This window comes from Mammaliicoccus sp. N-M50 (genome assembly GCF_022386995.1).
GTDB classification, from domain to species: Bacteria; Bacillota; Bacilli; order Staphylococcales; family Staphylococcaceae; genus Mammaliicoccus; species Mammaliicoccus sciuri_A.
The window spans coordinates 1-57,671 of sequence record NZ_JAJNJA010000011.1; the positions used below are offsets into that span (position 1 = coordinate 1).

Annotated in this window: 54 protein-coding genes and 4 pseudogenes (1 of these 58 running past the window's edge); 36 read left to right on the forward strand and 22 right to left on the reverse strand. The window is 30.6% G+C overall.

What is annotated here, in order from left to right; genetic code table 11:
* A partial coding sequence (locus LQ622_RS13755; RefSeq protein WP_239775412.1) for a Rib/alpha-like domain-containing protein occupies positions 1-333 on the forward strand: 333 nt, incomplete at its 5' end.
* 140 nt (positions 334-473) lie between these two features.
* Positions 474-2,096 (forward strand): poly(glycerol-phosphate) alpha-glucosyltransferase, encoded by a 1,623-nt coding sequence (locus tag LQ622_RS13760; RefSeq protein WP_239705648.1) that lies wholly within the window; start codon positions 474-476, stop codon positions 2,094-2,096.
* A gap of 193 nt (positions 2,097-2,289) precedes the next feature.
* Here the strand turns inward: LQ622_RS13760 and LQ622_RS13765 are convergent, their stop codons facing one another.
* Complete coding sequence (locus LQ622_RS13765) at positions 2,290-2,742, reverse strand: MarR family winged helix-turn-helix transcriptional regulator (protein ID WP_239724304.1); 453 nt, start codon at positions 2,740-2,742, stop codon at positions 2,290-2,292.
* Between the two features lie 735 nt (positions 2,743-3,477).
* Between LQ622_RS13765 and LQ622_RS13770 the strand changes: the two genes are divergently transcribed.
* The 8 genes from LQ622_RS13770 to LQ622_RS13800 all read left to right on the forward strand — a co-directional run bounded on the left by LQ622_RS13770 (position 3,478) and on the right by LQ622_RS13800 (position 14,573).
* Entirely contained in the window at positions 3,478-3,855 is a 378-nt protein-coding gene (locus tag LQ622_RS13770) for a DUF6339 family protein (protein ID WP_232165821.1), read from the forward strand.
* Positions 3,836-3,985, forward strand: coding sequence for a DUF6339 family protein (locus LQ622_RS15220; RefSeq protein ID WP_353805036.1), 150 nt, complete (start codon positions 3,836-3,838; stop codon positions 3,983-3,985). The genes LQ622_RS13770 and LQ622_RS15220 overlap by 20 nt, the downstream gene beginning before the upstream one ends.
* A 121-nt stretch (positions 3,986-4,106) precedes the next feature.
* Positions 4,107-7,355 (forward strand): helicase-related protein, encoded by a 3,249-nt coding sequence (locus LQ622_RS13775; protein WP_239775414.1) that lies wholly within the window; start codon positions 4,107-4,109, stop codon positions 7,353-7,355.
* A gap of 2 nt (positions 7,356-7,357) precedes the next feature.
* Positions 7,358-8,074 (forward strand): DUF4391 domain-containing protein, encoded by a 717-nt coding sequence (locus tag LQ622_RS13780; protein ID WP_239775416.1) that lies wholly within the window; start codon positions 7,358-7,360, stop codon positions 8,072-8,074.
* Positions 8,075-8,076: 2 nt separating this feature from the next.
* Positions 8,077-9,948 carry a site-specific DNA-methyltransferase gene (locus LQ622_RS13785; protein WP_239775418.1) on the forward strand — a complete coding sequence of 624 codons (1,872 nt, stop codon included), beginning with the start codon at positions 8,077-8,079 and terminating at the stop codon, positions 9,946-9,948.
* A gap of 11 nt (positions 9,949-9,959) precedes the next feature.
* On the forward strand, positions 9,960-12,935 hold the full coding sequence (locus tag LQ622_RS13790) for a restriction endonuclease (protein ID WP_239775420.1): 2,976 nt from the start codon (positions 9,960-9,962) through the stop codon (positions 12,933-12,935).
* A 281-nt stretch (positions 12,936-13,216) separates the two neighbouring features.
* Positions 13,217-13,990 (forward strand): HNH endonuclease, encoded by a 774-nt coding sequence (locus LQ622_RS13795; RefSeq protein ID WP_103360467.1) that lies wholly within the window; start codon positions 13,217-13,219, stop codon positions 13,988-13,990.
* A gap of 1 nt (position 13,991) precedes the next feature.
* Positions 13,992-14,573: an SAV1803-related protein gene (locus LQ622_RS13800; RefSeq protein WP_107564554.1), complete on the forward strand. Its 582-nt coding sequence runs from the start codon at positions 13,992-13,994 to the stop codon at positions 14,571-14,573.
* Positions 14,574-14,578: 5 nt separating this feature from the next.
* Here LQ622_RS13800 and LQ622_RS15225 read toward each other — a convergent pair whose 3' ends face one another.
* From LQ622_RS15225 to LQ622_RS15110, 6 genes are all read right to left on the reverse strand, one after another.
* Positions 14,579-14,770, reverse strand: coding sequence for a transposase (locus tag LQ622_RS15225; RefSeq protein ID WP_158259021.1), 192 nt, complete (start codon positions 14,768-14,770; stop codon positions 14,579-14,581).
* A 99-nt stretch (positions 14,771-14,869) separates the two neighbouring features.
* Positions 14,870-15,562 (reverse strand): Crp/Fnr family transcriptional regulator, encoded by a 693-nt coding sequence (locus tag LQ622_RS13805; protein ID WP_071563121.1) that lies wholly within the window; start codon positions 15,560-15,562, stop codon positions 14,870-14,872.
* 16 nt (positions 15,563-15,578) lie between these two features.
* Positions 15,579-16,130, reverse strand: a complete 552-nt coding sequence (locus LQ622_RS13810; protein WP_103361569.1) for a Dps family protein — start codon at positions 16,128-16,130, stop codon at positions 15,579-15,581.
* 1 nt (position 16,131) lies between these two features.
* Positions 16,132-16,368, reverse strand: coding sequence for a heavy-metal-associated domain-containing protein (locus LQ622_RS13815; RefSeq protein WP_011867729.1), 237 nt, complete (start codon positions 16,366-16,368; stop codon positions 16,132-16,134).
* 63 nt (positions 16,369-16,431) lie between these two features.
* Positions 16,432-18,282, reverse strand: coding sequence for a heavy metal translocating P-type ATPase (locus LQ622_RS13820; RefSeq protein ID WP_103361570.1), 1,851 nt, complete (start codon positions 18,280-18,282; stop codon positions 16,432-16,434).
* Between the two features lie 307 nt (positions 18,283-18,589).
* On the reverse strand, positions 18,590-18,715 hold the full coding sequence (locus LQ622_RS15110; RefSeq protein ID WP_257504265.1) for a hypothetical protein: 126 nt from the start codon (positions 18,713-18,715) through the stop codon (positions 18,590-18,592).
* A gap of 338 nt (positions 18,716-19,053) precedes the next feature.
* Here LQ622_RS15110 and cadC point away from each other — a divergent pair, with 338 nt between their 5' ends.
* The 3 genes and pseudogenes from cadC to LQ622_RS13835 form a co-directional block, all read left to right on the forward strand.
* Positions 19,054-19,422 carry a Cd(II)/Pb(II)/Zn(II)-sensing metalloregulatory transcriptional repressor CadC gene (gene cadC / locus LQ622_RS13825; RefSeq protein ID WP_239706424.1) on the forward strand — a complete coding sequence of 123 codons (369 nt, stop codon included), beginning with the start codon at positions 19,054-19,056 and terminating at the stop codon, positions 19,420-19,422.
* Positions 19,415-21,832 carry a heavy metal translocating P-type ATPase gene (locus LQ622_RS13830; RefSeq protein ID WP_204168102.1) on the forward strand — a complete coding sequence of 806 codons (2,418 nt, stop codon included), beginning with the start codon at positions 19,415-19,417 and terminating at the stop codon, positions 21,830-21,832. Before cadC ends, LQ622_RS13830 begins: the two co-directional genes overlap by 8 nt.
* Positions 21,833-21,929: 97 nt before the next feature.
* A pseudogene (locus LQ622_RS13835) lies at positions 21,930-22,154 on the forward strand (cadmium resistance transporter); the annotation flags it as partial.
* A gap of 20 nt (positions 22,155-22,174) precedes the next feature.
* Here LQ622_RS13835 and LQ622_RS13840 read toward each other — a convergent pair.
* Both LQ622_RS13840 and LQ622_RS13845 read right to left on the reverse strand, forming a co-directional pair.
* Positions 22,175-22,381, reverse strand: coding sequence for a hypothetical protein (locus tag LQ622_RS13840; RefSeq protein WP_016911188.1), 207 nt, complete (start codon positions 22,379-22,381; stop codon positions 22,175-22,177).
* Position 22,382: 1 nt separating this feature from the next.
* Positions 22,383-22,868: a DUF1643 domain-containing protein gene (locus LQ622_RS13845; RefSeq protein ID WP_103361573.1), complete on the reverse strand. Its 486-nt coding sequence runs from the start codon at positions 22,866-22,868 to the stop codon at positions 22,383-22,385.
* Between LQ622_RS13845 and LQ622_RS15230 the strand changes: the two genes are divergently transcribed.
* The gene (locus tag LQ622_RS15230; protein ID WP_375713867.1) at positions 22,792-22,971 is read left to right on the forward strand and encodes a hypothetical protein; all 180 of its coding nucleotides are present in this window, start codon (positions 22,792-22,794) and stop codon (positions 22,969-22,971) included. The genes LQ622_RS13845 and LQ622_RS15230 overlap by 77 nt on opposite strands.
* Positions 22,972-23,016: 45 nt before the next feature.
* On the opposite strand, the gene LQ622_RS13855 is transcribed toward LQ622_RS15230, so the two are convergent.
* The 9 genes from LQ622_RS13855 to LQ622_RS13895 form a co-directional block, all read right to left on the reverse strand.
* Positions 23,017-23,697 carry a replication initiation protein gene (locus LQ622_RS13855; protein ID WP_103361574.1) on the reverse strand — a complete coding sequence of 227 codons (681 nt, stop codon included), beginning with the start codon at positions 23,695-23,697 and terminating at the stop codon, positions 23,017-23,019.
* Positions 23,698-23,822: 125 nt separating this feature from the next.
* Positions 23,823-24,326: a DUF1643 domain-containing protein gene (locus LQ622_RS13860; RefSeq protein WP_107618169.1), complete on the reverse strand. Its 504-nt coding sequence runs from the start codon at positions 24,324-24,326 to the stop codon at positions 23,823-23,825.
* A 15-nt stretch (positions 24,327-24,341) separates the two neighbouring features.
* Positions 24,342-24,650 (reverse strand): DUF960 family protein, encoded by a 309-nt coding sequence (locus LQ622_RS13865; RefSeq protein ID WP_064210983.1) that lies wholly within the window; start codon positions 24,648-24,650, stop codon positions 24,342-24,344.
* A gap of 84 nt (positions 24,651-24,734) precedes the next feature.
* Complete coding sequence (locus tag LQ622_RS13870; RefSeq protein ID WP_204168103.1) at positions 24,735-25,085, reverse strand: SAUGI family uracil-DNA glycosylase inhibitor; 351 nt, start codon at positions 25,083-25,085, stop codon at positions 24,735-24,737.
* A gap of 570 nt (positions 25,086-25,655) precedes the next feature.
* Entirely contained in the window at positions 25,656-26,390 is a 735-nt protein-coding gene (locus LQ622_RS13875; protein WP_025907478.1) for a glucose 1-dehydrogenase, read from the reverse strand.
* A gap of 87 nt (positions 26,391-26,477) precedes the next feature.
* Positions 26,478-28,106: a cassette chromosome recombinase CcrB gene (gene ccrB, locus LQ622_RS13880; RefSeq protein ID WP_239775422.1), complete on the reverse strand. Its 1,629-nt coding sequence runs from the start codon at positions 28,104-28,106 to the stop codon at positions 26,478-26,480.
* A gap of 20 nt (positions 28,107-28,126) precedes the next feature.
* The gene (gene ccrA / locus LQ622_RS13885; protein WP_239775424.1) at positions 28,127-29,476 is read right to left on the reverse strand and encodes a cassette chromosome recombinase CcrA; all 1,350 of its coding nucleotides are present in this window, start codon (positions 29,474-29,476) and stop codon (positions 28,127-28,129) included.
* Positions 29,477-29,654: 178 nt separating this feature from the next.
* Positions 29,655-31,445, reverse strand: a complete 1,791-nt coding sequence (gene cch1 / locus LQ622_RS13890; RefSeq protein ID WP_159315773.1) for a cassette chromosome replicative helicase — start codon at positions 31,443-31,445, stop codon at positions 29,655-29,657.
* A 125-nt stretch (positions 31,446-31,570) separates the two neighbouring features.
* Complete coding sequence (locus LQ622_RS13895) at positions 31,571-33,001, reverse strand: DUF6038 family protein (RefSeq protein WP_275590397.1); 1,431 nt, start codon at positions 32,999-33,001, stop codon at positions 31,571-31,573.
* A 215-nt stretch (positions 33,002-33,216) separates the two neighbouring features.
* Between LQ622_RS13895 and LQ622_RS13900 the strand changes: the two genes are divergently transcribed.
* The 8 genes and pseudogenes from LQ622_RS13900 to LQ622_RS15235 form a co-directional block, all read left to right on the forward strand.
* Complete coding sequence (locus LQ622_RS13900) at positions 33,217-33,456, forward strand: RNA-binding domain-containing protein (RefSeq protein WP_235906930.1); 240 nt, start codon at positions 33,217-33,219, stop codon at positions 33,454-33,456.
* A 408-nt stretch (positions 33,457-33,864) separates the two neighbouring features.
* Positions 33,865-34,536 carry a response regulator transcription factor gene (locus LQ622_RS13905; protein WP_159315771.1) on the forward strand — a complete coding sequence of 224 codons (672 nt, stop codon included), beginning with the start codon at positions 33,865-33,867 and terminating at the stop codon, positions 34,534-34,536.
* On the forward strand, positions 34,533-35,681 hold the full coding sequence (locus LQ622_RS13910; protein ID WP_159315770.1) for a sensor histidine kinase: 1,149 nt from the start codon (positions 34,533-34,535) through the stop codon (positions 35,679-35,681). Before LQ622_RS13905 ends, LQ622_RS13910 begins: the two co-directional genes overlap by 4 nt.
* Positions 35,682-35,757: 76 nt before the next feature.
* On the forward strand, positions 35,758-36,174 hold the full coding sequence (locus LQ622_RS13915; RefSeq protein WP_159315769.1) for a DUF2231 domain-containing protein: 417 nt from the start codon (positions 35,758-35,760) through the stop codon (positions 36,172-36,174).
* Between the two features lie 12 nt (positions 36,175-36,186).
* Complete coding sequence (locus LQ622_RS13920) at positions 36,187-37,134, forward strand: cation diffusion facilitator family transporter (RefSeq protein ID WP_159315768.1); 948 nt, start codon at positions 36,187-36,189, stop codon at positions 37,132-37,134.
* A gap of 284 nt (positions 37,135-37,418) precedes the next feature.
* The gene (locus tag LQ622_RS13925) at positions 37,419-38,036 is read left to right on the forward strand and encodes a CadD family cadmium resistance transporter (protein WP_202188962.1); all 618 of its coding nucleotides are present in this window, start codon (positions 37,419-37,421) and stop codon (positions 38,034-38,036) included.
* A gap of 17 nt (positions 38,037-38,053) precedes the next feature.
* Positions 38,054-38,378 (forward strand): annotated as a pseudogene (locus LQ622_RS13930) (ArsR/SmtB family transcription factor).
* A pseudogene (locus tag LQ622_RS15235) lies at positions 38,335-38,466 on the forward strand (protein rep); the annotation flags it as partial. The pseudogenes LQ622_RS13930 and LQ622_RS15235, both read left to right, overlap by 44 nt.
* Positions 38,467-39,345: 879 nt before the next feature.
* On the opposite strand, the gene LQ622_RS15115 reads toward LQ622_RS15235, so the two are convergent.
* Both LQ622_RS15115 and LQ622_RS13940 read right to left on the reverse strand, forming a co-directional pair.
* Positions 39,346-39,480, reverse strand: a complete 135-nt coding sequence (locus LQ622_RS15115; RefSeq protein WP_016910996.1) for a hypothetical protein — start codon at positions 39,478-39,480, stop codon at positions 39,346-39,348.
* A gap of 78 nt (positions 39,481-39,558) precedes the next feature.
* The gene (locus LQ622_RS13940) at positions 39,559-40,098 is read right to left on the reverse strand and encodes a hypothetical protein (RefSeq protein ID WP_016910997.1); all 540 of its coding nucleotides are present in this window, start codon (positions 40,096-40,098) and stop codon (positions 39,559-39,561) included.
* A 260-nt stretch (positions 40,099-40,358) separates the two neighbouring features.
* Between LQ622_RS13940 and chrA the strand changes: the two genes are divergently transcribed.
* The 4 genes from chrA (at position 40,359) to LQ622_RS13960 (ending at position 44,699) form a co-directional block, all read left to right on the forward strand.
* The gene (gene chrA, locus LQ622_RS13945; RefSeq protein ID WP_159315765.1) at positions 40,359-41,522 is read left to right on the forward strand and encodes a chromate efflux transporter; all 1,164 of its coding nucleotides are present in this window, start codon (positions 40,359-40,361) and stop codon (positions 41,520-41,522) included.
* Positions 41,523-41,630: 108 nt separating this feature from the next.
* Positions 41,631-42,668 (forward strand): 2,3-butanediol dehydrogenase, encoded by a 1,038-nt coding sequence (locus LQ622_RS13950; protein ID WP_159315764.1) that lies wholly within the window; start codon positions 41,631-41,633, stop codon positions 42,666-42,668.
* 179 nt (positions 42,669-42,847) lie between these two features.
* Positions 42,848-43,366, forward strand: coding sequence for a type 1 glutamine amidotransferase domain-containing protein (locus LQ622_RS13955; RefSeq protein ID WP_159315786.1), 519 nt, complete (start codon positions 42,848-42,850; stop codon positions 43,364-43,366).
* 181 nt (positions 43,367-43,547) lie between these two features.
* The gene (locus LQ622_RS13960; RefSeq protein WP_159315763.1) at positions 43,548-44,699 is read left to right on the forward strand and encodes a zinc-dependent alcohol dehydrogenase; all 1,152 of its coding nucleotides are present in this window, start codon (positions 43,548-43,550) and stop codon (positions 44,697-44,699) included.
* 106 nt (positions 44,700-44,805) lie between these two features.
* On the opposite strand, the pseudogene LQ622_RS13965 reads toward LQ622_RS13960, so the two are convergent.
* A pseudogene (locus tag LQ622_RS13965) lies at positions 44,806-45,105 on the reverse strand (transposase); the annotation flags it as partial.
* A gap of 570 nt (positions 45,106-45,675) precedes the next feature.
* Between LQ622_RS13965 and LQ622_RS13970 the strand changes: the two are divergent.
* The 7 genes from LQ622_RS13970 (at position 45,676) to LQ622_RS14000 (ending at position 53,733) form a co-directional block, all read left to right on the forward strand.
* Positions 45,676-47,070: an NAD(P)H-binding protein gene (locus LQ622_RS13970; RefSeq protein WP_204189347.1), complete on the forward strand. Its 1,395-nt coding sequence runs from the start codon at positions 45,676-45,678 to the stop codon at positions 47,068-47,070.
* 640 nt (positions 47,071-47,710) lie between these two features.
* The gene (locus tag LQ622_RS13975; RefSeq protein WP_016911004.1) at positions 47,711-48,211 is read left to right on the forward strand and encodes a TspO/MBR family protein; all 501 of its coding nucleotides are present in this window, start codon (positions 47,711-47,713) and stop codon (positions 48,209-48,211) included.
* A gap of 4 nt (positions 48,212-48,215) precedes the next feature.
* Positions 48,216-48,689 (forward strand): glycosyl-4,4'-diaponeurosporenoate acyltransferase CrtO family protein, encoded by a 474-nt coding sequence (locus LQ622_RS13980; RefSeq protein WP_016911005.1) that lies wholly within the window; start codon positions 48,216-48,218, stop codon positions 48,687-48,689.
* Positions 48,690-50,180: a phytoene desaturase family protein gene (locus LQ622_RS13985; protein ID WP_016911006.1), complete on the forward strand. Its 1,491-nt coding sequence runs from the start codon at positions 48,690-48,692 to the stop codon at positions 50,178-50,180.
* Positions 50,181-50,246: 66 nt separating this feature from the next.
* Positions 50,247-51,290: a glycosyltransferase family 2 protein gene (locus LQ622_RS13990; protein ID WP_016911007.1), complete on the forward strand. Its 1,044-nt coding sequence runs from the start codon at positions 50,247-50,249 to the stop codon at positions 51,288-51,290.
* A 59-nt stretch (positions 51,291-51,349) separates the two neighbouring features.
* On the forward strand, positions 51,350-52,231 hold the full coding sequence (locus LQ622_RS13995) for a phytoene/squalene synthase family protein (protein WP_016911008.1): 882 nt from the start codon (positions 51,350-51,352) through the stop codon (positions 52,229-52,231).
* Positions 52,228-53,733: a phytoene desaturase family protein gene (locus LQ622_RS14000; RefSeq protein ID WP_107537106.1), complete on the forward strand. Its 1,506-nt coding sequence runs from the start codon at positions 52,228-52,230 to the stop codon at positions 53,731-53,733. Before LQ622_RS13995 ends, LQ622_RS14000 begins: the two co-directional genes overlap by 4 nt.
* Before the next feature lie 50 nt (positions 53,734-53,783).
* Here LQ622_RS14000 and LQ622_RS14005 read toward each other — a convergent pair whose 3' ends face one another.
* On the reverse strand, positions 53,784-54,209 hold the full coding sequence (locus tag LQ622_RS14005; protein ID WP_016911010.1) for a pyridoxamine 5'-phosphate oxidase family protein: 426 nt from the start codon (positions 54,207-54,209) through the stop codon (positions 53,784-53,786).
* A 183-nt stretch (positions 54,210-54,392) separates the two neighbouring features.
* On the opposite strand from LQ622_RS14005, the gene LQ622_RS14010 reads away from it, so the two are divergent.
* From LQ622_RS14010 to LQ622_RS14020, 3 genes are all read left to right on the forward strand, one after another.
* Positions 54,393-55,766, forward strand: a complete 1,374-nt coding sequence (locus LQ622_RS14010; RefSeq protein WP_159315760.1) for a cryptochrome/photolyase family protein — start codon at positions 54,393-54,395, stop codon at positions 55,764-55,766.
* Between the two features lie 21 nt (positions 55,767-55,787).
* Positions 55,788-56,228: an antibiotic biosynthesis monooxygenase family protein gene (locus LQ622_RS14015; RefSeq protein WP_232174662.1), complete on the forward strand. Its 441-nt coding sequence runs from the start codon at positions 55,788-55,790 to the stop codon at positions 56,226-56,228.
* A 641-nt stretch (positions 56,229-56,869) separates the two neighbouring features.
* On the forward strand, positions 56,870-57,671 hold the start of the coding sequence (locus LQ622_RS14020; protein WP_204189343.1) for a heavy metal translocating P-type ATPase. It continues 1,268 nt past the right edge of the window; only the first 802 of its 2,070 coding nucleotides appear in the window; the start codon lies at positions 56,870-56,872; its stop codon lies beyond the right edge, outside the window.

Consider the following 57,671-nt stretch of genomic DNA (forward strand, 5'->3'; position numbering starts at 1 on the left):
GGTAAAACACCAGGTACAACAGAAGTAGATGTAACAGTGAAATACCCAGATGGTACAGAAGATCACATTAAAGTACCAGTAACAGTCGGTGAAGAAGCAGACAGCGATTCAGATATGGGAATGGGTTCAACTGATTCAAACAACAATGATGGAAACGGCATTGCAAAAGCTGCAACTACAGATGATCATGATAAATTAAATAATGATAAGAAATTACCAGACACTGGTGAACAACCAATAAATAACGGTGCTTTATTCGGCGGTTTATTTGCTGGAATTGGATCATTATTCTTACTTGGTCGTCGTAAAAAAGTCAACAAAGAAAATAACTAGAATTATATAATTGAAATTTTATGGCTGGGGCAAATTTTTGTCCCAGCCTCTATGATTTTTAGGATAGTGTCATAATTTTCATTAATAAAACAGATTTAGGCTAGTTTTTATAAAAGTTAATACAGAAAGGTATGTAATGAATGGATATATCTAATCAACTAAAGAATTTATTCAATAGTCATTCAGATGCAGAAAAAATTTTTGTTAGTATTGGTCATCCTTCCCAAAAGGCTTTAGTAAAAATGTTTAAATCACATAATGATGACCGAAATATTAAAAAATATATAGAAGCATTTCGAAAAAATACTGGTAAAAAAGCCGAATGGATCAAAATAGATTTCGTTACATCAATTGAAAAAATTAAATATGAACAATTAAAGCATGATTTAACTCATACACGTAGAAATTATGTAGAATATGGCTTTTCATTAGATAATAATTGGGAGTTAGCATTCTTACCTGAAGAAATTAATACCAATGCATTTATAAGACCAGAACCTAATAGTAAAGAGCTTTTCATGTCTGAGAAGAACATTAACAACTATATTAAAAAGTATAAAAGAATAAGAAAATATTTCACACATCGTAATTATGAAAATGAAGATGTTTATAAGTTCTACACGAAAAGCTATTTTATTGAAAAAGATCAACTTATTGAATTAGAAGAAAAGGGATATCGTAAAGGTCTAAGAAAAATTGATAATATTAATGAAGAAATTGATCGATTAATTGAGACAAGTACTCATTTTTTGAAAAATCAAATTCAAGATAACGGAAAGTATATTTATGGTTATTTTCCACATTTCGATAAAGAAATAGGATTTTATAATAATTTACGTCATTCATCATCAACATATGCATTAATAGAAGGTCTGAGTTATTTAAATGAAGATGTGACGATTGTAGAAAAGGCGATTGATTATTTAATCAAACATTATTTATTTGAAGTTGATGGTGCGGGATATATTTTTGATGATACTGAAGGTGTGAATGAAATAAAATTAGGTCAAAATGCTGCATTTATCTTCGCGATTTGTGAATATTTAAAGCATGTACCTGATAATGCTCGATATTTAGAAGCTGCACAGAAAGTTGCTAGAGGGATATTGTCGATGATTGATGATCAACAACAAACGATTCACGTATTAAATTATCCTGATTTAACGACTAAAGAACAATTTAGAATTGTATATTATGATGGTGAAGCTGCTTTAGCATTATTAAGACTTTATCAAATTGATTATAATGAAGAATGGTTGAATACTGTCAAAATGTTATTTGAAATGTTTATTGAGAAAAAATATTGGAAGTATCATGATCACTGGTTAGGATATTGTACAAATGAATTAGTACAAATTGATCCACAAGAGAAATATTACAAATTTGGCATTCAGAACGTATCGAGTTATTTAGATTATATGCAACAAAGGGAAACGACATTCCCAACATTTTTAGAAATGTTAATGGCGACTTATCACTTAGTGGAAAAAGCTAAGAAGACTGGCTATGATGAACTTGTTAAAACTTATTTAGATGAAGAAAAATTCATAAATACAATACATTTAAGAGCAGATTATGAAAGAACAGGTTATTTTTATCCAGAAATTGCTATGTATTTTAAAAATCCTGCACGCATTGTGAATTCATTCTTCATTAAACATCATGGTTATAGAGTAAGGATTGATGATATTGAACACTATTTATCAGGGTATGTTCAATATCAAAAAGTATTTAGCACTAAAAAAACTAATATTTATATTTAAATTATAAGTATTACGCGTATAAACCTTCTTATTTAAATAATTATAGGAAGACTATGGTATATATTTCATACTATCAAATTAATATAATATAATATTTAGAATCTAAGTTGTTGAAAAATAATTGTTAAAAAACATTGTGGAGGTTTATTGATATAATTTAAATATTTTTTCCTTTTAAATTAAATGAAATCACTTAATCCCTCAATAAATTAGTAATATGAGCATCAAGCCTTTTCATCAAATGTATAAAATTAGCTTTTTCTTTATCATTATAGATGATTAAAAGTTCATCTATAATTTTTGAACATTCTTCTTGTACATCATTAATCATATTCTCCCCTTTCTTAGTTATAAATATATACGTTTTTCTTTTGTCATCAATTTCCTTTTTTTTCTCTAGAAATCCTAAATTTATTAATTTATCAATTAATCTACTTAAGTTCCCTTTATCATCATTAAATTTTATGCTTAATTCATTTAAGTTTAATCCATCATGAAATTTAATAAAATATATCAATTTACATACCTTAACTGAATATCCACAATTATTAGTTGTTTTTTTAACTAGTGAATCAACATTTTCATTTAAATTGAGAATAGTGTTTCTAAATTCAATTTTAAATTGAGTTTCTTCTTTAATAACCATAAAAACAATCCCTCTTTCTATTGTTAATATAAGTAAAGTATCTTTTATAAAATAATTTTACCAAAATATGACAATTAAATAAAGGTTAAATAAGAAATTTATAAAAAAATATTGTTGTTTTATACAACATTATATAAATTATATTTTGGACAATTGTTTCGGTGGTTTTATAATTATTATAGTGTATAATTTTAGCAGAACTATTGATAAGGGGAAGCATATCATAAATGATGCGGTTTTTTCAGCCGCTTCATAAAGGGATTTTGAACGTATCGGAACGTATGAGGTTTATGAGAATTGCTGTTATGTTTTTGTGAAAATTATCACAAATGATGAGGTTATTTTCTATATTATTCTCATAGAAAATGTCGAATTAAGTGTAGGCGATTCATTATTATAGATACGTTTAATTCGAATAGAAAAAAACTTCGGTACAAAACAAATTAAGAATAATTTAATGAACATAGCCTCACTATATCTAGACGAAAAATTGGTCGTATAATGAAAAAGATAATTAAATACGCGACTAGTGAAACAGTAGAAGAGTTCTTGGCGAATTTTGATACATATGTGAAGTATATATAAGAGAATGATGAAGCGGGATTAGAAACCATCTTTAATAAAGAGACAATTCTTGATGGGAATATTGAGTTTGACTATGAACCTCTAATTACTGAAGGAATTTATTCAGATACAGATCCAAAGAATGTTGAAATACTACATCGTTCATTGCATATGCTATCACCAGTACAAGCAAGTCAAGAAAAGTTCTGGTTAGGAATGACAATGACATATTACAAAGATTATTTGTATTATCGATTAAATGATGAACTGAGTAAGAATAAAGATGAAAGAATTAAAACTGCATTAACATCATACAAAAATGGTTTAAAAAGAGCATTGTTTGTCAATGTACTATCTAGATTATGGTGGGTGGGGAATCTTACATATGATGCAACGAGAGAAGACCCATATGAACACATTAAGTTTTTCTGCGAAAGTGATTTCTCAGCTAGAGCAGTAATATTCTTCTCAAGTAACTTTACATCGAAAAAAAGAACTGGGATTAGGGATTCTTTCGGCGATTTACAGGTTGAAACAAGATGGAGTTGATATAAAACGAGATCACTTTGTTCAAGCGAATAAGTATTTGAATCTAATTGGAGGAGTTACTCTGCTTGATTTGAAGACAAGAGCGGAAGTTGAAGAAGAGATTTATGGGTATTTGAAGGATAACGAGTAGAATTATGAGTATATGATAAATATTAAAATATTAAGAAGTGAAATATATCTATAATAACTAAGTCTTAACGAATTATTTATGAGATAATAGAATTAATAAATTAATCGGGGTGAAAACAGCAATGAAACAATACGTAGTTGATAATAAAGGAGAGAATACTTTAGTTAATTTACTTAAAGAAAATGTTTATAAAGATGCTAAGTTGACAGTTGCATCAGCCACATTTAGTTTATTTGCATACTATGCTATTAAAGAAGAATTAGATAAATTATCAGAGTTTAAATTTTTATTTACTAAACCCGCTTTCTATAAATTAGGACAAGAAGTAAAGAGACAATACAAACTGCAATTACAAGAAATTGAGAATAATCCAAAGTTCGATGGGAATAATTTTGAGATTCAGTTAAGAAACAAAATGATTTCTACGCGAACAGCGAATCAAGTCACAAAATGGATAAATGAAAAAGCTACTTTTAAAACACTTGTTGATGATTATTCAATAAGTAAACAATTATTAGTCCATAATAATAAGGTTAATTTATTTTCACAATCAGATATCGATTTTACAGCTGATGGGTTAGGTTTAACTTCTTCAAATAGACTCGGATCATATTTCGTATTAGCAGGTGTAGATGAATTAGTTGAGAATAGCTTAGTTGAGTTTGATGCTATTTGGAATGATGAGACAAAGGTCAAAGATGTAACAGAAAATGTGCTAGAACAAATTAAACTAATCTATAAGGAAAACTCTCCAGAGTGGTTATATTTTGTGACGCTCTATAACATCTTCTCAGATGAGTTAGATAATTTGAGCGAGGATAACGTAATAAAAGAAGGTACTAATTTTAAAGAAACTGTCGTTTGGAATAAATTATTCGAGTTCCAGAAAGATGGAGTACTTGGTATTATCGATAAAATTGAAAAATTCAACGGTTGTATATTAGCAGATAGTGTAGGACTAGGAAAGACATTCTCCGCTTTAGCGGTAATCAAATATTACGAATTACGTAATGATAGAGTACTCGTACTAGCACCAAAAAAATTGAGAGACAATTGGCTAACATATAAACAGAACGATAAAAAGAATATTCTTGTAGATGATAGATTTAGATATGATGTCCTCAATCATACTGATTTAAGTCGAGACTCAGGAGATACTGGTGATATTAATCTTGAATCTATTAATTGGTCAAATTATGATTTGGTCGTCATTGATGAATCACATAACTTTAGAAATAATAATGCTGTAAAAAATAAATTAACTAGATATCAAAAATTGATGCAGGAAGTAATTAAAAAGGGTGTTAAAACAAAAGTTCTTTTGCTTTCAGCTACCCCTGTGAATAACAAAATGAATGACATTAAAAATCAAATAGCATTTATTACAGAAGAAGATGATACAGCATTATTAAATGAAGGTGTTGATTCAATAAATACAGCACTTAAAAATGCACAAACTTCATTTAATAGATGGTCGGAACTACCGAGTGAAGAAAGAACAACAACGAACTTTTTAAATATGGTGAATCCCGAATATTTTCAAATTTTAGATGCACTTTCAATAGCAAGAAGTAGAAAACATATTGAAAAGTATTATGATGTAAATGATATTGGTTCTTTCCCGAATAGATTAAAACCAATATCTATAAAGACTGATGTGGATATCAATAATGAATTTAGAGGTATGGCGAAAGTTAATGAACTTATGTCCAGTATGGAATTCAGTATTTATCAACCGATGAAGTATGTATTGCCAAATAAAAGAAAATATTATGAAGATTTATATGATACAACGGTAAAAGATGGGTCAGGTAAATTTAAACAAACAGATCGTGAATTTGCTGTCGCTAGTTTAATGAAAGTGAATATATTTAAAAGGCTAGAGAGCTCGATATATTCATTTAATAAAACGATTGAGAACATCATTTACAAGATGAATGAGACAATTAATATTCTAGAAGATTCCCATAATAAGAACTTTAGTAATGATTATAGTGAAACATCGGAAATTGAAGATGATGAATTAGAGACAATTACAGTAGGAAGCGATAAAGTCCGTATTAAAGTCGAAGATATTGATCATATCAAGTGGTTATGTGATCTAAAACGAGATTTAACGCTATTAACGGATTTGTATAATGAGACAAAGAATATCGATGTTAGTAGAGATGAAAAGTTAAAAGTATTAAGTGAGCATATTAAGAAGAAGATCGAAAATCCTATCAATGATGGTAATAAGAAGATTATTATCTTCTCAGCATTTGCAGATACGATTCAATATCTATACAACAACCTAAATGAGAATTTATTAGAAAACAATATACATTCAGCAATGGTGATGGGTTCTGGAGATAACAAAACTACTCTGAAGGGTGTAAAAGCTAAAGATTTAGTTGATGTACTTACAAACTTCTCTCCAATATCAAAGGACAGAGCGCTTACCAAACCCGAAGCTACTGAAGAAATTGATATTTTATTTGCAACAGACTGTATATCAGAAGGGCAAAACTTACAGGATTGCGATTACTTAATCAACTATGATATTCACTGGAACCCAGTTAGAGTTATTCAGAGATTTGGTCGTATTGACAGGATTGGTTCAAGAAACAAGGATATTCAACTAGTAAACTTCTGGCCAAATATGGAACTAGATGAATACATTAACCTCGAAGAAAGAGTTAAAGGGCGTATGAAGTTACTTAATACGTCAGCTACTGGTGAAGAAGATGTATTCGACGTTTCTGGGAAAGAAATGAATGATATTGAATATCGTCGTAACCAGTTGAAGGCATTGCAAGATGAAGGAATAAACTTAGAAGACGTATCGGGTGCAATTTCAATTACAGATTTAACGTATACAGACTTTAAGAGTGATTTATCCCATGCTATTAAAGCGCACAAGAAAGATTTAGAGAAAGCGCCGAAAGGGATGTATTCTATTGTATCGAATAATGTATTAAAAGAAGCAGAACCAGGAGTTATCTTCTGTTTTAAACAAAATGCACCAATCGATATGTCTAACAATAGCCTTGAGCCATATATACTACTTTACTTAAAAGATAACGGAGACTCTTTATTACACTATACGAACGCTAAGACGATATTAGATTTCTATAGAAGATTAGCTTTAGGACAAGATGACCCTTTTGCTGAGCTGGTAGATCAATTTAACAAAGAGACTGATAACGGTGAAGATATGACAATCTATACTGACTTACTAAAGAAATCAATTGATGTTGTAAGGAATAAACAAGAAGAATCTGTATTTGATAGTTTCTTTACACCAGGTGGAACAGATATTCAACAATCCTTAAACTTAGATTTTAATGATATTGAATTAATTTCATTTTTAATTATTAAAGGAGATTAATTATGAAAGAAAAAGAAATTTTAACTATCCTAAATTTACCTAAAGAAGCATGGACGTTAAGAACCTTTCCTTTCAATCAGTTAGAGAAACAGCTTACCTTACCTCAGCGCAAATTATTCCAGGAAAGGATAGTGGCTAGAGGTATAAGAATTCTAGCGACAATTTCTGAACGTAATACGAATATACTTAAATATGAAAGCAAAAAAGAAAAGTATGAAGAAATAATTCTCTTTCAAATAAAGGTAAATCAGCTCAGTAAAGTTAAAGATATTTATAAAACGTTAGCTTCAGTAATGCCTTATCCATTAATTATAATATTTAACTGCGAAGATCGATATAAAATAATAATGTCGGAACATGAAAAAACAGACAATGGTTATTTAAGAGTTACGAATATACTTGAAACAACAGAAACTATTAACTTAAATACATACTTAAGTTCAGCAAACTTGGATGCTTTAGATAAAACGAGCTTAAGGATACTTTATGTAGATATGATGGCTAAATTTGTTGCAGCTGAATCAAAAGAGAAATATGATGCTTCAATTGAAGATAACAAAGTTGAATTGTTAGAATTAGTGATGAAGCTTGATAAAGAAATTCAGCAGTTGGTTAATAAGGCGAAGAAAGAACCACAATTGAATAGAAGAATTGAGTATCAACTTAAAGCTAATAAACTTAAAGAAGAAAGAGCAAAGTACCTAACTAAGGAGGAATAGTAATGAATAAAATACTAAGTAGTTCACCAGATTTAACGAATGAGAATATTAAGAAGTTAAAAGAATTGTTTCCTGAAATATTAACAGATGGAGAGCAAATAGACTTTGATAAGTTAAAAACAATATTAGGACAAGAAGTAAATGGAGAGAAGGAACGATATTCATTCAATTGGCATGGTAAGAAAGATGCGATTTTAGGAGCACAAAAGCCATCTAAAGGAACATTAAGACCGGATAAAGAGAAAAGCAAAAACTTTGATACGACAGAGAACTTATATATTGAAGGTGATAATTTAGAAGTATTGAAACTACTACAAAAGTCGTATAGCAACAAAATTAAAATGATATATATTGATCCGCCTTATAATACTGGTAAAGACTTTGTATATAAAGATAATTTTAGAGATGGTATAGAAAATTATTTAGAACAAACTGGACAAACAGATGGTGAAGGAAATAGAATATCAACTAATTCTGAAAGTAATGGAAGATTTCATACGGAATGGTTGAATATGATGTATTCTAGATTGAAATTAGCAAGGAATTTGTTAAATGATGAAGGTGTAATATTTATAAGTATTGATGATGAGGAAGTAAATAGATTGACATTAGTATGCGAAGAAATATTTAGTGAAAATAATGTCGAAATTATGATTTGGAATAAAGAATCAGAAGGTTCTTCAGGAACGTTAAAAGTTACAAAACGATTTAGAAAAATTCATGAATACATTATAGTTTGTTATAAAAATAAAGATAAAGTCGAATTTAAAAAAATTAGCGAACCACTTTTTGGTAAAGAAAATAAGTTGGAGACTGCAAATTTAGCAGTGAATGCAGACAAAGAATCAAAAACACACCCAAATTATTTTTCTATAGAAAACCCTTCAGGAAAAACGTTTACTCGACAATGGAAATGGTCTAAAGAGAGGATTGATGAACTCTTAGCAGAAGATTTAATTTATTGGGGATCAGATGGTAATAAACAACCTCGTTTAATAATTCCGACTGATGAGCGTAGAAAGACATATTTAGAATCTATTCTTATGTATGGAGGAACAACAATTGGCAGAAAAGACTTTGAAGCAGTATTAAAACAATTAGAATTTTCATACCCTAAACCTGTGATATTGTTAAAAAAGTTACTGTCATCCGTTACGAATCTAAAGAATGATGATTTAATTTTAGATTTCTTCTCAGGTTCAGCCACAACAGCTCACGCAACAATGCAATTAAATGCAGAAGATGGTGGCAATAGAAAGTTTATTATGGTTCAGCTTCCAGAACAGTCAGATGAGAAGAGTGAAGCATATAAAGATGGTTATAGAACGATTTGTGATATTGGTGAAGAGAGAATTCGTCGTGCGGGTGAGTTAGTTAAGCAGGAGTTAATCGAGAAGAATACCAAGGCTGGAATGCTGGCTGATGATATTGTGGATCCTGAGCGATTAGATATTGGTTTTAAGGTACTGAAGCTAGATAAATCAAATATTCGTGAATGGAATTCAGATTTTGAAGATTTAGAGGATAACTTATTTGCTTATGAAGATGTATTTGTTGAGGATAGAAGTGAGCTAGATGTTGTATATGAAATTATGCTTAAGAATGGTTTAGAGTTAACGTATAATGTAAACCAGTTCGAACATGAGGGGAAAAATGTCTATGACATTGCTTACGGAAATCTATTCGTTTGTTTAGCAGATAATATTGATGTTTCGATGGCACAAATAATTGTTGAGAAACGCAATGAATATGGTACTGATACGAGCTCAGTAGTATTGAAAGATGCAGGGTTTAAGAGTGATGCAGATAAATTGAATGTAATCGAACTATTAAAGGATAGTGGTTATCCAGAAGAGAATATATTAACGATATAAGAGGTGTTTAAATGAAGATTCAATTTGATGAACTGAATTATCAGCAAGATGCAATTAATTCAGTGTTACATGTTTTTGAAGGTCATGAAATCAATCAATCTTTATTCACAATTTCCGATAAGAGAACCCAAGGTAGTTTTTTTGGCGAGCATGGTGTAGGGAATAAAGTAATTAAAAACTACGAAAAAATGCTAAAGAACGTCAATCAAATTCAAATAGATAATGGTATTCCAATTTCGGATTCAATTCCTATTCCATTTCCTCAATTCAATATAGAAATGGAAACTGGTACGGGTAAAACATTTGTGTATTTAAAATCGATTCTTGAGTTAAACAAATCATATGGATTTACTAAGTTTGTGATTGTAGTACCTTCAGTTGCAATCAAAGAAGGTGTTATGAAAACGATTGAAATGACTAAAGATTACTTTAAAACACAAATGAATAGTGTGATTTATAACTCATTTATGTATAACAGTTCAAAGCTTGATGAAGTACGTAACTTTGCTGAGAGCAATAACATTGAGATTATGGTTATTAATATTCAAGCTTTTTCTAAAGGTAAGAAGAATAACGATAATATGAATATCATTTATCGTGATGATATGGATAAATTAAATGGTATTAGACCGATAGATCTAATTGCAGAAACAAATCCTATTATTATCATTGATGAGCCTCAAAGTGTAGATAACACTGAAAATGCTAAGAAAGCTATTGAAGCATTAAATCCATCTGTTTCATTTAGATATTCTGCAACGCATAAAAATACTGAATATCCTTTGCTATATCGATTGGGCCCTGTAGAAGCATACCAACACGAATTAGTAAAACAAATAGAAGTTGCTGGTATAAAAAATGATGTAGATGGTAATGAAGCATATATTAAATTATTAAATGTTAAATCAAATAAAACAACTATAACAGCATCTGTTGAAATGTATGTTAGTTCTAAAGGAAATATCGACAAAAAAGAAATAAAACTAAAGCAAGGTGATGATTTATATCTTAAATCTAAGCGGATTTCTACATATGAAAAAGTAGGTTTTGTACAAGAAATTTCTGCTGAGCCTGGTAATGAGTATATTGAATTTTCAGGAGAGCCGTCAATCATACGTTTAAGTCAATCAAACGAAAACGATAGACAAATAAAAAGAGGTCAAATTCGTAAAACGATAGAAGAGCATTTAGATAAAGAATTAAAATTAAATTCACAAGGTATCAAAGTATTGAGTTTATTCTTTATTGATAAGGTTGAAAAGTATCGATCATATGATGAGAATAAAAACATGGTCAAAGAAGAATATGCACAAATATTTGAAGCTGAATACAATAAGTTAATCAAAAAAGAGAAGTATAAATCACTAATCGATAGACACATACCGGCTGAAGAAGTACATGATGGATATTTTTCTGTAGATGGCAAAGGTATTCCTAAAAATACAAAAGGTGATACTGCAGCAGATGAGAGTACATATAAAATCATCATGAAAGATAAAGAACAACTTTTAACAATGTATAACGCAGAAAAGGGAAAAACTGATAAGGCAAATAAACTACGCTTTATTTTCTCTCATTCTGCGCTAAAAGAAGGATGGGACAATCCAAACGTCTTTCAAATTTGTACTTTAATAGAAACAAAAGATACCATTACAAAACGTCAAAAAATTGGACGTGGTTTACGTATTGCTGTTAATCAAGAGGGGCAACGTGTGCCTGGTTTTGAAACGAATACATTAACTGTTATGGCTAATGAAAGTTATGAAGACTTTGCTAATGGTTTGCAGAGAGAATACGAAGAAGAAGGAATGAAATTTGGAATATTTGAAGAAAATAGTTTTAGTTCAATTGTAATTGGAACAAATGATTTAGGAGAAAAGATTCCGCTTGGAACTGCTAAATCGAAGATTCTTATTAAATTCATGAAAGAAAATAAATATATTGATAGTAAGGGAAAAGGAAGTTTAAAATTAGCTGAAGCAATTGAGAAAGATGAACTTGAATTACCTGAAGAGATTTTAAATATCAATGAAAAAATGAAAGATTCAATCACAGATTTTGTGAAAAATATATTTGATACTAATAAAGTAGATATAAAAAATAAAGATGAACGAGTAAGTATTAAAGTACGTAAAGAATTACTGTCAGGTCCTTTCTTAGAAATTTGGGATAAAATAAAATACAAAACTAAGTATGTTATTTCATTTGATAGTGATGCATTTATTCACACCGCTTCAGCAAAATTAAGAGAAGAATTGTCAGTAAAAATTGCAAAATTAGAATATCAAAAAGTAAATATTGTAACTGATCAATCAGGTGTAAGAACAATTAATGAAACATCTACAGGATTTGAAGCATCTGAGGAAGAATACACAGAAGCTCCTGATATTATTAGTTATTTACAGAATGAGACAAAACTTACTAGGAAAACATTAATTAGAATATTATCTAATAGTGAAACTTTAAGAGATTTTAGACGTAATCCACAAATGTACATGATGGAAACCGCTAGAATTATTAATTCGGCAAAGAAGAATGCAATTGTAGATGGTGTTAAATATGAGAGAAATAATGAAGAATATGAACAAACTCTATTTCTAACTGATGAACTTTCAAGTTATACAACAAATGCTTTAAAAGTAAACGACAATCGTTCTCTATATGATCATATTATCTATGATTCCACAGTCGAAAAAGAGTTTGCAATTGAATGTGAGAAAGATGGGAACGTTAAGTTCTATATAAAATTACCGTCTTGGTTTAAAGTGAAAACGCCACTAGGACCATACAATCCTGACTGGGCTGTACTTTTAGAGAAATTCGGTAAGGAAAAGCTATATTTTATTGTAGAAACTAAAGGAAGTATAGCAAGTGAAGATTTGAGACCAACTGAATTATCTAAAATAAAATGTGGTAAAAAACACTTTGATGCGATTGATACAGGAATAGATTTTGTGAAAGAAACGAGCTTAAAAAATATTTATTAAAAATATTTTATTTATAAAGTAACAATAAAATTTTTACCAGCACATTTTGATTAGATTTTCCCTCTTACTCTGTGCTGGTATTTTAATATAATAATTTATAGATACTAAGGTATACAAGGACGGGATAATTGTGAATTTAAATGTTTATTTAAAATCTTTCTATCAAACTATAACCTTCAACAGAAGATGTTTGTGTAGTTCTGATAATGACCTATTATGTAAACTATATAAGGAGTTAATTTGATTAACATTATTTCTTAAATGGGAAGGGAATATGAAAAATGACAAATACACAATGGGTTATACCTTGTAATGTTCAATACTATGATGTTATAGGTGCTTTTAATGAATTTAACGTTATAGATTGGAAACAAAGTAAAAATTTAAGTAAAGCTAAAACTGGGGATATTGTATATATCTACATTTCTGCACCTGTAAAAAGCATAAAATACCAGTGCTTAATAAAAGAAGTGAATAAACCGAAAGCAACTATAGATGACAGTGAATTTGTGATCAAAGGGGAAAACTATACAAATTACGGGAATTATATGGAATTAGAATTATTAAATGAACTTAACGATGAAAAACTGGACTTTAACTTTTTACAAGAAAATGGATTAAACGGGAATATACAAGGTCCCTTTTCTTTAAAAGACAATTTAGAAAAATATGTACAAGATATTTCAAAAAATAAAAAAACTAAATCAAATCCAGAACTAGAAAATATTGAGTATATTGAAGGAAAACCTTACATTCAATACGGAACGAAATATGAGAGAAACCAAGCACTAAGAAAAAAAGCCATAGAAATACATGGTACTAGTTGTAAAGTTTGTGGTTTCAATTTTAAATCTAAATATGGAGAATTAGGCTCAGGGTTTATTGAAATACATCATATAAAACCTATGTTTTCTATAAAACAAGAAGTTAGTAAAAACCCAGAATCTGATTTAATTCCACTTTGCTCAAACTGTCATAAAATGATTCATAGAAATCCTAAACAGCCCTTATCTATTGAGGAATTGCGCGTAATAGTTAACAAAAATAAGGAGTAAAATGATGAATTATGAAGATAAATACCAACACTATATAAACTTACTTAATATGTCTTATGATGAAGTTATTATATTACTTAATAAACAGTATGGAGAAGTTACAGATAACTATTATAAAGAGAAATCTTATAATAAATTCTTAAATGGAGAAATAAAGTCTATTAGTAAAGGTAAGTTTTCAAAGACAAAGGAAGGACTATATTGCCATCATGTATTTGAAAATAAATACGATAATCTTTCAAATGCTAATTTTATTAGTCATTATAAATACCCTTTCGATTACCAGAAGAAAGAAAATCTAGTTTACAGCGATTTATTTGAACATTTGATATTACACACTCTAATCGCGAAAGAATCTAATGGAATTCATGGATTAGCAGGGTATTTTGCTTTTATATTACCTAATGTTGAGGAATGGTATATAAATGAAATCGATCCTGGATTAGAGTGGCAAAAAAACTGTAAAGAAAAGGCGTATTTATCAAAAGAATATGTCCAAAAAATATTATTAGAAATAGATAATAAGATAAATATCACTGATATGTATAAGTTATATAAAAAAGAATTATACGAAAAAAGATAATATGATTAACGAAATGATTTTAAACGATCAATAACAATTTTTGCATTAGGGAAAAAAGCTTTAACAACACTTATATATGGAGAATATAAGTTCATTGAAATCGTCTTTACTGCAGCTCGTGCTTCTTTAGAATAGCGATGGAAATACCGAATTAACGACTGCTGTTTTCGATCCTCTATAATGTTTCCTGCTTTCAAGTATATTGTGGTAATTTACTTTATTTTAGGATTTCATGGCCTTTTTGTATACCCAAAAAAACCGTGAGAGTATTATCCTCTTACGGTTTTTTCGGCACTTTAACTTGATGAAAATAATAATTCATCTAAATCAAATATCTCAATATATTTATGCGTATGTTGTTTAATTAAACCTTTTTCTTCCAATGCTGAAAACTTTCGACTTATTGTTTCAGGAGTTGTACCCAAATAAGAAGCTAGATCCTTCTTTGACATTGGTAAGGTCACATAAGTATGATTTTCTTCATTCTCAACGTATTCTGATAGAAAATCAATAATACGAGACTCTACTTGCTCCATACCAACCTGCATCGTTTGCTTTTCTGATACCTGTAAACGTTTCGTAACGTCTGATAGGATTCTTCTTATAATTTCTGGGTAAGCATCTAAATAGTCATTCATATCTTTTTTATGAATTCTACATATACTTACTTCTGATATTGCTTCAGCATAATTAGAATGGTAACTTTCAGTTTGAAAAATAGCCACTTCTCCCATAAAATCACCAGGATTTAGTATGCGTACAGTTTGTTCACGACCGGATTCATTTAAGTTATAAATACGTACACGCCCATTATTTACGATATATAGTGTGTCATCTTTATCACCACTTCCAAATAACAACGCATTCTTTTCATAATGTACTTCATGCGCTGATTGTGCAATTAAACTCATTTGTTCTTCATTTAGGTGGTTAAAAATCGGAACTAAACGTATACAATCTACATGACTATGGTGATGATGGTGTGCCATACAACTTTCCTCCTAATTAATCATTATCTATATAATCATCGTCTTCTAGCGCATCCTTGTTAACAAAGGCTTGAAGTTGCCAAATATTTACATCTAAATAATCTTTATAACTAATTAGTAAATCCTCTAACGCATCATCTGCTTCTTCTTGGGCTAAACGCATTGCACGAATGGTAAATTCACGGTTAGATCTAAAATCCTCTGCTAACTGTAAGACCATTTCTTCAGCAGAATAATATTTTTCAGACAGATCTTCAGAAATCGTTGTAAATTTTTGGAATTCGGTAGTTGTTGATGCTGGCTTAAATCCTGAAGCTAGTAAACGTTCTGCAATTTTATCAAACCATGTTTCATTTTCATTATATAGTTTTTCAAATACCTCATGCAACGAATAAAAATTTGTGCCTTTTACATACCAATGATATTGGTGTAATTTTACATGCAAGGTATGAATATTAGCCAGTACATGATCTGTAACAGCTGCTGCATTAATCTTAGTATGATGAATGTGTTCTTTATAGGCTTGTTCAGCAGCTAATTTTTCTTGTCTTTCATTTACTGTTGTCATTTTATACACCTTCCTTTACTTTTGAACTAATAACGGAATATCCTAAGTTTTCAATAGCTTTTTCAATTGTATTCAAATTGACTTGTTCTTCATCAAAATCCACTTTTACCTTACTTGCATTGAACAGCACTTTTACAGAATCTTTTTCTACACCAGCAGTCTGTTTTAAACCACTTTCAATTTTTTGTAAACATGATGGACAAGTTAATGTTTCTAATTTTAATGTTGCTTTAGTCATATCTATCACTCCTTTAAATAAATTATATAAGGTATTTTTTTTAAAATAATTGACACGGATCAATTATCTTAATTGATAACTTCTTAATCTCATTGCATTTAAAATAACGACCAAAATACTTGCCTCATGAACTAACATACCAATTGACATAGACATCCATTCACTAAATATTAAACTACCCAATAGTATTATCACCACACCAACAGCAATGAGAATATTTTGTTGCATATTCGCGTATGTTCCTTTAGCTAAACCTAAAGCATGGGGGAGACGATTAAAATTGGAATTCATTAGAACAATATCTGAACTTTCAATAGCCACATCTGTCCCATTTCCCATAGCTATCCCTACTTCTGCAATAGCTAGAGAAGGGCTATCATTCACACCATCACCAATAAAAGCAACAATTTCACCAGTAGACTGTCTTTCTTTTAAAAATGCTTGCTTCTCCTCTGGTAGCATATCGCCATGGGCCTCGGTTAATCCTAGCTCCTTTTTAACTAAATTAACTGTACCTTGATTATCCCCTGATAATACAATGAGATTTTTAACACCAAGTGATTTTAATTTTTGTAGGTCTTGTTTAACGCTTGGTCGAACTTGGTCACGGATTTCCATTAAAATGATTAACTGACGATCAACTGCCGTTAATACAATTGAACTACCGGCTCTTTCTAATTTATCTAATTCTTTAAGAACATCATTAGATAGTGGAATACTTTCTTGTTCCATTAAGGTTTTATTCCCTACTGCAACAATGTGTCCGTCAACGTGAGCAATTATACCCCCACCTTTTATAACCTGTGTACTCTCTACAGGTCTTAGTTTATATTGCGCTAATTTATTTGTAATAGCGACAGCTAAGGGATGGTCAGATTCCCTTTCAATCGAGTATAATAAAGATAAATCCTCCTCTTGATTATTTCCATAGTAAACGAATTCGCTAACTTCAGGCTTTCCTTCAGTTAAGGTACCTGTTTTATCAAATAGGACTGTATCTACATTCGCAAAATGACTAATCACTTCAGAACCTTTAAACAAAATACCATTCTTTGCACCATTTCCTATACCCGCGACATTTGAAACAGGTACACCAATGACCAAGGCCCCTGGGCAACCAAGTACTAATACAGTAACTGCAAGTGCTGTATCTTTAGTTAATACCCAAACTAATAGCCCAATGATAAGTACTACAGGTGTATACCAACGAGAGAACTGGTCAATAAATCGTTCAGCTTCCGATTTAGAATCTTGTGCTTCTTCTACTAACTCAATAATTCGACCAAATGTAGAATCTTCCCCAATTCTATCAGCAACTATTTGAATAGTCCCATTATCCATAATGGTACCGGCAAATACTTCATCACCTTTCTCTTTCTTTAGAGGTAAAGATTCACCGGTGATATTAGCCTCATTTACATGTCCTTTTCCAGTAGTTACCCTACCATCTACTGGAATCTTAGCCCCAGTTTTTACTATGAGAATATCTCCTTCCTCTACTTCATCAATATCTACTTCTTCAAATTGTCCGTCGTACAATTGCTTAAAAGCAGTCTCTGGAGCCATTTCCGTCAACTCTTTAATAGCAGACCGTGTTTGCTTAAGTGTACGCTGTTCTAAATATGATCCAAATAAAAATAAGAAAGTAACAATAGCTGACTCTTCGTAATTTTGAATAAAGAAAGCACCAATAACCGCTATAGTTACTAAAACATCAATACTCACTACTTTTACTTTCATAGCCTGATAAGCCTGTATTGCGATTGGTATAACACCCAATATAGAAGCAATTATAAAAGCGCTATTAAAGATAACCATATTGCTAAAGATAAAATGTGCAATAAAACCTATAATAATAAGTAAACCACTAATAACAGTAATATGATTTTTATGTTTCAAAATAGTCTGTTGCATATAAACCTCTCCTACACTTTAGTTTAACCATAGTGTATTCGTTTTTAAGAAATATAAACTTGACCTATATCAATCTTATCTAATAAATATAGCGAATAATATTTAGGCTTAAACAGATAGATATATATATAAATAACTAGGACATATACTCATGACCTAATTATTTTTATTATTGACTATTTACTCTTTCATATAATTTTTGTTAGCATTTAATTCCTTTTTATAGCTCAAATGCTCATTCATCTTAAGCTTATTCTCTAAACGGCTAGCAGTCGCAATGCTAGCCGTTTTCTTTTTATTATTGTTTTTAACTTGTACTTTCTAATTCTTGAGGGATTAATATAATTGTAAACCCCTTTTCAAAACATTCTGAACTATCACTAATTAAAGTAAGTAAATATTCATTATCTTTTTTCTCAATAGTATATTTCATAACTACTTCTTCTGATTTATTTCCAGTATAACTAGGTTTATTAAGTGTAAATGTTATTTCTGTTTCTTCTTCATTTAATGTATATTGATAAGCTGTTGTTATTGATAAAATATTAGAAGAAGAAAATATAACGGTGTCATCAGCGAAATCTGCTTCAGCTGAATTACCATTACTTTGGACAATATTCCAATTATTTTCTTGTAAATCTTCGTTTTTGAGACTAGAATTTTATGCCCTACTTACTTCTTTTATTTTCATTCAAATATTTGCTTGCATGATGAGTCGAAAATGGTTATAATATATTCAAATAAATATTTGAATGAAGATGGGATGATAATATGAAAAAGAAAGATACTTGTGAAATTTTTTGTTATGACGAAGAAAAGGTTAATCGAATACAAGGGGATTTACAAACAGTTGATATTTCTGGTGTTAGCCAAATGTTAAAGGCTATTGCCGATGAAAATAGAGCAAAAATTACTTACGCTCTGTGTCAGGATGAAGAGTTGTGTGTTTGTGATATAGCAAATATCTTAGGTGTTACGATAGCAAATGCATCTCATCATTTACGTACGCTTTATAAGCAAGGGGTGGTCAACTTTAGAAAAGAAGGAAAACTAGCTTTCTATTCTTTAGATGATGAACATATCAGGCAGATAATAATGATCGCCCTAGCACATAAGAAAGAAGTGAAGGTCAATGTCTGAACAAAAGGTTAAACTAATGGAAGAAGAAATGAACGTCTATCGGGTCCAAGGATTTTCATGTGCAAATTGTGCAGGAAAGTTTGAGAAAAATGTTAAAAAGATTCCAGGCGTTCAGGACGCAAAAGTAAATTTTGGAGCTTCAAAAATTGATGTCTTCGGCAGTGCAACTGTTGAAGAACTAGAAAAGGCTGGTGCTTTTGAAAATCTTAAAGTGGCACCAGAGAAACCTAAAAGACGGGTAGAACCTGTGGTAATTAAAGATAAAAACGTTTACCGTGTGGAAGGATTTTCCTGCGCAAATTGTGCGGGGAAGTTTGAAAAAAATGTAAAACAAATAGCTGGAGTTGAGGATGCAAAAGTAAACTTTGGCGCTTCTAAAATTGATGTATATGGAAATGCATCGGTTGAAGAACTTGAAAAAGCAGGTGCTTTTGAGAATCTAAAAGTATCTCCTGAAAAACTAGCGAATCAAACGATACAAAGGGTTAAAGATGACACTAAGGCTCATAAAGAAGAGAAAACACCATTTTATAAAAAACATAGTACATTGCTGTTTGCCACACTACTAATTGCTTTTGGTTACCTTTCTCACTTTGTAAATGGAGAAGATAACCTCGTAACTTCCATGTTATTTGTAGGTTCTATTGTAATTGGAGGATATTCATTATTTAAAGTCGGTTTTCAAAATTTGATACGCTTTGATTTCGACATGAAAACCCTGATGACCGTTGCCGTTATTGGAGCTGCCATTATTGGTGAATGGGCAGAGGCATCTATTGTTGTTATTCTTTTTGCAATCAGTGAAGCACTTGAACGCTTCTCTATGGACAGAGCAAGACAATCCATACGTTCATTGATGGATATCGCCCCAAAAGAAGCACTAGTTAGACGAAATGGTCAGGAAATAATAATCCATGTGGACGATATCGCTGTGGGTGATATCATGATTGTCAAACCAGGGGAGAAAATTGCCATGGATGGAATCATTGTGAATGGCTTGTCGGCTGTCAATCAGGCAGCTATAACAGGAGAATCTGTTCCCGTCTCCAAAGCGGTAGATGACGAAGTATTTGCAGGTACGCTTAACGAAGAGGGACTAATTGAAGTAAAAATCACCAAATACGTAGAAGATACAACCATTGCCAAGATTATTCATCTTGTTGAAGAAGCACAAGGGGAGCGTGCTCCAGCCCAAGCATTCGTTGATAAATTTGCGAAATACTACACTCCGATCATTATGGTTATTGCAGCCTTGGTTGCAGTCGTTCCACCCCTATTCTTTGGTGGCAGTTGGGATACATGGGTTTATCAAGGATTAGCAGTTCTTGTAGTTGGATGTCCTTGTGCATTAGTTATTTCTACTCCAATCTCGATTGTCTCGGCAATTGGAAATGCAGCGAAAAAAGGTGTGTTGGTTAAAGGTGGTGTCTATCTCGAGAAATTAGGAGCCATTAAGGCAGTCGCATTTGATAAAACAGGAACACTGACAAAAGGTGTACCAGTGGTAACAGATTTTGAAGTATTAAATGACCAAGTGGAAGAAAAAGAGCTATTCTCTACCATTACAGCTTTAGAATATCGTTCACAACATCCACTTGCTTCAGCAATAATGAAAAAGGCAGAGCAAGATAATATCCCTTATTCTAATGTACAAGTGGAAGAATTCACTTCGATTACTGGGCGAGGTATAAAAGGGATTGTAAACGGAACTACTTACTATATTGGAAGCCCAAAACTTTTCAAGGAATTAAATGTTTCCGATTTTAGCCTTGGGTTTGAAAACAATGTGAAAATCCTACAAAACCAAGGAAAAACAGCCATGATTATTGGAACGGAAAAAACAATTCTCGGCGTAATTGCCGTTGCAGATGAGGTTCGTGAAACAAGTAAAAATGTGATTCAAAAACTTCATCAGTTAGGTATCAAGCAAACAATTATGCTGACAGGTGATAATCAAGGTACTGCAAATGCAATCGGTACACATGTAGGCGTTTCTGATATTCAGTCTGAATTGATGCCACAGGATAAATTAGATTATATTAAAAAAATGCAATCGGAGTATGATAATGTAGCTATGATTGGCGATGGCGTTAATGATGCTCCAGCACTTGCTACATCTACTGTTGGAATTGCAATGGGCGGTGCTGGAACGGATACTGCAATTGAAACAGCTGATATTGCATTAATGGGAGATGATTTAAGTAAGCTTCCATTTGCAGTAAGACTCAGTCGAAAAACTTTAAATATCATTAAAGCTAACATCACTTTTGCTATCGGAATTAAAATAATTGCCTTACTATTAGTTATCCCGGGATGGTTAACCCTTTGGATAGCGATTCTTTCCGATATGGGAGCTACTATTTTGGTAGCATTAAATAGTTTACGACTGATGAGAGTGAAGGATAAATAGGTAGAAAACAGAATAGTAAGGTCACGCTGTGCGCAATTCAAGGGGGGCTTTTCAATTTGAAGAAAAGTCCTACCCCTAAAATATTGGAGATGGAAAAATGATCGCAACGATACTTACAGCAGCTGCGGTATATGTAGCAACAGGAATTGATTATCTCGTTATATTAATTCTTTTGTTTTCGCAAGTAAAAAAAGGTCAGGTGAAACATATTTGGATAGGACAATATATAGGGACTGCAATTGTTATAGGAGCAAGTCTTTTAGTTGCACAGGGGGTTGTAAATTTAATTCCTCAGCAATGGGTTATCGGACTATTTGGACTTTGACAACATCTATTCTTTTTTTACTCATTATGGATAACCTCTATACTTTCTATTAAGTCAGGGTGAACGATGGATGTGATAGAATCATCATTCATATAAATGGAATATAGTTCATCTAATTCTGAATCATTTTTTATGTTTGATGAAAAGGCGATAATGCCTTTAATAACATCGATGTGTGGTTGATGCATTAAATATTGGTATACTTCTTTCCATGTCTGATTCATTCTATTTAGTCTCCTTTAAAGGTTTAATTGTCCATGCCTTTCTAGCGTATGGATTTAATGGATGCATGATTTCATTTGTTTGAGGGTTTGTTAATATATTGATTTTCTTTTTGTGAGGTTTTAACATGTCTAATACATCATTCACTCGGTTTTCCACAAGGGGTTTCTTACCGTAGGAACCCCAAGCCAATAAAACACTATCGGCTTCTTTGACAGCTTTCATAATGTGAATATCTGTATGCTTGTCATGGCTGTTTTCGATATGTTTCAGATTAATAGGTGTCGTAATATGAGAATATAAATTCACAAAATAAATTGCACCATATTCATCCATTTCTGAAATTTTGTTCATAATTAATTGGGTTGTTAAATCTATTTGAAGCATGCCTGTCATATTCGGATACATGGTAATGATGACGATAGATTGTTTCTTGTCATCCCATGTTTTCTTTAGTAAATACCGATGTTGCTTATCATCACTAAATATAGCTTCAGTTTCTACTGAAAAATATAGCTATCCATCGGACATTCAAAAAATGGCTGTGGAACAAGTTGTTGAACAAGCAAAATTAATGGCAGGTCAGCAATAAAAATAAATTCAATGAGCGCATCCAAAGTTTGGATGCGCTCATTTTTCACTTTATAAAATTAAATTTAATTTCAATCACTCGCTGTGGCATTTCTAATACTTTCTTATACTGAAAGTATTGATAAAATTGATTTAATTCATTTTTAATCATACAGAGAATGCGTCTGTCTATATCCTTCATATGAGGATATTTTGAATTAATATCTAGAAATTCTCTAAACGCTTCTATACTAAATGTATAAGTACCTTCATCTTGATATTCTGTAAATAAGCGATATAAATGTTTAGAATATATTGATTTTAAGTTAGTGAAATCAGACATTGAAAAACAAATACTATTCTCATCAAAGTTATTTAAAAGGTATACGAAATCTGGATTTAAGGCTATAGATAACTTTTTACCTTCAAAATCAATCATAGTTTTATCATCATTAAACATACTTAATTGCTTACTTTCAAATTCACTATAAACACTGAAATTTAATGATTTTGCCTTTTTAATAGTATTTGTAAAGTCCGGTTCAAAACGCTTTTTACTACGACTTGTATAATTAGCTATTTTCTTTATTTCACTAATTTCTAATATCATACGCTCGGATCCGCAATGTTTTAACAAGCTACATATAGCAAAAAATAAATTAAGTTCTACTGCTTTAAAATCATTAAATATAACTTTATTTAAATCGCTATGATATTCTACAAACACATTTCCATTAAATTTTGTCATGAATTTTATTCCTCTCCATGTTATAAGTTAGCACTCGCCAAATTTATTAATAGTTTCCCACTTCTATATAATCATATTAATCAATTTCTCAATACTTCTCTATTGTTATTTTAAAAAAGTTTGATTTATTTAAATATCCATTTGCTTCTTGCTTTTGGATTGAGTGGATGAATAATTTCATTGGTCTGCGGATTGATTAATCTCTTCACTTTCTTTTTATGAGGTTTCAACATTTCCAACACTTCATTGACTCTAGACTCTACAGAAGCTTTTTTAGCGTAAGCACCCCAAGCTAATATAACTTCATCAGATTCTTTCACCGCTTTCATAATTTGAATGTCTGTATGCTTGTCATGGCTATTCTCTAAATGCTTTATATTTATTGGTGTCGTAATATTGGAGTATAAATTCACAAAATGGATTGAACCAAATTCATCCATTTCTACAACTTTGTTCATAATTAGTTGAGTCGTTAAATCTAATTTTTTGGTTCCTTCGAAATTTGGATAACAAGTTATAACTGAAATTATCTTTTTACCATTGTCCCATGTTTTTTTGAGTAAGTAACGATGTTGCTTATCGTCACTAAATATTGCTTCAGTTTCTAATGTACATTGTATATTCTGCATGATTGATGCCTCCTATTAATATTCTTCTGGTAGCAACATGACGTAATAAGAAAGGTCTACATCATCTTCTCGGATAATGTAGACCTTATTAATATTGATAGCTTTTGAATAATTTGCCTTATGAATTTTTACGTACTCTGGACGTTCTTGTTTATGTTTGATGTAAAGTTGGTCACTATACATATTAAATTGGAAAATATGAAAATAATCTGTGACTTGCTCTTTAGATTGTTCATGTTCTCTATATGAGACAATTTTCCATAATTGTTGCTGTAACATTGCTGGCAAGTAATTGGCAATACCACGTGTAATATAACGTTCCATGCTCATTTCTCCTTTTCTATATCTTTCATTATTGTAATAACTTCTGTAATGACTGTGACGCTTATCTGAGCTATGTGTATCCATTTATTCATTATTATGATTCTCCTTTTCAAGTAAGTGTCTTTGATCTAGTAGTGGCATAACTGTGTTATGAAGATATAAGAAGTCCATATCGTTTGTTTCATCAATATAACCAATCGCAATAAGTTGTTTTTGATAGTAGAGAATGAAAGGGTAGATATTACTTTCGTGAAGTGTATCAGAGTAGTAGGTGTAGGTTTGAAGTATTTTATTACTGAGTGGCCCAAGCCTTACATATTGGTCAGGTAAGATATGATCAGCGATTTCCTCGATAGATTCACATTCCCACTTTTCATCTTTTGGCAGTTTGAATAAGTTGGTTATATAGTGCTTGAGTTGTTGTTCTAGTGTCATCATTATGACCTCCTAATGTGTTTGATAGATGTATGCATGCGATACATCATTTTGATAATATAAGTTTGAAATAATGTTTGTTTCACTTAGAAATCCCACTGAAATACAGAAAATATCCCAATAGAAAATCATCACAATTGTTGATATGACAAGGAAATCCCATTATCCCGCTCATTTCTCGGGAAATATAGCTATATATTTATATATGATTTGAATTTGTAGATGTCAGTACGACTTACTTTTTCTTTTTATATTATCTATTTATAAATAATAATGGGATTTCGGGATTACGCTTGCGTAATCCTTATCCTACATGTATTTATCAAATCCCATTGTTATCCCGTTGGTTTATCATGATGGGATGTTCTTTCGTCATTCAATATAAGCTATAAATTGAATCATCAATGATATATATATCGAAATTTTCTATTAGTTGAGTGTTATTGGATGACGAAAGGACAATAAGTATAAATTTAACTTGTTTAAGGAAAAAATAAAGGCGAAGTGCTCCTCAGCACTTCGCCTAAAATTTATTCAAGAGAACTATTTATATTTTAATTGATTTATCATTTATAGTGCAGTAATACCACCATCTATAACAAATTCTGATCCTGTAGAATAAGAAGCATCGTCAGACCCTAAGAAACATACAAGTTTAGATACTTCTTCGGGTTGCGCAACTCTTCGCATTGGAATTGTTTTTTCGAATTCTTTAACGGCTTCTTTAACATCGTCTTGTTCTAACATTGGTGTTTTTATAACACCTGGGTGTACTGAATTAACTCGAATATTGTATGGAGACAATTCTCTAGCCGCAGCTTTTGTCATACCTCTGACCGCAAATTTTGTATCTGTATAGCCAATTGCACCACCAACAAGACCATTCATTGAAGAAATATTGATGATTGACCCTTGTTTTTGACTTTTCATAATTTTTGATACAGTTTTGATGCCTAAAAATACAGATACTTGATTAATATTTACAATCTTCATATAATCTTCTAATGATATTTGGTCAATTGTTTTATTGTATGTGATTCCTGCATTATTAACCAGTACATCAATTCGATTCCATTTGTTCATAACTTCTTGAATGACATGATTCCAATCTGTTTCTTTAGATACATCATGTTTGATAAATAAAACATCGTCTCCAAGAGAATTAGCTGTTTTTTGACCTAATTCATCATTAATATCAGTTATCACGACTTTTGCGCCTTCAGCTATCGCTTTTTTGGCATGAAGTTTTCCCATACCTTGTGCACCACCTGTAATAACGACGACTTTATCTTGTAATTTTCCCATTTTAAAACATCCTTCCTCTAAATTAATATTGTTCATAATTTTATTGTATACCTAACTCAATCAAGAAGCTAAAAAAGTCACTTATACTTATATATGAATATAGAGTGTTTGAGATAAAAATAAAGACGAAGTGCTGAGGCGCACTTCGTCGATAGGGGTATTATGGAAGAGTTGTTTAGTGATTTCATGATTGAGTTTTAATGTGACATAGAATTGCTTTTTACGATGTTCGTCTTTACGAATATCTATTCGGTCAATGACTGTGAGATATAACGCTTTGAGTTGTGATTTATCCATGGATTCTACGTTTTGAAATATGCGACGTAAAACAGCGGATAGTTGTTTCGTATTATATGATGTTTTCTCTTGATTTTGTTGTTGCTTCAGTTGATTAATTTGATTCGTAATGTCATTGAGTTGTGTTTCATATTTATGGATTGTTTCTTTGAGTATTGTTGTTAAGTCTGGATTATCTTCGATTGTTTTAATCAAGTTGTCTAGTTTCGCATGGATTTCATCGTATTGTTGTTGTTTATAAGCGATATCATGGTTCAATGCACCGATATCGACTTTATTCTCCTGATTAACACGTTCTAAGACTTGGTTAATGACTTTATCACTTTTGACAATTTCGAGTATTTGATCCATGACGTATTTTTCAATCACATCAGCTCTAACGCTATTCGCAGAACATACTTTTGAGCCTTTGTTTCGAAAGTTACTACAAGAATAATAGCGAATACGTTTCTTGGTACCATCTTTCAATGTGTTCGTTGTGTTACTAGCTGCCATTGGTGCACCACATTGTGGGCAGTGAATAATACCTGTTAATAGGTTGGTTCCTTTTCCATGAACTTGGGGTTTTTGACTGACCTGTTTTTTGCGTGATTGGACTTTATCCCATAATTCTTGACTAATAATAGGAGGGTGTTTACCATCAGCTATAATAGGTTTATCATTCAGTCCTTTACGACGCTTTTCATTCCAATCTTTGTACTTCGCAAATTGAATTTTACCAATGTAGAATGGATTGACTAAGATATAGGTTATTGAATTGATGCTAAAAGGATTACCTTTTTTAGTAACATATCCTTTGTGATTGAGGGCATTGGCAATTTTACGATAACCATGTCCTTTGGCATAAGATTCGAATATATATTTCACGATATTCGCTTCATGTTGATTAATCATCAGTTCGTGTTTATTATCAGGTGTTTTGTCATATCCTAGAGGCAAATTCCCTTGATAGTAGCCTTCTTGTGCACGTCTAGTTTGGCCCATGAATACGTTCTCGACAATGTTATTGCGTTCAAATTCAGAGAAGCTTGCGAGTATTTGTAGCATCAGTTTACCACTACTTGTATTAACTTCCATACGTTCAGATAAGCTGAAGAATTCGACATTTTGACGATGAAGGTCTTCAACAATTTTGAGTAAGTCAGATGTATTACGTGCGAGTCGATTTGTTTTATATACCATGACACAATCGATGAGACCTTCATTTGCATCATGTAACATACGTTGAAGTTCAGGACGGTTCATAGATTTTCCTGATATACCACGATCGGCGTATATATCTTTGACCTCGAAATGATGAAAGTTACAATATTCTTTGATTTGATTGATTTGTCCGTCGATACTATAACCTTCTGCACTTTGCATTTCTGTTGATACACGTACATAAATACCAACACGTTTTTGTTTGAGTTGTTGCATGATTTTTTCATCCTTTCTGATTAAGCAATCGATGATTGTACCGCTTGATTAACAATGTTTAGTGGCTCATCTTTTAAATAGATGCCGCTTAGTTCTTTATTTTTAGTAATATGAATGACATCAATAAAGGGATATAACATGTTTAACGTGAAACTTTTCTGTATAACCTTTTGTAGTGATGCTTTTATCCGAATATCACTTATTGGTTGTATAGGTTTATGCTGCAGGTTTATCGATTGAGATTGTTCTCTGAATGTTTCTACATCAATTGTTCCTTGTGCTAATTTTTCAATGAGCTTTTCATGAGTTAATGTGTTATTAGTATTATGCATATTTTGTTTTTTGAGCTTTTTCTCAATAGCATGCTTGATTTTCGAATAGAGTTGTTGGTCTCGAAAGAAATTTTGGCAAGTTTCTAAGACCTGTTTTTCCAGATTTTTAGCGTTTATGCCTTTGAAGTCACATGCAAAACGTGATGCATTCATGTTTTTAGGACAGACATAATAACGTAATGAATGATTGGTTTTTCTAATGGTTATATTGGTAAGGGTTGAACCACAACACGGACATTTAATTTTTTGTTTGAGTTGATTAGATGATGGAGTCCGCTTGGTATGTTTTTGTGACCGTATTGCTTGAGCATTTTTATACATTGATTTACTGATAATAGATGGGAACATATTATCAAAAGTACCGTATTTGTTATTCACACGTCCACAGTAATTAGGGTTCATAATAATGTTACGTACTTGATAGGGTTTTCGGTTGATTAGCTTAGTATCTTCTTCTAGGTATTGCGCAATTTTTTTATAACCGTAACCTTGTAGGTAGTAATGGAATATTGCCTTAACTGTTGGTGCTTCATTTTGATTAATTGTGAATGTACCAGTGCGATAGGTATAACCAAATGGTGCATGTGTCGTGATGAGTTTACCTTGTCTAGCTTTTTCTTTAAGGCCATTCTTGGCTTGTTCACCAATATTATCAGACTCTAATTCTGCGAGACTTATGAATATATTAAGTTTTAGGCGATCAAATGCTTTATCCATATCAAAATAGCCATCATGAACACTTAGAATATGAACATGATATTTTTGACAGAGTTTCATAAGTTTTAATGCATTTTTCAAATTACGATGTAGTCGATTCAAGCGATAACAACATAATACGTCACATTGTCTTTGTTGAATGCGTTCGATGACTTGTTGATAACCTGTTCGATTATCCGTTCTGCCTGATTGCTTATCACTATAAAAGGTGATGTGTTGGACATTGTATTTTTTAGCGAGTGTTTGGATAGTTTGTTTCTGTGCTCCTAGGGATTGTTGCTTAGTTGTACTTTGGCGTAAATAACCAATAGCTTGTTTCATCGAGTTTCCTCCTTTCATCATGATAATATATATTTATGAACGAATTTATAGATGAGCCCAACACCAGTCAGGTGTTGGGCGATATGATTAGTCATCAGTGCGATTGATTTCTTCAATCACTAAATCAGCGAGTAATGTGATGAATTCGTCCATATGAATAAACCTCCAAATATTTAATTTATAATTCTAAATCATCATTAGCTTCTATTTCTCTGGCTTTTTTAACAAATTCATTCAGCAAATCTGGATTTGTATTACCGTCAAATTGTGGTGGTGTAAAAGGTTCAACATGAGCGTTTAAGCCTAAAATAGGTGCAAGTTCTTTATCCAATTTAAGATGGTAGAATACAATCGTTTTGGACTTACCATGGGAATCTTTGATACTGCGTTTGGTTGTCTTTCTGTTAGGATCAGATTGAATATGTCCTTTATCACGCAGCGCATCGATAACGTTATTCACATCTTGATATTGGTTTTCTTCCAACATACGTTTAAAGACATCTTTAAGGATTTTGACTTGAATACAATTATCCTTTAATTCAATAAGTCCATAATTTTCTACCATGGTTGATAATCTATTATCATCAGAAAATTTCCCTCTATTCTGTGCGACAAATTGCGTAATCGTTTCGAGCGCTTTATCAGCAAGAGACCGCTCACTTACAGAATCTGAATGGTAATTGAGTAAGTAATTTCTAATCGCATCCAAATCTATGGGCGTCGCAATAACACGTTCGAATATACGAGCAGATGTCGTAATCGCTGCATAGCGTTTGAACATACGAATACCTGTATGACTCGTTTCATTTTTTAATTGTTTTTTGAACCAATCATGTTCCGCGTGAAACCATTTAATTACTTCACCTTCACGATTTAAAAGATATTCTGCTACTAATGGCATGACATGCCCATAATTGACGGATGTAGCCTTTTTAATCGCATCTGCATTGTCAGCACTCGTCGTAAATGCTTCTGATATTTCAATGGTACGAACATTTAATCCATCATTACGCGCACTATTATTTAAAACACTGTGTTCTGCCGTACTTATCACTGAGGTCCCCCAATTTTTGAGGGCTTTGACATTACCATCTATATTAGATCGTTGTCGGCCTTGTCCTTCTGCCAGACTGTATAACAACCCAGTAGTGTCTTTGAAGGTTGCAGCCGATAATTCGTCCAATACGATAGGCAAACCATAATTGTTACTTAAATATCCTTCAAGCGCGTTTCTAGTACCATTCCAAGACCTAAAAAGCGTATTACTACCTTTAGTAGGATTACCGGCTATTGAAACTGCTAAAGCGGCTGCAGTCGATTTACCTGTGCTTGAATTTCCCATAAATGAGAAGATGGTTCCCGCAAACTCGACCTCATGTCTTGTTTTTAGGAATGCAGTAACTAATGAAGAAGCAGCAAATACTACTGCAAGTTCTAGTAGTAAGTTCCCTTTAACTTGTTTTAAGTACATCTCCCACCAGCCTTTGAAAGTACCTTTTGGTTGTAAATCATAGTGTGTTTCACAAATGATTTCATTAGCTTGAGATTGCTCTATTTCTTTTGAAAAGTATGGTTTATCCAATGAAATGACCATACCTTCATCATCTGACTGTAATACACCTACGCCGGTATATAATTTAGATAATGGAAGTGACTGGCGCATCGATTGTAACGCATAGCTTAATGATTTAATGTACCGTTCATTGATATTGAAGCCGTACTTAATCAATCCAGGTAGCTTGAAAGATGTTAAGATATCTGATGCTTCAATACGTTCAATATTTTTTCCATCTGTAATAATTAACTTCTCAACCCCTGTAGATGGGTCGAGAAATTTATTTTCAATAATGATGGGACTAGACAATTGAATGATTTTTTCTACATCATTGTTACTTTTAGGTGGAATCACTTCATAAAAGCCATTTGAATTTAAAAAATATGGATATTGCTTGAATATGTTGTTACTCATAATTAATCTCTCCTTTGCTATATAAGCATTAAATTTGTGTTGCTAAATACATATTAAAGGAGAATTAAACGCAAAAAAGGAGGTCGTCCATAAACAAAAAAAATGGACGACCTCCTTTGGTAGTGCTATTCAAATTTTAAATTGTCCAAGGTTTCCCTTAGAGCTTTTGCGATAGACCAACTAGATAAATCATTGACTTGTTTACTGACGGTTTCGTCTTTAATTTGAGTAGATTTTATTTCTTCAAATAACTGGAAAGCGTTCGTTAATTCGGTAAAGTTTATTTTTGAAAGTGGCTCAATATCTTTATTAAATGAATATTTATCTAATAAAAGATGAATTCGATACAAGTCATTTAAGAAGCTCTCTACTTGATTTGGACTTATGCCATCATCAACATAGGATTGGCGATTAGTATAAAATAGGTTAGAAAATTTAGACAATGATAAATAAAAGTCTTTATAAATATAGAGAAACTTATCGTTTGATATTAATGGATCGGGGCTATTTATTATATTATCTATGCGTGATTCAAAATTTTGTAAATCAAAAGTGTTGTTTTTATATTGATTTATAGTATTAATAATTCTTTGATAGTTAGAAAATAAGTCGTTTTCAATACGGAGAAAGTATCCATTAACGTTGAATGGATATTTTACAATTTCTTTTTTTCTTAATTTTTCACGGATTTTTGCTTCATCATCATTTTGTATATCATAAGTTACAATTTTATGATTGATTCTTTTATTCAAACTTGGAAGGTAGAGTTTGTTTAATATATCAATAATGAAAAAATCTAATAATTTGTTATCAGTACGTTCACTATAATCATCTATACTTGGTTCGTTTGATATATATCTAGCTACTTCATGATTTACATTCGAATACTTGGAATCATCAGGTTCTACTTGGTTGTATATAATAAAATTTTCGGGATTATTTTCTTTATTATATTGATGAACTTTATATAATTGCTTGAAATTGAAGTCATTATCAAATGTCATATTATCTTCCATTAATGTTTCAAACAGTAACTCGTCAATTCTATGTGCTAATTTTCTATATAATTTTGAACTCTTATCTAAATCTAGAGAATTTGTATAATTAAAAAATGATGACAAGGCATCATTACATTTTGACTGAGTACTAAGCCATTCTAAAGTAAAAGAATAGTTTTCAGATGCGTAAATTTGCGCTTTTAATGCATCGTTTTTAATATTATCAATTGAATCGCTGATATTAGTAATATAGCTAATAAATTGACTATTATTTTTCTTTAATGCCTCCTCTCTTAAATCTATGTCATCAAATTTTTTAGCAGATGTTGGAACAGGAAAGTCCTCAATAGTATTTAGCAAAATTTTAAATAACTCTAATTCAAATAAGTTAAAGCTGTAACCGCTATTGCTTGCTGATGGATTGGATTTGTATCTAGTGATATCTAACTTATAAACTCGTTCGAGTTTATCCATACTATTCTTAAACATTTTTTCACTCAAGTTACATTCCTTCATTAAATCTTTTCCAGTAAAATATTTGTAATTTTCAAAATTCAAGGTGATTGTCCTTTCAAACTTGCTTTATTGGTTATGTTTACTTTATTTATATTATAAAGTAGAATTAATAGTAATAAAGGGAACGTTTGTTCTTGTTTTGTGTGCAAATAAGAGAGCAAATGGAAAATGAGTGATAGTTTTACTATTTTTTAAAATTCGGACTTATAGAATTGGTTTCGAAAGAGAATACTTAATTAAAAGGGGAGTCTAATGTGATGTTAAAGCATCAAATAATAAATTTAATACAAGAAAAGAGAGAAGGGTGTTACTGGGATTTTAAAGCAGAATATCATAAAGATAAAGTTGAATTATTACAAGATATAATTTGTTTGTCGAATAACTTATCAAATCAGGAAGCTTATTTGATTTTGGGAGTGGCAGATCATGGTCATATTCTTGGAATTGCAGGTGATTCAAATCGAAAAAAACCAAGAGGAATTAATATCATTTGTTAATGGAAAAAAGTTTGCTGCAGGTAGATACCCCAAGGTCTCATTAATGATATTTGAATATGAAATGGATGTCATTATAAAAAATCCTAAAGGATATGTACCATACTATCTGGAGAAAGCAGAAACCGATAAAAAAAGTAAAAAATAAAACCGTCAATGCAGGTAGCATTACGAGAGTTGAAGATAAAAATACCTCAATTATTTCTACTGGAAGTACATTGGATGCAGAGATACTATGGAAAATGAATTTGAGTTTATATTATAATAATATGAAGCAAAATTGTATGTTTTGTAAGAATAGACCGTCTAGTGGAAAGATTGATATTTTTTGAATAATAGATATTTAGTTAATAATATGAAAATATATTATAAGATATATTTAATAAAACTAATATTATTTAGAGGCGAAATATGATGAAAATACTACTGATAGAAGATAATGAAATGATTGGTAAACTAACTGAAAAGATGTTAAAAATAAAAAAATATCATGTTGATTGGTTGAAAGATGGAAATGAAGTCATAGATTATTTAAGTACGAATCAATATGATCTTTTATTGATAGATTGGATGTTACCAGGAATAAGTGGTATTGAAATAATCAAAAAAATAAGAAATAAAAATATAGACATTCCAATTATTATGCTAACTGCTAAATCGCAAACTGCTGATAAAGTAACTGGTTTAACATTCGGTGCTGATGATTATGTTACAAAGCCTTTTGAGTTTGAAGAATTAGAAGCACGAATACTAACAGTTTTGAAACGTTCTATTCCTTTGAAGTCTCAAACAAAGAAAATAGGAAATGTTACATATCACTATCAACAACGTTTATTTACAAAAGATAATGAAGTTTTAGAACTTTCACAAAAGGAACATCGATTATTAGAACTTCTTTTTTTATATGAAATTGTGTCAACAGATTTAATTATTGATAAAGTATGGAGTATTAATAATGTTGTTACGAATAATAATGTAGATGCGCTAATGAGGCTACTAAGAAAAAAATTAAATAATATGGATATTACATTTAGTATTAAGAATATACGAAATGTAGGATACAAATTGGAAGTGCTAAAATGAAAGAATACCATTTTTGGAAAGTGTTTCTACGCTACGTAATATATCTATTTCTATTGTTAATGATACTGTTTTTAGGTATTATAATAGCTTTTAGTTTAGAGGTAAATCATGAAATTGAAGAAACTTCAATAAAACAAACTACAAGTATTAAAAATGCAATAAAGAGCAACAATAAAGTGGATTCAGGACATTACTTTTTTATTACAGATAGTAAGACTATAACTGAAAATGTCACACCATTTACTCAAAAAGAACTAGAACAATATTTTGTAGATAAAGTTAAGACTTCTTTAGTGAGTAAGAGTCATAAGGGTGTATTTGACGTTAGAATATCAAAAATTTCTGAAAATAGAACATTATATAGTTTAACAAATGTTAGTGATTTTTATGAAACTAAATATTTTCTCACTAGAGAATTAACAATTGCATTTATATTTGCCTTCGTCTTAATGATTTTTATGGCTTATTACTTAGCTAAAAGACCTATTTTAGTATATCAAAAGCTTATGGAAGAACAGCGGTTGTTTGTGCAAAATGCTTCACATGAAATGAAAACACCAGTTGCCTCTGTATTGTTAGGTATACAATACCTAGACTTAGTTGATGGAAAACATTTGTCAAAAGATGGAAATGATACATTATCACAAATGAGAACAGAAATTACATATATGAAGCAGTTAGTAGAAACCATGTTAAATGATAATATTGATAATGATAAAGTTAAATCTATTGATATATCGAAAATTTTTGATGAAACGATTATAACTGTAGAAAATGTTTATCATTCTACAATAAAAAAGAGATATAAATCACCATTATTTTTCACAATTCATCCTAGACATTTAAAGCAAATGATTAATATTTTACTAGAAAATGCTTTTCATCATAATTCGGAGGAAGTTCAAGTAAGTTTAAGTGTGTTTGAAACGATAAATGGAATTCAAATAGAAGTTTATGATAACGGTAAAGGGATTAGTAAATCAGATCAGAATAAAATATTTCAGCGTTTTTACCAAGTAGATAATAACAATAAGGGGTCTGGAATAGGACTTTCACTTTTGGAAAATATTGTAAGTCAATATAATGGAACAATTGATGTGCAATCTCAATTAGAAAAAGGTACGAAATTTATTATAAAACTTTAAAATTTCAGTTTCATTTCAGTCTTATATTCTATACTTACATCATTAAGATTTAGATATTTTGAAGGAGCTGAAGAAAATGCCATTACATCCATTATTCATACATTTTCCAATTGCACTGTTATCGTTAGCAACAATTATTTCATTTATAAATTTATTTTCAAAGAAATCACGTTATTCTATTACACTAACAGTCTTACTTCTTGTAGGAATGGTATTTGGAATGATCAGTTATATACTAGGAGACAGTGGAACACAATATGCTATACGACATTTCGGAGCAAAACATGTAATGAGCTTAGTTCATCTACATGAAACCTATGCAATGCTTGCATTAATATCTTATGGTCTGGCTACAATGTTTCATTTAGTAGGTATATGGTTTGAAAAATATAAAATACTAGGTGATTTTATTACAGTGTTCCTAACAATTGTTGGATTTATCTTATTAGTTGTTACGGGACATTTAGGTGTAAGTATCCCCTATGGAAAGTAAGGAGTAGATAAAATGAAACAAACATATTTCCATCATGTGGAGCATAGTAAAGTTCAACAAAGTTCGAAACGTACATTATGGATTACATTAATCATTACTGCATTTTTTACTATAGTTGAATTTGTAGGGGGGATCTTAACAAATTCATTAGCATTGTTATCTGATTCATTTCATATGCTAAGTGATGTTGTTGCACTCGTGTTGTCTATGCTTGCTATTTATTTTGCTAAGCGTAAACCTAATTCTCGTTTTACTTATGGATATTTGCGCTTTGAAATATTAGCAGCTTTTCTTAATGGTCTAGCATTAGCAGTTATCTCTGTCTGGATTTTTTATGAAGCAATTATGCGCATTTTGTATCCTCGACAAGTTGAGAGTAATTTAATGCTAATTATTGCAACTATTGGTTTGATTGTTAACATTATTCTTACTATTATATTGATGAGATCATTAAAGAATGAAAATAATATTAATATTCAGAGTGCATTATGGCATTTTTTAGGTGATTTACTTAATTCAGTGGGAGTTATTGTTGCGGTACTATTAATTTTTTTCACAGGTATTCAACTAATCGATCCAATATTGAGTATGGTAATATCAGTAGTGATATTCCGTGGTGGTTACAAAATCATGTATAATGCATGGATGATTTTAATGGAAACAGTTCCTAAAGAACTTGAGGCCGATAAAGTCATTGAAACTATGAAATCAGTTCCTAATGTATTGGATGTTCATGAATTTCATCTTTGGGCGATTACCACGAATCATTATTCATTAAGTGCCCATGTGGTTTTAAATAGTGAGTATAGTAAAGATGCATATAAAAGTATTAATGAAATTGAAGACTTGTTAAAAGAAAAATATGGGTTGACTCATACTACACTTCAAATTGAACACTTAGTAATTAATAATCTTAACGAAAGTTATTTTGATAAGATTAAAAAGGAAGCAGAATATTAATTTAATATATTATTTTAAAGCTTATTTTCTACTATACATAGAAAATAAGCTTTAGTTTTTATAAGGTTTTCCTTATTAGTGAAATTGTTAAAAAACAAGATGCAATGAACTGACAAATTAAAATCGCTTTAAGTCGTATTCTCAAAGAATCTATAAATCACTCGTATGTACATAGCTCTTTACTATCAGTTAAAGTGTCACTTTTCGGTTCTAATATTTATTATTCATAAGGTATGCAATATATGATACAATTCATTCAAATTTATATTTGAATGAGGTGCTCTATGGTTCAGACTATTATAACTGCGGCAATACTTTATATTGCAACTGCGGTAGATTTATTAGTGATTTTATTAATATTTTTTGCTAGAGCAAATACTAGAAAAGAATATCGAGATATTTATATTGGACAATACTTAGGTTCTGTAATTTTAATATTAGTTAGTTTATTTCTAGCTTTTGTTTTGAATTATGTTCCAGAAAAATGGGTGTTGGGTTTATTAGGTTTAATACCGATTTACTTAGGTATTAAAGTTGCTATTTATGACGATTGTGAAGGCGAGAAAAGAGCTAAAAAAGAATTAGACGAAAAAGGGTTATCAAAATTAGTCGGTATTGTTGTTTTGGTTACAATTGCTAGTTGTGGTGCAGATAATATCGGGCTTTTTGTTCCTTACTTTGTGACTTTAGATATTGTTGAGTTATTGGTTACTCTTCTTGTATTTTTAATATTGATTTTTGTTTTGGTATATACAGCACAAAAATTAGCTAATATTTCAGGTGTTGGCGAAATTGTAGAGAAGTTTAGTCATTGGATAATGGCTGTTATTTACATTGGTTTAGGGTTATTTATTATTATTGAAAACAATACAATCCAAACAATAATTGGTTTTATATTTTAGATTAAGGTGTGGTTTATATGGGAAAGGCAACTATTTGTGATGTAATCTGTGTTCATGAGGATAAAGTAAATAATGCTTTGAATTTTTTAGAAGATGATAAAATCACAAAAATTACTTGGTATTTTTCAAAAAATATGTGATGAAAAGAAATTAAAAATCATATTATCTTTGATTAAGGAAAATGAGTTGTGTGTGTTTGTGATATTTCTTTGATATTAAATATGAGTGTTACTTCTACATCACATCATTTAAGACTTTTGTATAAAAATGATGTTCTTGATTTTTGGAAAGATGGCTTATTATTTTATTAAAGACGATGAAATTAAAGATTTTTTTCTGTAAAAATCAATTTTGCCCAATTTGTGTATGGCGTAAGGCGAGAAAAAATGCGCTAGGTTTATCGTTGATGATGAAATATATTAAATCTAGATAATCAAACATAATGAAGAATATATAGAAGTAATTTAGGTAGAGTTATTTTTCATTATAAATTATGCTATAATCTTATTAGATTTGGTTACTTCCCCTGATTTAATCAAATTATAAATAAGTCTCTATCATACACCTCACTAATGTGGGGTGTGTTTGTTTAACAAATGACGAAGTTCAATGATTATAGAAACATGTTTATTACTAGCGGGGTATATATTTAAAAGGATTTATGTGTTAATGTGTATGTAGACATATTAAACACAATTATGCGGCGAATCTACTCGATTATTTGAGTAGATTTTTATTTTGATTAGAGTGTCCAAAGTGATATACTTAAAATAGTTTAAACCTATATCTCCGTTTTAGATTTAAACTCATATTTGGTAATACCTTTTTCACCTCACTAATTAGTGAGGTGTTATTGTTTATAGGATAAAGATATGATATAGTAATTAGATGAAAGTGTGTTACCCTAAAACACTTAACCTCTACACAATGCCATGATGTGGAGGTTTTTTTATTGATTAATATATAAAGATGTAGTATTACTATATATAAGTACATTTTATGTACTTAATTTCATATACAATAATCCATTAACTTACCCTATCATTAAAAATGATAGGGTAAGTTTTTCAATTTTATATTGCTATATTTAGAATTGTTTGGTAGTTTGGTTATACGAGGAAGGGCTTAACATCCAATTTATCTTTCCTTGTAGTTAAATGATCTATTTCGCTTTACCACTCTAGATCTCTTCCTAATAACTAGAGTGGTTTTTGTATGAAAAAAACTTTTAAATGAATACTAGATGTTAGATTATGTACTATCATTTTTTCAATTATGTTTTAATAAAAAAGCCCCATAATGGGCTTTTTTATTCCTCTATTATTTCGTCTATATCTTCAATCTCTGTCATATCGACATTATCTTCTTCAATAATAGAATCTAGTCTTTTATGAATCTCATCTTCAGTCCAACCTGTTTCTTTAAGTGGTTTACTAATTTTCATGATTTGTTCTCCTTAGTATGATATTTCACTCGTTTTTGCCGAAATATTAAATACTTATCGTTTGAAATTCACTATGGTTTATGAATTAAAAGTCTCAAATGTCATTTCATACAAATCTTTATCATCTAAATTAACAAACTCCTCAATATTTACTCTATATGTGATACTATTTTGCCTTTTAGAGATTTGGCTAAAATATTTTATATTTATATACATGTTAGTTGTATAGCCATTATTCTTAATTGTATCTTCAAACTCTTCAAAGGCTTTTTTATTAATAGGCATTAAATAAAATTTATTACTAGGCAAAATATTTATATGTTTTTCTTGTAAAACTTCATTTTCATCTTCATCTAAATAAACTTTTATATCAATATTTTTAGCAGTCCCACCACCTAAATTTTGTAGTTTAAAAGCAGTATTTACATAGTCAGTATCAGATTCAGTTAAATTCTTCAATTTCAAACGTTGAGTTTGTTCAATAATAATCTGATCGAAAGCCAAGAATGGTATAAAAGAAATCTTGATTTGTCTTATTTGTATCATTACTGAAACGAAATATAAAATCGCCATAATAAATGTTCCAATTGAACCAATTGCTTGTAAAATATTTAACATTAAATTCCTCCTTATAATAAATTAGTTCTACTCTATCTATATAATACAAGCTATAGTTAATAATATAAAATAAATGATGTATAATTGAGTTGTTATTTTAGTAATTCAGGCTTAAAAATAAAGTTATAAATCAGAAAATCATCAATAATTATTATGATGAAGATTATCTAACTAGTTTTTCTGTAGTACATATAAAGAATTTACACAATTGTATGGTTAAAAATTAAAAGAGTTAGCCAACGAAATATAAGGAGCCCTTTATGAATAAATATATAAACATTTTTTTGGTAGCATTAAAACTTGGTTTAGTATCATTCGGTGGACCTACTGCTCATTTAGGTTATTTTTATGATGAATATGTGAAGAAAAGAAAGTGGCTTGATGAAAAAGAGTACTCTGATTTAGTAGCACTATGCCAATTTTTACCTGGTCCTGCAAGTAGCCAAGTAGGCATTGGTATTGGAACTATGAGAGGAGGAATCATAGGAGGTATTATCTCATTTATAGGATTTACTCTTCCTTCTGTAATTATGCTAATGATATTTTCAATGCTATTTACAAATAGTGATGCGAATTTCACTTGGATACAAGGTTTAAAACTAGTAGCTGTTGCTATTGTAGCTCAAGCTATTATTGGTATGGGGAAAAAATTAACAAATACTAAAACCACTATTACGTTGGCATTATTTGTACTTATATTAGCATTAGTAATAAATAATCTTTATATACAAGTTATTGCACTATTAATAACTGGTGTATATGGTCTTATCTTTCTAAGAAAAGATACAACATCTAGAAATAAAATAAAAAACAAAACATTTAACTTACCTAAAAAATTAGGTTTAGTTTCTTTATCATTATTCTTTTTACTCTTAACTATATTACCTATAGCTAGTTCAATAACCAATAATCTATGGTTAAAAATGTTTGATAGTTTTTATAGATCGGGTTCTTTAGTTTTTGGGGGAGGACATGTTGTCTTACCTTTATTGAAAAATGAGTTTGTACCATCAGGTTTAATATCACCCGATAACTTCCTAACTGGTTATGCTGCTGCTCAAGCTGTGCCCGGTCCATTATTTACGTTTGCTTCCTATATTGGTATGTCTATAGAAGGAATTTCAGGGGGAATTTTGGCTACTATTGCTATTTTTCTACCTGCGTTTCTTTTGCTATTTGGAATTTTGCCATTCTGGGATAATATTAAGTCTAATATATATGCTGAAGGCTTTTTAAAAGGTATAAGTTCGGGCGTAGTCGGCATTCTTATTGCTGCTTTTTATAATCCAATTTGGACGTCAACGATTAAATCAGAATTAGATTTTGCTTTAGGTAGTCTATTGTTCGTATTATTAATGTATTTTAAATTTCCTTCTTGGTCTATTGTTTTAATAGGTATTATTTTAGGTATTCTATTTTATTAGTCTAATTTAAATAAAATAATTTAGAAGTACAGTATTAAAAGGTATTTATTTGAAAACCACTTTAAAAGAGCATACTATTAAATTAGATTAACTAAGGAGGTTTTATTAATGAGAGCAGCAGTTTGGTATGGTAAGAAAGATGTACGAGTTGAAGAGCGAAAATCTAAAGATTTACAAGACAATGAAGTAAAAGTTAAAGTGACTTGGGCTGGAATTTGTGGTACAGATTTACATGAATACTTAGAAGGTCCTATATTTATTTCAACAGATAAGCCAGATCCATTTCTTGGTCAAAAAGCTCCTGTTACATTAGGACACGAATTTGCAGGCATAATAGATGATATTGGTTCTAAAGTTACAAAATTTAATAAAGGCGATCGTGTTGTCATTAACCCTACAGTTTCAAATCGTGAAAAAGAAGAAAATATTGATCTTTATGATGGTTATTCATTTATAGGCTTAGGTTCTGATGGTGGGTTTGCAGAATTCACAAATGTCCCAGAAGAGAACGTTTATAAATTACCCGATAATGTTTCAGATAAAGAAGGTGCTCTCGTAGAACCAACAGCAGTTGCAGTTCAAGCAATTAAAGAAGGTGACGTTCTATTTGGAGATACTGTTGCTATTTTTGGTGCAGGACCAATTGGTTTATTAACAATAATAGCAGCCAAAGCAGCTGGTGCTAGCAAAATATTTGTTTTCGATTTATCAGAAGAACGACTTAATAAAGCTAAAGCAGTAGGCGCCACTCATACTATAAATTCTGGTGAATCAGATCCAAGTGATATTATTAGTAAATACACTGATGACGGCGTTGATGTAACATTTGAGATAGCTGGTGTGGCCCAAACACTTAAATCAGCAATAGATGTTACTAAAGCAAGAGGTATTGTTGTTATAGTTTCTATATTCGGCCATCCTATTGAATGGAACCCAATGCAATTAACGAATACAGGTGTAAAACTTACTTCAACAATTGCTTATACACCTACTACATTTCAACAAACGATAGATTTGATTAATGAAGGTAATTTAAAAGTAAAAGATGTCATCACTGATGAAATTGAGTTAAATGATATTGTAGAATCAGGGTTTGAACAACTTGTAAATGATAAATCACAATCCAAAATTCTTGTTAAATTATAATATAGGTTATAACAACTAATGAGTTTACTACCCTACTTTTATCAATATATATAATAGATCAACTGACTACTACGTGTTTAGCAATCTCTCAATCCTGAAATAAGACTGTTAGGAGCTTTATACGTTTTAATGATTATGGAGTGGGTATATATTACTATTGATAACTTTAGGAGGAATTTATTTATGGCAAAAAAATTGCTGTTGTACTAGATAATTATTTTGAAGACGTTGAATATACAAGTCCAGTTGAGGCTTTAAAAAACGAAGGACATGACATTACTGTAATAGGAAAAGAAACAGGTACAGTAAAAGGTAAGTCTGAAGATACTGAAGTAACAGTAGATAGAGCGATTAGCGATATAAAACCTGAAGATTTTGACGCATTACTTATCCCAGGGGGATTCTCACCAGATATGTTACGTGGAGATGAAGAAGGTCGTTTTGGAGACTTCACAAAACATTTCGTTCAAAATGAAAAGCCTGTATTTGCGATTTGTCATGGACCACAGCTATTAATCGATACAGACTTATTAAAAGGTAAAAAATTAACAAGTTTCTTATCAGTTCGTAAAGATTTAGAAAACGCTGGTGCAACAGTAGTAGATGAATCAGTTGTAGTTTCTGATAATATCGTCACTTCACGTACACCTGATGATTTAGAAGACTTTAACCGTGAATCTGTAAATTTATTAAAATAATTATTTTTTAAAGAGGAGACTATCAGTCTTCTCTTTAGTTTTATATAAATAGTCATCATTAACACAAATGAAGATATTCTTAGTAAGATGATGGATTCTATAAAGGTTTATGTTTATAAGGTAAGGTAAGAGGTATATTTTAGCATGCTTGTAAATAATATTTAGAATGGAGTGTTATTTTATGAAAGCAGTCACTTATCAAGGACATAAGAAGATGAAGATCGAAAAAGTTGAAGATGCTAAGATTATTGAATCAACTGATGCAATTATAAATATAACAGCATCTGGGATTTGTGGTTCAGATTTACATTTATATCATCAAGGTGATTTATTCATGGAACCTGGTTTTGTCATTGGACATGAACCAATGGGTATTGTTGAAGAGATAGGAAAAGATGTAAAAAAACTAAAGAAAGGAGATCGTGTGGTAATACCTTTTAATATTGGGTGCGGGGAATGTTTCTACTGCAATAACGACATGGAATCTCAGTGTGACAATTCTAATGAAACACCAGCGAACTGGAAGTTAGATAATGGTGGACTATTCGGTTTTGGTAATCTTCATGGTAATCACTGGGGCGGACAGGCAGAATACTTAAGAGTACCTCATGCTGACTTTTCTTCATTTAAGGTTCCTGATAACAATCTAAAAGATGAGCAAGTTTTATTCTTATCAGACGTTGTACCTACTGCTTACTGGAGTGTAGAACACTCAGGCGTTAAACCCGGAGATACAGTTATTGTATTAGGTTGTGGTCCTATAGGTTTAATGGCACAGAAGTTTGCGAAACTAAAAGGTGCAGAGAGAGTGATTGCGATTGACAATGTACAGCATCGTCTCAATCACGCTAAAAAGTACAATGGTGCTGAAGTGTATAACTTTGATGAAGAACAAGAAATAGGTAAACTTCTTAAAGAAAAAACGCGAGGTGGCGCAGATGTTGTTATTGATTGTGTAGGAATGGATGGACAGCAATCGAGTCCAGAACAGGAGCTATCTGAGCATTCTCAACAACGTGGAACAATAAGTCCTATACTTACTGCTACTGAATCAGTAAGAAAGTTTGGGACAATACAGCTTACCGGTATATATGGATCACCTGCTGATAATTTCCCTATAGATTTAATATTTAACCGTGATATTACAGTAAGAAGTGGACAGGCTCCTGTTATTCATTTAATGCCTAAACTTTACGAGATGATTAAAGATGAAGTATTTGATCCTACAGAAATTATTACTCATACATTTCCACTTGAAGAGGCAGACGAAGCTTACAAAGTATTTGATCAGAAGAAGGATAACAACATCAAGGTTGTATTTAAACCAGAATAGACTATAAAAACTTTTGTTCTCGACTATTAAATTATTGGATATTGTTAGAGGAGATAGTTTATCTCATTAAAAAAAGGGGCTTTGTTAAATTAAGTGTGTAAGTTATTCAAGGATACTTAATAACTCTATCCTTAATTTGATCATGTAAAAGAAGCTGGTTCATAACCATAGACCAGTTTGGAATGTAACCAGTGGACCATTTCTTTTGAAGTTCTTTTGTTCGAATAAAGAGTAATTTTAAGAGTGCATTCTCATTTGGGAATGCACCTTTTTTTGTAACCTTTCGGTAACTAGAATGAATACTTTCTACCGCGTTAGTTGTATACATGATTTTACGAATATTACTACCATAATCAAACAGCTGTTCAACGTGAGTGAAGTTACGTTTCCAAACTTCAACCGCACCACAACTTGATTAACAAAACCATTGTATATATCTATTAGAAAAATGAGATAACTAAAGAAATATAAAAAGAGTTCCATAATATATTCAAGAAAATCTTGTATCCGAAGATATGGCTGAACACAAATAGATACACAATAAATTTATTATAAAAAATAAAATAATATGATTATTTAAAATTAGAATAAACGCATAAAGTTAGTTAATGATAAGCATAACATTTCTCAGGTATTATAAAGTTAATTTAAAAAATAATGATTAAATTAGATACTATTCCAATCACTATGTGCAGTAATAGTGAAAATCTTTTAGCTCTAACGAATCATTATAAATTTTATTTGTTTGAGTAAGGCTGAAACTGACATTAAGTTAAAAAATGGAATCGTTTTAATTAATTTATAAGCTTAAATGCTATTACCTAAATATTTGTTATCGAATATTTAAAAAGGGTATTTACTCTATAGTATGAAAAAGAGAAAAAAATAAATATGTAGAAAATCAATGATTTAATAAGAATAACCCAAACTATTTAAAGTAAGAACTATAATTTAAAAGTTGAAAGGAATGAATGTTATGGCGCGTATATTATTAACAGGTGCTTCTGGATACATTGGAAGTAATTTGATGAAAAAATTAAAAGTTGAAAATGAAATAATTGCTATTTCAAGAAATATAGAAAATAAAGTAGATGAGAAAAATGTAACTTGGAAGAAAGCAGATATATTTTCATTAATTGATGTTGAAAATGTTATGAAAGATATTGATATTGCTATTTACTTAGTCCATTCAATGATGCCGAATTCTAAGCTTACACAAGCTAAATTTGAAGATATGGATTTTTTATTAGCTGATAATTTTGGAAGAGCTGCTAAAAAAGAAGGTGTTAAGCACATTATTTATATAAGTGGTCTAATACCAAAAGAGGATAATCTTTCTCGACATTTAGAGAGTCGATTAGAATGTGAAAAAGTACTTGGTTCATATGGAGTGCCAGTCAGTACACTTAGAGCAGGTTTAATAGTTGGATCGAACGGCTCTTCATATCCAATTTTAAAAAAATTGACACAACGATTACCATTATTGTTGTTACCTAAATGGGCAAATAATATTACACATCCTATCTATATTGATGATGTCATAAATTCAATTACTAAAGTCGTATCAAGAAGGCCTAAACTAAATGAATCAATTGATGTTGGTGGTCCAGATGAGTTGACATATAAGGATTTATTTAAGCAAACGGCTAGTGTTTTAAATAAAAAAATGCCAATGTTTAATTTGCCGATTATACCTTTGATTCTCTCTAAATACTGGATAAGACTTATTAGCGGTGAAAAGAAAGAAATTGTGTATCCTCTTATGGACAGTTTAGTTCATAATATGAGAATGGATAATAAAAATTATATAGAAGGAATATCCGATGGGAAAACTACATTTAAAGAAAGTGTTAAATTAGCATTAAAAAATGAATCATCGAGTAAGAAAAAGAAAAACAAAAGTAAAACGATAAAAAATGTGAAATCTGTTCAAAGGTTTCGAATACCTACTCATATGACTATAGAAGATATAGCAAATGATTATATGGAATGGTTAAATAATCTTAATAATAAAATAATCTCTACTAAATACATTAACGGTAGATACATGATTTCACTTTTTCCTATAAAGAACCCTATATTAATATTAGAAAAGTCGGACTCCCGTTCAGATGTAAATAGGCAACTTCTCTATATAACTGGGGGAGGATTTTCAAAAAATAAAAATAAAGGTAGAGCGAGAATGGAGTTTCGTAGAGTACTAAATAAAAATGAATGTATAGTAGCTATTCATGAATATGAACCTACACTTCCATGGATTATTTATAAACTAACGCAAGCAAGAATACACTTATACGTTATGACTTTATACAATATACATCTAAAATCAATAGAATATAAAGTTAATAAATTGAATTTAGATAAGATTTAATATCTTTGAATCATAGTGAATATTCAAGGGGGTATATACATGAAAATCTATATTACATTCTTAAAAATTTTAAGGTTTTTTATAAAACAATTTTTAAAAATTTATTGGACTATATGCGGAATAGTATCTTACGTTTTGATCAAATATAAAAAAAATTAAGCTAATACTATGTTTAAAGTTGTTATTAAAAGGTAATATAGGATTAAGAGACTAGAGCTCTTGTCATAATAAGTGAAAGCGAGTTGAAGGATTAATTCCTTGCTCGCTTTTTATAAAACTAAATAAATGAAAATTACTTATTTAGCGTACTTTAATATAAAAAAACTATTTAAAGTGTTTTAATTAAAAAAAGTTTTCAATAAAATAACACCCCACTAATCAGTGAGGTGAAAAGGATTTCTAAATATGTGTTGAATAGATAACAGATATAAAACATTCAACTTTAGTCTATTATATATCAAAAAAAGATAAATTTAAATAAAACAGCCTATTTTTTATATAAAATCCTATATTAATATTTAAATGTAAATAGTCTTTAACTTATATATTGAAAATTTTTTTGATTGAAAAATAACATGACTAATAGAGAAGTGCAACCTCTAGAGATAAAAGCAAAGTACGTTAAAAAAGGAGAATAATTATGAATGTAATTGAAACAATAAAAACCATCATAAAAGTGATAACACCAATTATCGGTGGTAAATTTATGGGTAAATTTGCAGTAAAAAACGCGAGAAAAGATTATAAAAATAATGTTAGACCACCTTTTTCACCACCCGGCTATGTCTTTCCAATTGTGTGGCCAATACTTTATACAACGATGGGCGTAGCTTATGCATTAGTGACTAATAAATCTACTAGTAAGGATTTGAAAGGTGCTTATTACACGCAATTAAGCCTGAATTATCTATGGTCGATATTATACTTCAAATATAAATTACGCTTTAGTGCGTTGATAGAGAGTGTTGTATTACTGGGCGCAGTAGTTACAACAATTGTGAAATTTTTCAATGTAAAAAAAGTTGCTGGCATTTTACTAGTTCCATATATGCTTTGGAGCGCTTTTGCTACTTATTTAACAGCTGGTAATTGGTATTTAAATAAAGATAACCCAAGCTATACAGAGAAATCTGAGAATTAAATTGATGAAAAAGATTATATATATTGCGCTATATTGGTTTATAGTTCAAATGATTATAGCTCAACTTGGTATTCGTATTAGTTATAAGTTCTTAGAAAAAGATAATAAGTATTTTCGAAGTTGGAATTTTGAACAAGAGGGTCAATTATGGCAACAATTAGTTAAAGTGCAATATTGGAAAGATCATTTGCCAGACGGTCAAAATCTTAACCCTAATATCAGTAGTAAAGCGACTTTCGATATATCTAAAAATATGAATGATATACAGCGTTTTATATTAGAAACTAGACGTGCAGAGATGGTTCATTTGCTATCCATATTTCCTGTTATTGTGTTTTTTAAAGCGTCAAAAAGCGTTAAAATTATTAATTTCGTATATGTCATTATAGCTAATGTGCCTTGTATGATTGTTCAGCGCTATAATCGCCCTAAGTTAATACGTATTTATAATAAATTACAAAAAAGAAAAGGTGATTAAATGGGAAATAAGAAAGTGGTTGTCATAGGAGGTGGCTTGGGTGGGATTGCTAGCGCAATTTGTATGGCTCAAGCAGGCTATCAAGTGGATTTATATGAACAAAATAAGCATATCGGTGGAAAGGTAAATAGGTTGGACATAGATGACTATGGATTTGATCTCGGTCCATCAATTTTAACCATGCCTAAAGTATTTCAACGCTTATTTCAACGATGTGATGAAAGGCTAGAAGATTATGTTAGTATTCGTAAGTTAAGTTTACAGATTAGAAACGTTTATCCAGATGGCCAAATTTTAGATTTATATGAATCCATGGAAGATATGTTAACAAATAATGAATCGTTAACAAATAAAGATATAGAGCAACTTTCTTCGTTTTTTAGTTACGCACAAAAGATACATCAAGTTGCTGAAAAAAGCTACTTTGATAAGGGATTAGATACGATGTTTGCAATTATTCGTTATCATGGTACGTTTTCAGCTTTAAAGCAATTCGATTATTTTCATACAATGCAACAAGCCATTAATAAAAGGGTGGATAACCCATATTTAAGAGAAATGCTAGGTTATTTCATAAAATATGTAGGCTCTTCATCTTATGATGCTCCGGCTGTATTGAGTTTATTACCTCAAATGCAACATGAGGAAGGTTTGTGGTACGTAGATGGTGGCATTCATAATTTAGCGGAAGCGATGGAACAATTAGCGAGAAAATTAGGTGTGGGCATACATTTTAACACCCCTGTAAAACGTATCAATTATAATAGTCAAAATAAGGTGACAGGGATTACAATAGAAAGTAATGAGGAAATATATGCAGATTACATTATATCTAATATGGAAGTAATCCCTGTTTATAAATATTTATTGAATTTTGATGCAAATCAAATAAACAAATTGGAACGTAAATTTGAGCCAGCTAGTTCAGGTTATGTCATGCATCTTGGTGTGGACAAAAGTTATCCAGAGCTTCAACATCATAACTTTTTCTTTTCAAGTAATTCTAAAGTTAATTATGATCAAGTTTTTCACCAGTATGTTTTGCCTGAAGATCCGACTATTTATGTAGTGAATACAAATAAAACAGATAAGACACAGGCGCCAGAAGGACACGAGAATATAAAAATATTGCCACACATACCATACATTCAGAATAAGTCATTTAGTGAAGCAGAATATCTGCAATTCCGAGAACGTATATTGAATAAATTAGAGTCTATGGGCTTAAAAGATTTGAGAAGGCACATTGTATATGAAGATATATGGACGCCACATGACATTGAAAATACATACAATTCTAATAAAGGAGCTATATATGGCGTAGTTTCTAATAAGAAGAAAAATAAAGGTTTCAAGTTTCCTAAAAAAAGTCAGTACTTCAAAAATTTGTACTTTGTAGGTGGTTCTGTAAATCCTGGCCCTGGTATGCCTATGGTCACTTTGAGTGGTATGCAAGTAGCAGAAGCTATTATTAATGGAGAAAGTAGTTGAGGCTGAATGATACTTTATATAATAGCAGTAGTATTGACGATACTATCACTAATAAGTGGAATGTGTATGTATGCGCGTCGAGCGATTATAAATAACTCCGGAAAAGAAAGAGGTCAGACAGCCGTCAGTGTTATTGTACCTGCTAGAAATGAAGCGGAGAACTTACCTAAATTACTTAACAGTATAAGTAAAGAGCAAGAAATAGAAGTAATTGTTATGGATGATGGTTCAACTGATGAGACACAAGTTGTTGCTAGATATTATGGTGCGAGCGTATATACTGTTGAAAATGATACTACATGGCAAGGTAAGTCACATGCTTGTTGGCAAGGTAGCAAATATGCAACGCATGATTTATTGATGTTTGTTGATGCTGATGTTCAGTTTACTTGTGATGATAGTATTCAAAATATAGCCAATCAATATGATTTACAAGGTGGTAAAGGTTTGTTATCAATACAACCTTATCACAAGATAAAAAAGCTATATGAAAATATATCGGCGATTTTTAATTTAATGACAATCGTAGGTATGAATCAATTTTCAATCACGAAATCAGCAAATAATGAGCAAGGCGCGTTTGGACCCGTCCTTGTGACAAATAAGCAAGATTATAAATTGACACAAGGACATTTGAAAGCTAAAAACCATATCATTGAAGGTTTTGCAATAAGTAAGGCATATCATGAATATGATTTGCCAGTGAATTTGCATGAAGGTCAAGGTGTGGTCAATTTTAGAATGTATCCTCAAGGATATAAAGCTCTATTAGAAGGGTGGAGTAAACACTTTGCACTTGGCTCTCAAATAACTAAAACATCTACACTTATGTTTGTATTTTTATGGTTATTTGGTTCACTTGAATCAATTTTAGCAGTGCTTTTTTCAATTAATTTAAGTTTATTATATATATTATTAGCTATTACTTTATATTTTATTTATGCTATACAGTTTCATATATTTATTCGAAGAACAGGAAATTTTAATCTCGTTGCGAGTTTATGTCATCCACTGCTTTTTACATGCTTTGTCGTAATATTTTTTAAATCATGGCTAGATATAAATGTATTTAAACGTATACATTGGAAAGGCCGTAGAATAGATTTATAACTTAAGTTTTTTATATTAGTCCCAAGCAGCAGTTCTAGGCATATTGAGGAGGCCAATAAATGAATCAACTAGAGAGAGATTATAACCACTGTCATAATATAATGAAAACACATTCGAAAACGTTTTCATATGCCTTTGATTTTTTGGATATAAAAAGGAAAAAAGCAATTTGGGCAATTTATGCAGTTTGTAGAATTATTGATGACAGTATTGATAAATACAAAGACCTTGAGCAACTAGACAGCATAGCTAGAGATTTAGATATGATTTATAGTGATTATGATTATATTCAAGCGTATCAAAGTGATAAAGCTATTATGAATGCTTTAAGTAACACTTTGGATACATATACAATACCTAAAAAGCCTTTTGAATCTCTTATTCAATATGTGAAAGAAGATTTAGATTTAAAAGTAATCCAAACGGATTCAGATTTATACGATTATTGCTATGGTGTTGCAGGTACTGTCGGTGAATTGTTAACTCCTATATTAGCTTCATCAAATAAAAATAGTTTTGAGCAAGCTAAAGAAGCTGCGATTGCTTTAGGTAAGGCACTGCAAATAACTAATATTTTAAGAGATGTTGGTGAAGATTTTCAAAATGGAAGAATTTACCTTAGTGCAGAAAAGTTAGTTGAATGTCAAGTTGATTTGCAATCTGTATATCATGAAGGCATTACGTCAAATTATATTCAACTATGGGAAAGTTATGCTTTAAAGGCAGTTAGTTTATATGATATTGCATTAAATGGTATCAATTATTTTGATACAGAGGTACGTTACATTATCGAACTAGCTGCGACTGCCTATCTTGAAATACTTGAGGAAGTTAGAAAATCAAACTATAGCTTGCATAAGAAAGTATATGTGAGTAAATTGAAAAAAATGAAGATTTATCGTGAAATCAGTGAGAAATATAATAGGAGTGAACCTTTATGAAAATTGCGGTTATAGGCGGTGGTGTTTCAGGGTTAGCTGCAGCTTCAAGATTAGCAGCAAACGGTCACCAAGTAGATTTATATGAAAAAAACCAACAGATAGGCGGCAGGATGAATCAAATTAAGCAAGATGGTTTTACATTTGATATGGGACCAACTATTGTAATGATGCCTGAGATTTATCGAGATGTTTTTAATTATGCAAAAAAAAATATGAATGATTACTTAGAAATTAAACAATTAGCACATATATATGATGTTTATTTTAGTGAAACAGATCAAATTCGCGTTCCTACAGATCTTGCTCAATTAAGAGAAATGCTCGAAAGTATTGAACCTAACTCTACACATGGTTTTATGTCCTTTTTAACAGATATATACGAAAGGTACGAAATAGCACGAAAATATTTTCTAGAACGTACGTTTAGGAAGCCTACAGACTTTTATAATCCTTTTACAATATATCAAGGTATAAAACTTAAAACTTTTGATAAAGCAGATAATTTAATTGAAAAATATGTTGATAATGAAAAAATTCAAAAAATCTTAGCATTTCAAACATTATATATAGGTATCGATCCTAAACGAAGTCCCTCATTGTATTCAATTATACCTATGATAGAGTTGATGTTTGGTGTTCATTTTATAAAAGGTGGTATGTATAGCTTTGTTAAAGCACTTCAAACACTAAATGAAGAATTGAGTACTCAAATTTATACAAACGCAAATGTTGAAGAAATAATCATTGATAGCAGGTATAAGCGTGCGGAAGGTCTAAAAGTAAATGGACGTATAGAAAAGTATGACAAAATAATTTGTACTGCTGATTTTCCATATGCTACTTCATCTTTAATTAAAAATGAACATCATCCTAAGAAGTATACGACACAGAAAATTGATAATATGGACTATTCTTGCTCAGCCTTTTTAATGTACATAGGGGTTGATAAAGATTTATCTGAAGATATCTTGTTACATAATGTTATATTTTCAAAGGATTTTGATAATAATATCAATGAAATATTTTCCGGGGAAATATCCCAAGATCCATCAATATATTTATACGCTCCTAGTGTGGAAGATCAGTCGTTAGCGCCAGAAGGTCAAACAGGTATTTATGTACTGATGCCCGTTTCAGAATTGAAAACAGGTGATACGGATTGGTCTGATGAGTCAACCATCACAAAGGTGAAAGATATTATTTACAATAAGCTTTCTACGATTAAAGCGTTAAAAGATTTGAAAAAGCAAGTTGTGACAGAAATTATTTATACGCCTAAGGATTTTGAAGGAGATTATAATGCTAAATTTGGAGCAGCCTTTGGTTTAATGCCTACTTTAGCGCAAAGTAACTATTACAGACCGCCTAATGTGAGCAGAGATTACAAAAATTTGTATTTTGCTGGAGCTAGTGTTCATCCAGGGGCAGGAGTGCCAATTGTACTGACGAGTGCTAAAATTACAGTTGATGCTATGTTAGAAGATATTAATAATGGTATATAAAAAACGCTTAAAATCACTTTTTGATAAAGTGATTTTAAGCGCCTTTTTAACTAATCGAACGTAATGGTTTGTGGTGTGTCTAATTTTTTATCGTTCATAATTTTTATGGATTTTGGTATTACTTTAATTACACACAAGTTTGGATCATCCTTAGAGTCAAAAAAGGACTTATCTTGTTTGTTCCAAATCCAATCAATAGTCTCTTGATCTTTCAGTATTTCAACATTAGCATCAATTTCTAGAAAACTACGATTATTCGTTTCATCGTAACCTATAAGTACATGAGCTTTGGGATTATCTTTAAATTCAGCAATTTTTTTAGACTCAATGCTTGTCTTAGTATAAAGTGTGTGTCCATCATTATAAAATACCATGTATCTACTATTAGGTGTATTGTTATGTGCAGTAGATAGGACACCTATTTTTGATGTATTTAATATATTTTCAATTTCATTTTGTAATTGTTCGTTATTCATAATTTAATCACCTCTGATAATAATATACCCTGAAGTTGCCTATAATATGTAAGGTATTAAAATTTATTTTATTTTTTAGTGAATTATACAAAAGTTAAAACGGGTATATGATTGAAAACACAATCTTAAGTTAAAGGACAATTATAAAGTGAATTTGTATGAAACAAGCTGGGAGGCAATAAAATGCATTTAGGAGTCATACTTAACAGAGTTTTTAGAACGAAAGATAATCCAATTTTTCAATATATAGTGAAGCATCAAAATGAGATAAATAAATTGTATTTTATTTTACCTTTAGAAGATTTAACTGACGCATCAGAAGTAAAACGTGACTATTACCATAAAGTTGTAAAAGGATTTGTAAATGCTTTAGATAAGCATGATATACAACCTTATATTGTCACATATGAAAAGCTAGGTGAATTAGCAGAAACATTGGCGTTATCTCACGTATTAGTAGCAAAAGATATTATGAGTTATCACAAAGAAATATATGACTATCCTCATGTAAAAAAGGCTTTTGAAAATCACCAAGTTACAGTAATTGGACAGCGCGTGAATCATTATTTTGAGCCAACAAAGACTTTTAATAAACAGCAACAGCCTTATAAAGTATTTACTAGTTTTTATAAAGCAAATCGTCAGGACTTAGTACACACCCCTAAAAAAAGTTATCAATTTAAGCAGTTGTCTCAAATTGCGGAAAAGGGTTCAAATCAAAGTGACTTAAAATTTGAAAATAATAAAGATATAGAAAAGTTAGCGCGTAAAGCTTGGGATGATTTTTTTAATGGTGACATAGCTCATTATGATAAATTGACTGACGATGTGTCGCAGGATTTTGTAAGTGGATTAGGTAAATATTTAGCATATGGACTACTCGATATTCGTGAAATTATAAATGATTTACTTGAAGATTATGAGAGCGATGAAAAAAATTATGAAGCTTTTATAAGAGAGGTTCTATTCCGTGAATTTTATTATGTGTTAATGACACAGTATCCAGAAACGGCAACTAAATCTTTTTCTGAAAAATATCGAAACATGCGATGGTCGTATAATAAAACACATTTTGAAGTATGGAAAAAAGGTCAAACTGGATACCCAATGGTTGATGCTGCAATGAAGAAGCTGAATCGTACAGGATATATGCATAATCGCTTACGAATGGTCGTATCACAATTTTTAACGAAAAATTTATTTATTGATTGGACTTGGGGGGAGGAGTACTTTAGACAGTATTTGATAGATTATGATAATGCATCTAATGTACATGGATGGCAGTGGTCAGCATCAACTGGAACAGATGCAGTGCCTTATTTCAGAATGTTTAATCCTATACGTCAAAGTGAGCGTTTTGATGCGCAAGGGTATTTTATTAAAACACAGCTAGAAATATTTAATGATGTGAGCAGTAAATACATTCATGATCCAACTAAATATAAAGACAAGTTACAAGAAATTTATCATATTGAAATTGGAAAAGATTATCCACAGACTATCGTGAATCATAAAAATAGTAGAGATTATGTTATGGATAAATTTAAGCAATTTTGACATATCATCCAATAAAAAGGAGTGATTCATTTGTTGATAAATGAAATACATCGTATTTATTTAGACAAAAATAATAATGAGGTAACTATTAATAGATTTAATGTGACATATCACTATACTATATTAGAACAAATTAATGATTTGCCACAATATGGTTATGCAGTTTTAAACCATTTATATGCTAATCCTGGTTTAGAGGCAGACTTCGAGCGTGTGTTCTTAAATAGAGATAAACATCTAGAGAATACTGAAGGGTTTGAAAATCTATTATTTCTAAAGCCACATAGTACACATGAACATCATGTTATCATTACGTTTTGGCAAGACGAAGCAGCTTACAAACATTGGCAAGAGTCTCAGGAATATAAAGCATCCCATAAAAATAGAGGAACCAAGCAAGGTGCTGATAAATCTATTGTAAACAGAAATCTATCATTTAATATTAGTTTAGAATTTAAATAACATAATTTTTGAATTAAATGATATTTCTGCAAACATATAGGCGAGTTATTTAAATACTAACTTGCCTATTTTTTAAGTGATATAAAAATTTTAGCAAAATCACTGATAAGGGGAGACATATCACAAATAAAACTAAAAAATAGGTTGTATGTAACTCGCTTTGAAATTGATTGAATATATAGTATCTTTAATAAAATGCAGCTATTGTGGCGTAGAATTTGAGAATCAAAAAAGGATTAATATAGTTTGAAGAGACTGAGCATAAATACTAGAAAAATGGCCAGTAAATGAGTTTATTATAAATTCATTTACTGGCTTCTTTAAATAATTATCTAGACAATTTGCTTTTCTAGACATACTCTGAAATGCATTATTTTCTTTAAGAATATTAATATATGACTTGTTTTGGTAATGATAACCTTGGTCAGAGTGTATTGTCATGCGATAGTTAAGATTAGATCTTTTAATTAAAACATTGTTTTAAATATCGATGACAAGGTCTAATGTAGGACGTGTAGACATAAGTTTCGGAATTATATAAATCCATAAAACTAGATAAATCGAAAACATTTATACCCTGGGTGGGTATATGTTATAGTATAAGTAGCTTTACTATAACATTTTCATTAGGAGGGGTTAATTTGAATAATAATGGTGAAGAGCATAATCATCAAAATCACATGAATCATTCCAATCAAATGCATCATGATAATCATGCCTCACATCATCATCATAGTGGCCATGCACATCATCATGGAAATTTTAAAGTTAAGTTTTTTGTTTCATTAATTTTTGCAATACCTATCATTCTTTTATCGCCACTGATGGGTGTTAACTTACCTTTTCAATTCACATTTCCAGGTTCTGAATGGGTAGTGTTAATATTAAGTACAATTTTATTCTTTTATGGTGGTAAACCGTTCTTGTCTGGTGGTAAAGATGAAATTGCTACAAAAAAACCAGGCATGATGACCTTAGTTACCCTAGGTATCTCAGTAGCTTATATTTATAGCTTGTATGCTTTTTATATGAATAACTTTAGTAGTGCAACTGGTCATACAATGGACTTTTTTTGGGAATTAGCAACCTTAATTTTAATTATGCTATTAGGACATTGGATAGAAATGAATGCTGTCGGAAATGCTGGAGATGCTTTAAAGAAAATGGCAGAACTGTTACCTAATAGTGCTATTAAAGTTATGGATAATGGCCAACGCGAAGAAGTTAAAATATCAGACATCATGACTGATGATATCGTCGAAGTAAAAGCCGGAGAAAGCATTCCAACAGATGGTATTATCGTTCAAGGACAAACATCTATAGATGAATCCCTAGTCACTGGAGAATCTAAAAAAGTACAAAAAAATCAAAATGACAACGTCATCGGGGGTTCTATTAATGGGTCTGGAACAATACAACTCAAGGTTACAGCTGTGGGAGAAG

Coding starts and splice junctions, on each gene's coding strand:
- LQ622_RS13760 (WP_239705648.1), top strand. CDS start 474: ATGGATATATCTAATCAACTAAAGAATTTATTCAATAGTCATTCAGAT.
- LQ622_RS13765 (WP_239724304.1), bottom strand. CDS start 2,742: ATGGTTATTAAAGAAGAAACTCAATTTAAAATTGAATTTAGAAACACT.
- LQ622_RS13770 (WP_232165821.1), top strand. CDS start 3,478: ATGCTATCACCAGTACAAGCAAGTCAAGAAAAGTTCTGGTTAGGAATG.
- LQ622_RS13775 (WP_239775414.1), top strand. CDS start 4,107: ATGAAACAATACGTAGTTGATAATAAAGGAGAGAATACTTTAGTTAAT.
- LQ622_RS13780 (WP_239775416.1), top strand. CDS start 7,358: ATGAAAGAAAAAGAAATTTTAACTATCCTAAATTTACCTAAAGAAGCA.
- LQ622_RS13785 (WP_239775418.1), top strand. CDS start 8,077: ATGAATAAAATACTAAGTAGTTCACCAGATTTAACGAATGAGAATATT.
- LQ622_RS13790 (WP_239775420.1), top strand. CDS start 9,960: ATGAAGATTCAATTTGATGAACTGAATTATCAGCAAGATGCAATTAAT.
- LQ622_RS13795 (WP_103360467.1), top strand. CDS start 13,217: ATGACAAATACACAATGGGTTATACCTTGTAATGTTCAATACTATGAT.
- LQ622_RS13800 (WP_107564554.1), top strand. CDS start 13,992: ATGATGAATTATGAAGATAAATACCAACACTATATAAACTTACTTAAT.
- LQ622_RS13805 (WP_071563121.1), bottom strand. CDS start 15,562: ATGGCACACCATCATCACCATAGTCATGTAGATTGTATACGTTTAGTT.
- LQ622_RS13810 (WP_103361569.1), bottom strand. CDS start 16,130: ATGACAACAGTAAATGAAAGACAAGAAAAATTAGCTGCTGAACAAGCC.
- LQ622_RS13815 (WP_011867729.1), bottom strand. CDS start 16,368: ATGACTAAAGCAACATTAAAATTAGAAACATTAACTTGTCCATCATGT.
- LQ622_RS13820 (WP_103361570.1), bottom strand. CDS start 18,282: ATGCAACAGACTATTTTGAAACATAAAAATCATATTACTGTTATTAGT.
- LQ622_RS15110 (WP_257504265.1), bottom strand. CDS start 18,715: ATGAAATATACTATTGAGAAAAAAGATAATGAATATTTACTTACTTTA.
- cadC (WP_239706424.1), top strand. CDS start 19,054: ATGAAAAAGAAAGATACTTGTGAAATTTTTTGTTATGACGAAGAAAAG.
- LQ622_RS13830 (WP_204168102.1), top strand. CDS start 19,415: ATGTCTGAACAAAAGGTTAAACTAATGGAAGAAGAAATGAACGTCTAT.
- LQ622_RS13840 (WP_016911188.1), bottom strand. CDS start 22,381: ATGAATCAGACATGGAAAGAAGTATACCAATATTTAATGCATCAACCA.
- LQ622_RS15230 (WP_375713867.1), top strand. CDS start 22,792: ATGATGACGATAGATTGTTTCTTGTCATCCCATGTTTTCTTTAGTAAA.
- LQ622_RS13855 (WP_103361574.1), bottom strand. CDS start 23,697: ATGACAAAATTTAATGGAAATGTGTTTGTAGAATATCATAGCGATTTA.
- LQ622_RS13860 (WP_107618169.1), bottom strand. CDS start 24,326: ATGCAGAATATACAATGTACATTAGAAACTGAAGCAATATTTAGTGAC.
- LQ622_RS13865 (WP_064210983.1), bottom strand. CDS start 24,650: ATGGAACGTTATATTACACGTGGTATTGCCAATTACTTGCCAGCAATG.
- LQ622_RS13870 (WP_204168103.1), bottom strand. CDS start 25,085: ATGACACTAGAACAACAACTCAAGCACTATATAACCAACTTATTCAAA.
- LQ622_RS13875 (WP_025907478.1), bottom strand. CDS start 26,390: ATGGGAAAATTACAAGATAAAGTCGTCGTTATTACAGGTGGTGCACAA.
- ccrB (WP_239775422.1), bottom strand. CDS start 28,106: ATGCAACAACTCAAACAAAAACGTGTTGGTATTTATGTACGTGTATCA.
- ccrA (WP_239775424.1), bottom strand. CDS start 29,476: ATGAAACAAGCTATTGGTTATTTACGCCAAAGTACAACTAAGCAACAA.
- cch1 (WP_159315773.1), bottom strand. CDS start 31,445: ATGAGTAACAACATATTCAAGCAATATCCATATTTTTTAAATTCAAAT.
- LQ622_RS13900 (WP_235906930.1), top strand. CDS start 33,217: ATGTTAAAGCATCAAATAATAAATTTAATACAAGAAAAGAGAGAAGGG.
- LQ622_RS13905 (WP_159315771.1), top strand. CDS start 33,865: ATGATGAAAATACTACTGATAGAAGATAATGAAATGATTGGTAAACTA.
- LQ622_RS13910 (WP_159315770.1), top strand. CDS start 34,533: ATGAAAGAATACCATTTTTGGAAAGTGTTTCTACGCTACGTAATATAT.
- LQ622_RS13915 (WP_159315769.1), top strand. CDS start 35,758: ATGCCATTACATCCATTATTCATACATTTTCCAATTGCACTGTTATCG.
- LQ622_RS13920 (WP_159315768.1), top strand. CDS start 36,187: ATGAAACAAACATATTTCCATCATGTGGAGCATAGTAAAGTTCAACAA.
- LQ622_RS13925 (WP_202188962.1), top strand. CDS start 37,419: ATGGTTCAGACTATTATAACTGCGGCAATACTTTATATTGCAACTGCG.
- LQ622_RS15115 (WP_016910996.1), bottom strand. CDS start 39,480: ATGAAAATTAGTAAACCACTTAAAGAAACAGGTTGGACTGAAGATGAG.
- LQ622_RS13940 (WP_016910997.1), bottom strand. CDS start 40,098: ATGTTAAATATTTTACAAGCAATTGGTTCAATTGGAACATTTATTATG.
- chrA (WP_159315765.1), top strand. CDS start 40,359: ATGAATAAATATATAAACATTTTTTTGGTAGCATTAAAACTTGGTTTA.
- LQ622_RS13950 (WP_159315764.1), top strand. CDS start 41,631: ATGAGAGCAGCAGTTTGGTATGGTAAGAAAGATGTACGAGTTGAAGAG.
- LQ622_RS13960 (WP_159315763.1), top strand. CDS start 43,548: ATGAAAGCAGTCACTTATCAAGGACATAAGAAGATGAAGATCGAAAAA.
- LQ622_RS13970 (WP_204189347.1), top strand. CDS start 45,676: ATGGCGCGTATATTATTAACAGGTGCTTCTGGATACATTGGAAGTAAT.
- LQ622_RS13975 (WP_016911004.1), top strand. CDS start 47,711: ATGAATGTAATTGAAACAATAAAAACCATCATAAAAGTGATAACACCA.
- LQ622_RS13980 (WP_016911005.1), top strand. CDS start 48,216: ATGAAAAAGATTATATATATTGCGCTATATTGGTTTATAGTTCAAATG.
- LQ622_RS13985 (WP_016911006.1), top strand. CDS start 48,690: ATGGGAAATAAGAAAGTGGTTGTCATAGGAGGTGGCTTGGGTGGGATT.
- LQ622_RS13990 (WP_016911007.1), top strand. CDS start 50,247: ATGTATGCGCGTCGAGCGATTATAAATAACTCCGGAAAAGAAAGAGGT.
- LQ622_RS13995 (WP_016911008.1), top strand. CDS start 51,350: ATGAATCAACTAGAGAGAGATTATAACCACTGTCATAATATAATGAAA.
- LQ622_RS14000 (WP_107537106.1), top strand. CDS start 52,228: ATGAAAATTGCGGTTATAGGCGGTGGTGTTTCAGGGTTAGCTGCAGCT.
- LQ622_RS14005 (WP_016911010.1), bottom strand. CDS start 54,209: ATGAATAACGAACAATTACAAAATGAAATTGAAAATATATTAAATACA.
- LQ622_RS14010 (WP_159315760.1), top strand. CDS start 54,393: ATGCATTTAGGAGTCATACTTAACAGAGTTTTTAGAACGAAAGATAAT.